Source organism: Thermostichus sp. OS-CIW-33 (assembly GCF_054059615.1).
This window is the reverse complement of sequence record NZ_JBSSCH010000009.1, coordinates 1-55,980: the sequence shown is the minus strand read 5'-3', so window position 1 is coordinate 55,980 and position 55,980 is coordinate 1. Positions and strand designations below refer to the sequence as shown.

The window sequence follows — 55,980 nt, the reverse complement described above, 5'->3', positions numbered from 1 at the left end:
TGTCGAGCATGTTAAAAGTAGACGAAAATGAGATCTCGATAGGATGCCAGTTTGCCTATCGACTGTTGTCGCTATAGTGGCTGAACACCATGCTGGATCCCCTTTTGGAAGAGAAAATCCGTGAGCAAATCCGCACCCACAAGGTGCTCATCTACATGAAGGGCACCCCGGAAATGCCCCAATGTGGGTTTTCCTATGCCGCCGTTCGTGTGCTGGATAGTTTGGGCTTCCCCTACACGGCGATTAACGTACTCGAGGATCCTGAGATCCGCCAGGGGATTAAAGAGTTTTCCAACTGGCCTACTATCCCGCAAATTTATATTGATGGGGAGTTTGTGGGCGGTTGCGACATCATCCAAGAGATGCACGCCCGCAACGAGCTGCGTCCGCTGGTCGAGGCAGCCTTTGCTAAGGCCACGGCTCAATCTTAAGGGATCCCATCTCATCCAGAGGGGTTGCCATGCTTACCCCCGACTACCTTCGGCAGCACCTGATGGAGAAGCTGCAGGCTCTTCATGTGCAGGTGGAGGATGAGTCCCACCTTCACATCGGCCACGGGGGCGGGACAGGAGGGCACTACCGAGTTCAAGTAGTGTCGCCTTCGTTTGTCGGCAAAACGACCCTACAGCGACATCGCCTGGTGTATGCCGCTCTGGCGGAACACATGGGGCGGAGCATTCATGCTTTGGCCCTGCAAACTTACAGCCCTGAAGAGGTTTCTGCGCAAGGGATCCCTGAGGAGATCAGCTAGCATAGAGGGCAAAATCGCGGCCCCATCAGGGCAGAGGAGGGAGCATGGCAACTCTTTTGGCCACCTGGCTGATGTCAGCCTTGAGTGTAATGATCCTGGCTTGGCTTTTGCCCGGGATCCACGTCTCCGGGTTTGGCGGGGCTTTGGTGGCGGCTCTGGCCATTGGTCTGGTCAATGGTTTGGTTAGGCCGATTCTCCGGCTGATCACCCTGCCGATTACGGTTCTTACCCTGGGTTTGTTTTGGCTGATTTTGAACGGCATTTGTCTAGCCATTGCCGATAAGCTGGCCGGGAATGCTTTCAACATCGATAATTTCGGCTGGGCGTTTATCGGCGCAATTGTACTTTCCATCGTCAGCGGCTTGGTTCAGCAGGTTTTTGAGCAAGGTGCGCCGAACTGACTTCGTCCCCAGCCGTGAGAGGGCAGGGTTTGGTTCAAGATTGCAGGGGGTACGCTAGGGGAACGTCAACACTCAGCCCGACGATAACCAAAACCAACTTTAAGGGATCCCGATAAGCTTTACTCCATTGGCCCTGCCCGCTAAGTTTTTGCCGCAGAACCATAGGATTCTCCACAGATAGCCTGCACAAGATCTGCCAATGGCTAACATCAGCAGGATATTGCGAGCAGGCGTTTGATCTGTGGCTGCTTTATCTAAGCCTAGCAAATCGATAGGAAACCAGTAGGGGATCAAGTTGGTCGATCTGCAACTCAGGAGCTGGTTGGTATGAAGGCGTTGCTGCTCTATCCGCGTTTTCCTCAATCATTCTGGTCTTACAATCGCACCATTGAGATGGTGGGGCTAAAAGCGCTAATGCCACCTCTTGGCTTGATCACCGTTGCTGCTTTGCTGCCCCAACACTGGGAGATTCGCTTTGTGGATCGCAATGTAGCTGATGAAACAGAAGCCGATTGGCAGTGGTGCGATCTGGTGATCTTGTCGGCCATGCTGGTGCAAAAACAAGATTTCCACGCCCTGATTCGCAAGGCTGTACAACTGGGCAAAAAAGTAGCTGTGGGCGGGCCCTATCCAACTTCTGTGCCGCAAGACGCCCTGGAATCCGGGGCTCACTATTTGGTTTTGGACGAAGGGGAAGTGACCATACCGGCTTTCGTCAAGGCCCTAGAAGCAGGTCAAGAGTCGGGCATTTTTCGGGCCGCCGAAAAGCCGGACGTAACCCAAAGTCCTTTGCCGAGGTTTGATCTGCTGCGTATGGATCAATACTTCATGATGTCAGTCCAATTTTCGCGAGGTTGCCCCTTTAATTGTGAGTTTTGCGACATCATCTCTCTTTACGGACGCAAGCCGAGAACCAAAGAGCCAAGTCAAATGCTAGCTGAGCTGCAAGCTCTCTATGACTTGGGTTGGCGGGGTTCGGTATTTGTGGTAGACGACAACTTTATCGGCAACCAGCGCAACGTCAAGCGATTTTTACGAGAGCTGATCCCCTGGAGCCAGAAGCGCAACTATCCATTTACCTTTATGACAGAGGCTTCGGTTAACCTGGCCGAAGATGAAGAACTGATGAGGTTAATGGTAGAGGCGGGTTTCTATGCTGTCTTTTTGGGCATTGAGACCCCAGACCAAGACAGCTTACAGATGACCCAAAAGCTCCAGAATACCCGCCACCCTTTGGTGGAGGCCTGTCGCAAGATCAACGATGCTGGACTGCTGATCTATGCTGGGTTTATTCTGGGCTTTGATGGAGAGCGGCCAGGAGCAGGGGAGCGCATTCAGGCTTTTGTCGAGCAAACCGGTATTCCTCAGCCAATGCTGGGCATTTTACAGGCTTTGCCAAACACACAGCTCTGGAATCGCTTGAAGAAAGAGGAACGGTTGCTGGAAGGGATCGGCGTGACTGAGTTTGGCGATCAAAATACACTGATGAACTTTATTCCCACCCGTTCTCTATCGGAGATTGCCCGAGAGTATCTGGAAAGTTTTTGGAAACTGTATGATCCTGCACGATATTTATCTCGCTGCCTGCAACAATGCCTGAATATCGGCATCAAAGATGGCCGACGGCAAATGATGAAGCTGCCCCTCCGCAAAGGGATCCACCTGCTTCTACAACTCATCTGGCGGCAAGGGATCCTTCATCCCGAAATCCGCGCCCAATTTTGGCGGCAGCTATGGACGATTTGGCGACAGAAACCGAGCCTGCTGAACCTATATTTGGGCCTCTGCGCTGCAGGAGAACACTTTTGGGAATATCGGGAATTGGCCCGCGCCCGGCTTACCCAGCAACTGGGATACGATCCTTTGCTGGCCAGCTCATCTTGACAGTATTTCTGGGGGAATGGTCTATCGATAGAGGATGCCCGGATGGGGCCTATGCGGCGACGACAGTTGGGGGCGATGGTGCTGGGATCCCTGTGGGCTGTTTGGGGAGGCTCTCGGCAGGCCCAAACGTCCGGGCGCGGAGATTGGCTGGCCGTGGAGCTGTTCAGCCGCTGGAGTGCGGATCCCTTGGCCGAGTTGGAGCTGGTTGGCCCTTTTGTTTTGAATCAGCAGCCTTTTCCAACAGGTGCCTGGAAGTTACAGGTGCGCCGCCAAGAGCTCCTGCTGACCGGGCCGGGACAGCCTCGTCGCTACCAGGGATCCCTTTGGCTACAGGGGGGAGCTCTGCGCTCCCTCGCAGGGGAGGAGCGTCGCTATCGGGGCTGGGTACAGATTCGTCCCAAGGGTTTAGGTCGCCTGCACCTGGTGAATTGGGTGAAGTTGGAAGACTATCTGCTGGCTTTGGTGCCCAGCGAAATGCCCGCCGACTGGCCAGCTGCCGCCTTGCAGGCGCAAGCCATCTTGGCCCGTACCTTGGCCGTTCCCCATCTGTGCCCCGGCCCCAGAAGAGAATGGCCCTCTACCTCGATAAGGCTATTGCAGGATTCCACCGCCCACCAGTTTTATGGTGGCCTGGCCTATGAAACGGCGGCGACCACTGCTGCGGTGCAGGCAACCCGAGGGCAGATCCTAACCCATGCCGGCCAGCCGATAGAGGTTCTGTTTCACTCCACCTGCGGCGGTCACACCAGCGCCAATCAGGATATTTTTGCCCCACCCGCCCGCCCCTACCTACAAGGGGTGATCTGTGACGGGTGTCGTGCCTCTCCTTTCTATGGCCCTCACAGCGTCCGACTCAGCCGACGGGAGTTGGAGCAAGCCTTGGGCAACGGCGATCTGGAGATTGTGCAGTCGGATCCCTGGGGTCGCCCTGTGCGCATCCGCGTTGGATCCCAACTGTTGACTGGCCAAGAGTTTGTGCTGCGCCTTGGCCAAACCCTGGGTTGGGGGATCCTCCCCAGCAACCGCTTCACGTGGGAACGTCTCCAGCCAAAGGCCGGCCAGCAGGAAGTGTACCTTTTTACCTATCGCGGAGCCGGGCATGGGGTGGGACTGTGTCAGTGGGGATCCCGCGGCTTGGCCGAGCAGGGCTACACAGCGCCGCAAATCCTCAATCACTACTTCCCCGGCACCCAGGTGATAACGTTGAGCTGAAGGCTGTTGGCCCCGACTCCAACTCTCATTTACTCCCGTGTCCCTTGCACACCCCCATCGTCGCCATCCTGCCTACTGCTACTGCAGTGAGCTGGAACACGCCCAGATTCCCAAGCGCCAGCAGCAGGATCCCTTGCCGTTTGCAGAAGCGATGCGGGTGCATTGCCAATCGGGAAGCCGCTGTGGCCGCTGCTTGCGGCCCTTGGAGCAGTTGTTTCGTCAGCAAAGCTGCTACATAGCCCATCCCTGAGCCACCTTGAGCAGGCGACCTTGGGCCATCGCACCCCAAGAAGCTGACCTCAGGCGGGGGCTTTGGGGGTGATCTTCACAATGGTGGGACGGGATCCCACCTGGGCTGACCCATTCGCTTGGGCTTGCGGCTCTTTGGCCATCCCGCTGCCAGTGGAAGTGGTTTGCGCTTTACGCCGCTTCTGCGGCACAGCATTTCCGGCCTGCTGGGCTGTATGGCTGCTGGAGGCAGTTTTGGCTTGGGTTTTACTGACCGAGGAGCCCGCTTTGCCGGTCGAGCGGCTTTTCCCCTTGACCTCTGCAGAAGAGACTTCTTTTTCAGCCAGCACCTGCAGGGCCATTTCCAGGGTAACCGCTTCGGCAGGGATCCCTTTGGGCAAAGAGGCATTGACCTTGCCATGTTTGACATACAGCCCGTAGGGGCCGTCGTGCAGATTGACCGGCTCACCATCCTCAGGATGGGATCCCAGCTCCCGCAGCGGCTTGGCCGAGGCGCGCCCACGGCTTTTCTTGGGCTGGGCCAGCAGCTCCAGCGCCCGCTCCAGGCTGATGGTCAGCACATCCTCCTCGGCGGGCAGAGAGCGGAAATCGCCATCACAGACTACGTAGGGGCCGAAGCGGCCAATACCGGCCTGCACCTTTTTCCCCGATTCCGGGTGTTCCCCCAAGGTGCGAGGCAAGCTCAGCAACCCCAAGGCGATCTCTGGCGTAACCTGATCCGGTTTCAGCCCTTTGGGCAGAGAGGTGCGCTTGGGTTTTTTGTTGTCCTCAGAAACTTCCCCCAACTGCACATATGGGCCATAGGGGCCCTGCGGGATCACATAGATTGGCTCCTGGGTTTCCGGGTGAAAGGCAATGGGCTTGGGGCCTTCCTGCTTCCGCTGGATTAGCTCCGCAATGTGTTCTGCGCTCAGATCGGCGGGGGGAATATCCTCCGGCAAGTTGGCGCGCACCTCTCCAGACTCAGTTTCAACTGCTACATAGGGGCCATAGGGGCCAATGCCGATCTTGACAGGCAGGTTCTCCAGATGGATGGAGCGGGCCAGGCCGGAATCAATTTCCAGCTCGCGGGCCTTCACCTGTCCCTCAAGACCCTGCTCGCCCAAGAAGAAATGGCGCAGATAGGGCAGCCACTCCGCCTGTCCAGAAGCAATGTCGTCCAGCGTTTGCTCCATCTCGGCAGTGAAGCGGGTATTCACCAGGTTGGGAAAGTATTTTTCCAGTAGCTCGGTGACTGCAAAAGCCGTGTAGGTGGGCACGAGGGCACTTCCCATCGGCCTGACGTAGCCACGGCTCATGATCGTATTCAAGATGGTGGCGTAGGTGCTGGGGCGGCCAATGCCCTCACTTTCCAACACCTTGACCAAGGAGGCTTCCGTATATCGGGCCGGGGGCTGGGTTTCGTGGGCAACGGGTTCCAGCTTCTGGCAGCGGAGGGGATCCCCCTGCCGCAACAGAGGCAGATGCACCTCCCGATCTTCCAAAGCCGCCTCTGGGTCGTCGGATCCCTCCACATAGGCGCGGAAAAAGCCGGGAAAATCGATGCGCTTGCCGCTGGCCCGGAACACCGCATCGTCTACGGCGATGAGTACGATGGTGTGGGTCTGCCGCGCCTCAGCCATTTGGCTGGCGACGGTGCGCTTCCAGATCAGGTCGTAGAGGGCCAGCTCCTGGCCGGAGAGGGGGGTTTGGCTGGGCAGGCGAAACTCTGATCCGGCAGGACGAATGGCCTCGTGGGCTTCTTGCGCCCCTTTGGTTTTGGTGGTGTACTGACGGGGCTCGGGGCTGAGATATTCTCTGCCGTACATCGACTCCACGCAGGCGCGGGCAGCGCGGATGGCCTGCTCCGACAGGTGGACCGAATCGGTGCGCATGTAGGTGATGTAGCCCTCTTCGTAGAGCTTTTGGGCAATGCGCATCGTCTGCTGGGCCGACAGGTGCAGCTTGCGGTTGGCCTCCTGCTGCAGGGTGGAGGTGGTAAAGGGAGGGGCAGGTTTGCGGGTGGAGGGGCGCTCTTCCACAGAGCTGACGATCCAGGCTTTTCCCAGCAAGCGATCCCGCAGGGCCTCGGCCTGGGCCTGATCCAACAACACCACATCCCGCCCGGCAATGAGCTGGCCGGTGCTGGGATCGAAGTCTTGCCCATTGGCCAGGCGTTTGCCACCCAAGCTCACCAGCTCTGCTGGAAAGACAGCCTGCTGGCCGGCGACGGTCGTTTTGGGCTGCAGCTCCGCTTTGAGATCCCAGTAGGAGGCTTTTCTGAAGGCGCGCCGCTCCCGCTCTCGATCCACCAAAAGCTTGACCGCCACCGACTGCACCCGCCCTGCCGAGAGTTTGGGGGCAATTTTTTTCCACAGCAGCGGCGACAGGGTATAGCCCACCAGGCGATCCAAGATGCGGCGGGTCTCCTGGGCACGCACCAGTTGTTCATCCACCTCACGGCAGTTTTGCAGCGCCTCCTGAATGGCCTCGCGGGTGATCTCGTGGAACACCATGCGGCGGGTGGGCACTTTGGGTTGCAGCACCTGTTGCAAGTGCCAGCTAATGCTTTCCCCTTCGCGGTCTTCGTCGGTGGCCAGGATCAGCTCGTCCGCCTTCTTGAGCGCTTCCTTCAGCTCCTTGACCACCTTTCTTTTGTCCTTGGGGATGACGTAGAGGGGCTCAAAGTCGGCGTGGACATTGACCCCCAGGCGGCTCCACTCTTCTCCTTTCAATTCTTCTGGAATTTCAGATGCCGAATCGGGGAGATCCCGCACATGTCCCATCGAGGCCTGAACTTCGTACCCCGCAGGCAAGAATCCACGGATGGTACGGGCTTTGGTGGGAGATTCGACAATGACCAGCTTAGGCATAATTGAGGTTGGCAGCAATCGGCTTAGGTTGTCGCATTTCCCGCCCCAAGGATTGGGCGGGCCAGCATACACTGCAAGAGGTGCTTAAGATAGACAGCCTACTTTTCTGGAGCGTAGCAAGTCTGTCTGCGCTTGACCAGCCGTCATCGGCGATGATCCGAGCGGTCTGGCCCCATCTGGCTGCTTTGCAGGACGATGAAACTACACCATTTTTCCATTCGCACCGCCGATATCTTCCGCTCCATCGCTTTTTACGAGGGGCTGGGCTTTGCGGTGGAAGAACGCTTTACTGCCGGGATCACGCTGGCCTGCTGGATGCGCGGCCCCTGGGGGCGTTTGGAGCTGATGCAAGTGCCGCAGCCCCATCCTGCCCCGGATCCCTTTGGGGATCCCCACTATGTGGGCTACTATCACCCCGCTTTTGAGGTGGGCCCCGAATGGGGATCCCTGGCCAACTACCTAGAACATTTGCGAGCGCAAGTGCCCCTTACCCTGCTGCTGCCGCCCCAGCTCCAGCAAATTGGGGGCCAGGTCTATGAAGTGGCGTTCATCGCCGATCCCGATGGCCTGCCGATCGAGCTCATTCGTCCCCAGGGATCCTCAGGAGAGAGTCTGCCCCAACGCCCAGAGGACATTAATGACATTAATAAATAAATAGTTGGATAACTAGTTGATGGGTTAGAGGATCTAATTTGGGTGGGAGCGGTCGTTCCCCCTTGTCCAGATCCTGGAGAGCCAACCCTAAAGCTAAGCTAGTAGAGCTTCTGGGGAACTTGAGAGAAGGGTTTGTTGGCCGCTTGTCAGTTCAGCCTCACCTGATATGAAAGCTCAGCTTCCGGTGACGATTTTGACAGGTTTTTTGGGCAGTGGCAAAACCACGCTGCTCAAGCGCATCTTGGAAGAGGAGCATGGGTTGCGCATTGGGGTTATCCTCAACGAGTTTGGCGAGATTTCCATCGATGGCGAGTTGGTCAACATGCCCGAGGGGGGGCTGATGCAGCTCAACAATGGTTGCCTCTGCTGCACGGTGCGAGAGGATTTTGAACGGGCGGCCCGCCAGCTGCTCCAGCATGCCCAGGCGTTGGACTATCTGGTGGTGGAAACCAGCGGCGTGGCGGATCCCAGGCAGGTGACGGAGCTATTTGTGCAGAGGACTTTTCATGAGGAGTTGCGCCTGGATGGCGTGGTGACGTTGGTGGATGGGGCCGAATACTGGCAGAATTTCCGGCGCTCGCAAACTGCTGCCCACCAGATCAGCAGTGCCGACATTGTGTTGCTCAACAAGGTGGACTTAATCGGCGAAGCCGAACGAGAGCGGATCCTTCTCGATCTGCGCCGCTACAACCCCGATGCCCCTTGCCTGCTCACCACCCATGCCCAGGTGCCCTTGGCCCGCATCTTGGATGTGCATGCCTTTCGTCCGGAATTGTGGGATCCCAGGCTCCCCAATGCAGAGACTGAGGCCCACCATAGCCATCACCTCGAGGAAGACGGGATCCAATCGGTGAGCTTTCAACTGCAGCAGCCGCTGGATTTGGGGGCCTTTCGCGATTGGCTACAAGACTTGTCCGAGACCGTTTTTCGCGCCAAGGGGGTGCTGTCGGTTCTGGATGAGCCGCAGCGGGTTATCTTCCATCAAGTGGGCCAGCGGCAAACCCTTTTTCTGGAACGGGACTGGGATCCCGATGAGCCCCGCCTGTCCAAAATTGTGTTGATCGGCAAGGGGCTGGAGCGGGAGCAGCTAGCTGCCGGCCTCAGCCGGGTGTGCGGGGCAACCGCCGCTGGCTAGAGATCCTCTTCACCACTGCCTATTTCTTTCAATTTCTAGATTGGGTGACCTGGGATGGCTCGCAGCAAACTTTCAGAGCAAGAACAACAGCAAATTGTTAGCGCCTACCGCGGCTCGGCAGCGACCGCCGTCGAATTGGCGGAGCAATTTCAGGTGAGCATCACCACCATCACCCGCGTGTTGAAGGAAAATATCGCTGCCGATGAGTATCAGCGGTTGATCTATCTCAAACGCTCGGCTGCCCGCCGCAAAGACATGGGGGAAAAAGCTGTTGTTGGCGGGATCCCAGCCTTGGAGCAGCAGATCTTGCCGCTGGAACCGGAGTTGCCTTCTCCATCTCCCTTGCCGGAGCCCCCCGCAGAGCCGAACGCAAACGAGGAAGGCGAGGATAACACTGCTGGGACGGAGTCTCTGCCAGAACTGCCCCCAGAAGAACTGCCGTTGGCGGCTGGGCTTCGGGAAGATCTGGAGGATGTGGAGGAAGAGACCGAAGAAGACCGTGACCTCGAAGACGAGGATGAGGACGACCCTGACTATCCCTTAGAAGATGAAGATGGGCCAGAAGAGGATCCCCTCACCGATCCCAGCTATCAAATTCAGGTATTACCCCTGGAAGAGCTCACCCTACCGGAAACCTGCTATGTCGTTGTTGACCGCTACCAAGAACTGACCACCCGCCCCCTTAAGGAATTCTTTGGCTCCGGATCCCTGCCCATCGAAGGGATCGACAACGCCAATACGCTGCCCATTTTCGACAACCACAAGGTGGCCCGTCGCTTTTCCGAAATGAGCCGTCGGGGCAGCAACACCTACCCACCCTACCGGGTAATCCAGTTTCCCGGCTACATTCTGGAGATTGTGCGCACCCAACTGCAAAAGAAAGGCATCACCCATCTGCTCATGGATGGGCAGATCTACAGTCTTTGACCAGCTCCTCAAGCTCAGGAGCGGGGGATTCCCGTTACTGGCGCAGGTTTGCAGCCCTGCGTGAGCGCCGTCGGCCTACTTCGCCACAGCAGCAGTACCCGTCTCCCTAGGAGCCTGGGCTGCCCCGCTCTCACGAGCCACCCACGCCAACGGAGCTGAAGGCTCCTAACCTCAGTCTCATCGCAGGCAGAGATGGCGCCAAGCTTGCCCTCATTCCACAGCCGTCGCCGCGTATTCCAGCTCCTCTTCCACCACTTCCGGTGGGGCCTCTGCCGCTTGTCCTTGCTTAGCGGCCAGCAGTTGCTCACGGTACTTGGCTGCCATTTCCTCAGCCTTCTCGTAAACCAGCTTGGGATCCCGAATCATGTCGCCGGGATTGGGCTCCAGTTGCTTGGTGGACAGCGAGATCCGTCCCCGCTCCGCATCCAGATCGATGATCATCACCTTCACTTCGTCGTTGACGTTGAAGACGCTGTGGGGCGTATCGACATGATCGTGGGAGATCTCGGAAATGTGCAGCAGGCCGGAGACGCCGCCAATATCGATAAAGGCACCATAGGGCTTGATGCCCCGCACCGTGCCGACCACCACCTCGCCCACTTCCAGCTTGTTCATCTTCCGCTCCACCAAGGCGCGGCGATGGCTCAACACCAGGCGGTTGCGGTCTTCGTCCACCTCTAAAAACTTCAGGGGCAGCTCTTCGCCCACCAGCTCTTCTTTTGGCTTGCGGCTGCTGATGTGGGATCCGGGGATAAAGCCCCGCAGCCCCTCAATCCGCACCAGGGCTCCACCTCGGTTGGTAGCAAAAATGGTTGAGCGAACGGTGGCATCTTCTTTCTGGAGCTGCCGTACCCGTTCCCAGGCCCGCATGTACTCGATGCGGCGGATGGAGAGGGTCAGCTGTCCCTCTTCGTTTTCTTCGGTGAGGATAAAAAACTCGCGGGTTTCTCCCGGCTGCAGCATCTCGTGCGGGTCTTCCAGGCGGCTAATCGACATCTCCTGGAGCGGCAGAAAGGCAGCCGTTTTGGCCCCAATATCGATCAAAGCACCGCGTGGCTCCACCGAGAATACTGTACCCGCCACAATTTCGCCAGGGCTGAAGTGATAGTCGTACTTATCCAGAAGGGCGGCAAAGTCTTCAGTGGTAAAACCTACATCGGCAGCAGTGAATCGACTCATAGGGGTGCAGTAACAGATCAGTTGCGCGGGATAAAGGGTAGAAGGCCAATTGAGTTTGGCAGGATCCCAGATGAGAGTGCATTCACTCTCCCACTTTCCCACCTGTGGGGGATGTGACTGGGAAATACCATCGTAGCTTAGAGGAGCGTCTTTTGTGGCAAGTTTTCCGGGGATCTTGCCAAGCTGGAAGATAGAAGATTTGGGAGAAGAGCAATTGCACTTTATCGACCAAGCCGAAATTGAAGTGCAAGGGGGAAATGGCGGGGATGGCATCGTTGCCTTTCGCCGTGAGAAGTATGTGCCGGCTGGGGGGCCATCCGGCGGCAATGGCGGGCGGGGCGGCTCGGTGATCTTGGTGGCCGATCCCGGCCTGCAAACTCTGTTGGATTTTCGCTTTCAACCGGTGATCAAGGCGGAACACGGGGCCAAAGGGGGGCCCAACCATCGCAGCGGGGCCAGTGGTGCGGATCGGCTGGTGCGGGTGCCCTGCGGTACTGTGGTGTTCAATGCGGAGACTGGGGAATTGTTGGGCGATCTGGTGGGCAAGGGGGATCAATTGCTGGTAGCCCGTGGGGGCAAAGGCGGCTTAGGCAATGCCCATTTTTTGAGCAACCACAATCGTGCCCCCCGCCAATTCACCAAGGGCGAAGCGGGAGAACGGGTGCGCCTGCGCCTGGAGCTGAAGTTGATCGCCGAGGTGGGCATTGTCGGCCTGCCCAATGCGGGCAAGTCCACTCTGATTTCGGTGGTCTCCTCTGCCCGGCCCAAGATTGCCGACTACCCCTTCACCACGCTGCAGCCCAATTTGGGAGTGGTGCCCCATCCATCGGGAGATGGGGTGGTGTTTGCCGATATTCCGGGGCTGATCGAGGGGGCGCACTTGGGGGTGGGGCTGGGCCACGAGTTTTTGCGCCATGTGGAGCGCACCAGGGTACTGATTCATTTGGTGGATGGCACGGCGGCAGATCCCGTCAAGGATTACCAGGTTATTCAGCAGGAGCTGCGCGCCTACGGCCACGGGTTAATCGATAAGCCACAAATCCTGGTTTTGAACAAGATCGATGTTCTGGATCCCCAGCAGGTTGCCGAGCGCGCCCAGAGGCTGTCTGCTGCTGCCGGCACTTCGGTGGTGACCATTTCTGCGATTGCCAAGCAGGGGCTGGATGCCCTCTTGCAGCGGGTGTGGCAGTGCCTGGGTCGGGGATCCCAACAGCCTGCGCAGTTGGATCTTGTGGGGGCAAAATCCATCCAGTCCTAGGGCAGAAGAATCTTAGAATAGGAAAGCCCCTGCCTTCCCAGAACCCAGAGACGAGTGGCTATGTATATCTCGGCGGAGGATCTGCCACCGGATTTGCGTCAGATCATGTTGGCTGTTGAACAGGCGGCCCAGGCGAGGGCGGGAGCGTGTGTGGAGCTGCTGATGCTCCTGCGGCTGCTGGAGGAGTTGCACCGCGCGATCCTGGAAGGTGCCTTTCGGGAGTCTTTGCCCAACACCCGTCAAGCTCTGTATCGGGTGCTTCAAGATTTGGAAGAAGCGGGCGACTGGCCCTATCTGCCCCGTCTGCACATCCAAGCCCTGATGCAACAACTGAAGGACTGGCCCGAATCTCAGGGATCCCTGCCCGCGTCGGTGCCACCGACCCCCCGCCCTCTTGTGGAAAACCCCCTGGGGGGTAGCTGCTCCCAGTCTTGACCTCTTCCCATCTGCCCGATGGCCGAGTACTTTAAGCTGCATCCGCAACAGCCCCAGGCCCGTTCCATCCGGCGGATTGCGGCGGCTTTGCGGGAGGGGGCGGTGATGCTTTACCCCACCGATACAGTCTATGCCATTGGCTGCGATGTGACCCACAAACAAGCAGTGGAGCGGGTACGCCGTATCAAGCAGCTCTCCAACGACAAGCCTCTTACCTTTTTGTGCCCTTCTCTCTCACGCATTGCCCACTATGCCCAGGTAACCGATTCGGCCTATCGGCTGATGCGGCGGCTGATCCCGGGCCCGTTTACGTTTCTGTTGCCGGCCACCAAGCTGGTGCCCAAGTTGGTGATGGAGCCCAAACGGAAAACCACCGGCATCCGCGTGCCCGACTCGGCCATTTGTCAGGCTTTGCTGGAAGAGTTGGGCAATCCAATTGTCTCCACCTCTGCCAAGCTGGGGGGGGATCCCGTCGGATCCCTGGACTTAAGTTCTGGGCAAGCCTGGGAGTGGGAGAGCGACCCCTGGGATGAGGGTGGGATCTTTGCGGCTGAAGAGATGCGGCAGTTGGAAAAACAGGTGGATCTGGTGCTGGATGACGATGCCCCCCGTCGGGCCAAGGTCTCTACGGTAATTGACTTGACGGGATCCGAGCCGCTGGTGGTGCGGGCCGGGCTAGGGTATGAGCAGGTGGCAGATCTGAACCTGAAACTGGTGGGAGAAGACGGTTAAGGGCAGCCGGATCTGGCGTTCTCTAAAATGGGGTTGATGCCTTGGAGTGTGCTCATGGCCCTGGCTCAGCAAAAATCGGCTCTGCTGCACCTGCTGGAGGCAACCGACCGGGGCCGGAAAGTCTCCCCTGAGCAGCAAGCCCAGATCCTGTCTCAGATTGCCGCCCTAGAAGCGCTCAACCCCACCCCCAAACCAACATCTGCTGCTGAAGGGTTGGAGGGGAACTGGCTCACCCTATTTACCACGAGCACAGCTCTGCTGCGGCTGGCACAGTTGCCTTTTTTGACCACCGGCGAGATCTACCAGTGTATTCGGGCCAAGGCTGGACGGGTCTTCAACGTGGCGGAGATCCAGGGATCCGGTTGGCTGGAGGCTTGGATGCCACGGGGAGTCTTGGCTGTATCAGCGCGCTTTTACCCCGAATCGGAGCGTCGGGTGAGGGTGATTTTCGAGCGATTGGTGTTCGGATCCCAAGCTTTGATGAGCTACGAGATCGAGAGCTTTCTCGATTTGCTCGAGCAGGCTCCGGAGCGAATCCCGGCTATTCAAATCGATATCCGCCGCCGCGAGCCAACGGGTTGGCTGGATATCACCTATTTAGATGAAGACTTGCGGCTGGGTCGGGGCAGCGAGGGGAGTGTATTTGTTCTAAAGCGGGTCGGCTAGTCGGAGGATCCAGAGGACTCCGTTTCCGCCCTTTCGTGAGATAGGTTTTGGGTTAGGGTGAAGCCTATTTCCTGGAGAACTTGCAAGGCGCGGTAGGACTCCCGCAAAGTTTGCAGCTCCTGTTGAGTTTGCTCCAGTTGCCGGGCCCATTCTGCCTGTTGGGAGCGCAACTCTCGATTTTCCAATTTTTTGCGCTGCAGGATGCGCTTGAGTTTTTGCTGCTGCTGCTGGAGTTGAGCCCGCTCTGCTTCTGCGTGTTGCAGTTGGGTCCTTTGGCGTTCCAATTCTATTTTCAGGGTGGTGACCTGGGATTGAAGTTGGCGGAGCTTTTGGCGCAGCGCTTGCTCTGGCGTGGGTTTGGTCGACTCGGAGCTTGGAGAAGGGGAAGATGTTTGTAGGTTTTGCAGATGCTGTTGTAACTGTTGGGCTTGGGCCTGCAGGACTCGAGACCGTTGCTGCTCGCTGCGCAGTTGGGCTTGGGCGCGTTCACAGGTCTGGATTTCGGCTTTCACCCGCTGCTTGATGCGGTCAAGGATCTTTTGATGGCGGAGCTGGGTTTGCCGGATCTCCTGAGCCACCTGCCAAGGGCGAGGATCCCCCTTAGGTTGTCGTGGCTCGCCGCCGTGGTCGGCAGGATCAAAGGGAGATAGGGTCGCCACCAGCGATTCTCGAAAGTCGCTCCAGGAAGCCGATTGCAGACCCATCTGAACCACCCGCCAGGCCCCATAGGAGGCCCCAGCGGCAGCCAGGATCCCAGGGATCCCGGCCAGGGAGAGGGAAACCTTGGGCAGGGTGGGCAGGATCTGATCCAGCAGCCCCACCACCAGGGCGAAAACAAAGATCCCGCTCCCCGCGGCAGCGGCACCTGAAACCCAAGAGGAGCGGGAGAGCATCATCGTTTTTTCGTCATCACAACCGCTAGAGCGGGAAAACCAGGTTCAAAAATTGCCTGTCTGCACTCAGTTTATCCCGCCAGCAGCCTCTGTTTCCCTCTTAGGGCACCTGCCATGCCCGTTGGTGGTAGCCCTCTAATTGGGCCCAGGGATCCCCAGCCGCTGCGTGGGTGTGGCCGTGCTGAGGGTGATGGTGAGAATGAGGGTGGTGATGGGATCCGTGCCCGTGATGGTGGTGATGATGCTCGTGAGGATGGTGATGGGTATGCCCAGCTCTGACCTCTGCGCTCACGGCCAGGCGAAACTTGCACAGGTGGCAGTTCATTTGGGTTTGGCCCTGTAGGGCTTCCTGCTCCAGTTGCTGCAGGCTGTGCAGCACCGTGTCCACAAGGCCCAATTCCGGCAGCATCAGCCAGTCGATTTCCGACTGTCGTTGTCGTTGTTGTTCCACTGCCGCCTCAATTTTTTTCACCAGCACTCCGGTAAACAGGAAGTAGGGCAGCACGATCACCCGGCGCGGATGCCAGGACAAGGCCCGCTCCAATCCCACGGGCAGGCGGGGATGGGTAATGCCGATAAAGCAAGTTTCCACAGCGGCAAACCCAGATCCTTCCCAAAGCAACCGGGCCAGTTTACAGGCTTCGGCATTGGCCTCGGGATCGCTGGAGCCGCGACCCACAAACAGGAGCACGGTTTCTGCTTCTGGGATCCGCCGCGGTTGGGCGGCCATCAAAGCAGCCAATCGGTCTCGCAGCAGTTGCAGGATCTCGATGCGGATCCCCAGCGGCCCACCGTAATGAATGCGCAACTGGGGATAGAGGGCCTGCAGGCGATCCAGTTCCATCGTCACATCGAACTTGTTGTGGCGGGCCCCAAACAGCAACAGCGGCAGGGCCACGATCTCCTGCCACCCTTGGGCCAAGCACTGCTCTACCCCCTGGGCAATGGTTGGCTGGGTCAGCTCCAGAAAGCAGGGGATCACCGGTCGATGGGGGGTGAGAGCTTGGTAAGCCTGGGCTAGCTCCAGAAAGGCTTGCTGCCCTTGGGGGTCGCGGGATCCGTGGCCGATAAGCAATAGGGGCAATGAAGGAGAAGCAAGCTGCCCAACCGCAAGCGGAGGGGAAACACTGAGGGTATTCAACACAAAAAACTCCGTTCCTTGTGAATCGCAAGGGGTACAGGACAACGGCAGGTGGGTGTTCTGGCTGAGGGAGGGATCCCATCACAGTTGCGTCACAGTGGCGGACTTGCACCGCGCTTTCCCCAGTCTGCCTGAGCCTTTTAGGTTAGCTTGCCGCTTGTCGTTCACCAAGCCCCCTGGGGGGGATGTCCTTGTCTGCCAGAAGATAGCCCTGAGGCATGAGCGGTACGGCAGACTCATGCTCAAAGGGCAGCAAAACTGTTGCCGCGCTAATCCCCCTTGCCCCTGGGAGAGGGCCTAACGCCGGCCCGCTAGTCTGGGGGGCTGAAAGTGTCGCAGGCGCAGGGCATTGGCGACCACCGAAACGGAACTCAGGGCCATGGCTGCCCCCGCCAGCATAGGGTTGAGCAACCAGCCTGTAAAGGGATAGAGCGCCCCAGCGGCAATCGGGATCCCCAGCGTGTTGTAGATAAAGGCGAAGAAGAGGTTTTGGCGGATGTTGTTGAGGGTGGCCCGGCTGAGTTGAATGGCAGTGGCGACTCCGCGCAGATCTCCCGACATGAGGGTAATATCGCTGGCGGCCATCGCCACATCCGTACCTGTACCAATGGCGATCCCCACATCGGCTTCTGCCAGAGCCGGAGCATCGTTAATGCCATCTCCCACCATCGCCACCCGCCGTCGCGGTTGTCTTAGGCTGCGTATGTAAGCTGCCTTCTGATCCGGACGGACTTGGGCAATTACCCGCTGAATGCCTGCTTGCCGAGCAACCGCTTGGGCCGTGGTGGGGTTATCCCCGGTTAGCAGGATCACCTCTAGACCCATCTGTTGCAGCTGTTGCACTGCCTCAGGAGAGGTGGGTTTGAGCGGATCGGCAATGGCCAACAGCCCCACCAGGCTCTGGGATTGGGCTACGCCGATCACCGTTTTGCCCTGGCTTTCCCAATTCTGAACCCGCTCTGACCAAGAGGGATCCCAGGGGATCCCCATCTCCTGTAGCCAGCTCAGCCGACCGATGCGGATCCACTGGTCTTCCACCCAGGCTTCTGCCCCACTGCCTATCCTTGCCTGAAAATGCTGGGCAGGAGGGATGGCAATTTTTTCCGCTTCGGCTTTCTGCACCACCGCCTGGGCCAAAGGATGTTCCGAGTGCCGCTCCACCGCCGCTGCCAGGCGCAACACCGTCAGGGGAGAGGAGCCATTAGCCCAAATATCGGTGACGGTAGGGCGACCTTCAGTCAGGGTGCCAGTTTTGTCCAAGACCACCGTGCGCAAGTCGTGGGCCAATTCCAGGCTGTCGGCACTTTTCACCAGGATCCCCAATTCTGCCCCTCGTCCCGTGGCCACCAGGATCGAGGTGGGGGTTGCCAACCCCAGCGCACAAGGGCAGGCGATGATCAGCACCCCAATCGTGTTCACCAAGGCCAGCGTCAGGTTGTCCGCCAGCACCCACCAGAGCACGAAAGTTAGAACTGCCACCCCGATCACTGCCGGCACAAACCAGGCAGTCACCCGATCCGCCAACTGTTGAATCGGGGCTTTGGATCCCTGAGCTTCCTGCACCAAGCGCACGATCTGGGCCAGAACTGTGTCTTTGCCCACCCGCCGCGCTTCCATCACAAAGCTGCCCGTCCGATTCAGCGTTGCCCCAATCACCTCATCCCCCGCCGACTTGAGTACAGGCAGGCTCTCGCCGGTCACCATCGACTCGTCGAGGGTGGAGGATCCCTCTAGGATTACCCCATCCACCGGCACCTTCTCACCGGGGCGCACCCGGATCCAATCCCCCACCTGCACCTCCCGAATGGGGACATCCTGCTCCACCCCCTGGCGGATTACCCTCGCCGTTTTCGGTTGCAGCCCGATCAGCTTGCGAATGGCCTCAGAGGTTTGCCTTTTGGCCCGTTGCTCCATCCACTTGCCCACCAGGATCAAGGTGGTGACCACCGCCGACACTTCGTAATACACATCGGGATGCAGTCCCTGCCGATGGAAAGAGTCGGGGAAAACCGTTGGGAAAATGGAATAGAAGAAAGCCGCGCTCGTCCCTAAGACCACCAGCGTGTTCATATCCGCCGAGCGCCGTTGCCAAGCGGCCCAAGCGCCTCGATAAAAATGCTTGCCCACCCAAAACTGCACCGGAGCCGTCAGCAGCAACTGCAACCCAGGATTGTGCAGCCACATGGGAAAGCCCGGGATGTCCATCCCCAGCATCATCGGCAGGGATCCGATCACCAGCACCGTGCTGATGCCCACCCCTATCGCCACCTTGAGCTTCAGTTCCCGTTCTGCGGCCCGTTGGGCGATCCGCTCTGGATCCGACAGATCGTCCAGCTGCCAATCCTCCTGGATAAGGCGCGCCCGATACCCCGCCCGCTCCACCGCCCGAATCAGCGCCTGCGGATCCACCAGCCTGGGATCCCCTTTGACGGTGGCCTGCTCGCTGGCAAAATTCACGGATCCGGAGGATACTCCCTGCACCTGAGCGAGGGCCTGTTCGATGCTGCGGGCGCAGGAGGCACAGCTCATCCCTTGCAGGGCCAACTGCCAAGTGCCCTCAGGAGAAGGCGCAGAGGCCGATAATGCAGCCGATGACTTTTCAGGGGCAGGCATGGCAACACCTTGTTGATAAAGTTGATGCAATAACGGCTACTCCCCATCCTCGAAAGGGTGAAGGCAGCCATCTGTACAGGAATTCAAAACAGACGCCCGACCGTTCCCGGCCCAAAATTGACTAGGCCGGGGGATATCCCACCTGGGTGAGGGCCTGCCGCAAATCGCCCACAGGCCGCTCAGAAGTAATCCGCACCTGTTTGGTTTTGGGATCCCCTTCCACCTGCGCCTGGGGATCCAGTTGCCGCACCGCTTGCGCAATGGTGTCTATACAGGCCCCACAGGCCAGCTTGGGCACCGTCAAAACAACCTGCATCTTGGAAAACCCCCCCAATGCCACTGAAAGGATGCTAAACCTTACAGTGGGCTGGAAGGTCAAGAGGGAGGCTGAGGCTCGTCCATATTCCAGCGGTAGTCCACCTGATAGCCCCGCTGTCGCCACTCTTCCTCCAGTTGCACCTGTTGGGTGAGGGCTTTGCGCAGGGAGTTGATCAGCTCTTGCGTGCGGCCTCGGTTGCCAAAATCCTGTTCCTCTACTGCCGGAAAGGTTTGCCGCTCCAACACCCGCAGCAGAAATTCGTAGTGGATATGAGCCGGCACAGGAATACGTTTCATCGATCCAAGCAATCCTTAGAGATCAATTGTTCTCGCAGAGATCCATTGATAAATGGTTTTCATTCACTGAGATGACAACAGGTGGCGCACAGCTTGGCCGGGATCCGGCTGGGTCACCAGCGCTTCCCCCACGAGCACAGAGCGCACCCCCCAGGCCCGCAACTGCTGCAGATCGGCGGGGGTATGGATGCCGGACTCGCTGACAATGGGCAGCTCGCCGAGGAGATCCGAGTGGGCGGCCAACAGGTCGCGCGTTGTGTTCAAGTCCACCGTAAAGGTTCTCAGATCGCGATTGTTGATGCCAATGAGCACCTGCCCTCTGGAGTCTTGCAGTTGGGGCAAACGCAGCACCCGCTGCAACTCTTGGGAGGTGTGCACCTCCAGCAGAGCCGCCATGCCCAATTGCCGAATCAGCTTGAGAAAATAGCCCAAGTCCGCATCCGAGAGAATGGCGGCAATCAGCAGCACCGCATCTGCCCCCAGGCTGCGGGCCCAGAGGATTTGGTAGGGGTAGAGGATGAACTCCTTGCAGAGGATGGGGATCCCTACTGCCTGACGGATCCGGCGCAGATACTCGCCGCTGCCCTGAAAGAACCGCTCATCTGTGAGCACCGAGAGACAACTGGCCCCACCGGCCTCATAGCTCTGGGCAATGGCCACCGGGTCAAAGGGATCCCGGAGAACGCCGCGGCTGGGGGAGGCTTTTTTGACCTCGGCAATCAAGGAAACAGGGTGAGGAGACTGGGTAAGAGCCGCCACAAAATCCCGCACCGGCGGAGCCTGATCCAGTTGCCGTTGCAATTCCTTGAGGGGAAGCTGCTCCCGTTGGCGCTCCACCTCCTGTTCTTTGTGCCAGACGATCGCTTCCAAAATGTGGCGCGGCTTGGCTTCCGGCGCTGTTGTCTGGTACACCTGAGAGGCTACGACCACCGGCGGGGCAGGAGAACGCCGACGAATAGAAAGCGGCTCACCTTGCAGCTCCATACAACCCCCGAACACAACTCTACACCACACCCTAGACTACCTTAGTGCTCCGCCACCGGTTTGAATAGCTACCCCGGACATCCCCAAAACTCATCTGGCGAAGGCGTTTTTTTTACCCTATGGTTGAGTCTAGAAAGGTGGTGTAGTCTTTATGCGCCTCGGCGAGCCATGTTCTGGCGGCCGTCCATTTTTCCCCGGCCAGGGGCAGTGGCTCGGTGGGGTCAAGGCTGGTGCTGTCCATGCTGTTTTAGAGGAGTTCAGGCGTGCTGTACCTAGCAGAGCTATCCAAGCCGATTGGGTTTGCTAAGTCGTCTCTGCAATTGCTGGCCAAGCAGCAGCAGGACAATACCTGGGTGGCCGTGAACGAAGAATCGATTACCCTGGAAGGCCGCATTGCCCAGGAGGCCGGGCGTTTCAAGGATGGGTCGCTGGTGCTGGCGGAAATCTCCGGCAGCCGTCAGGTCGCCCGCATCAGCGAAGCCGCTCGCCAACTGGTGACCTATCTGCAAAACTTCAGCCAACTTCAGCTCAGAGCCCGCAGCCAGGAAGAGGAGATCGAGGTTTGGAAACAGTCCCTCACCTTTCAGGCGCATGAGCTTACCCGCCGCGAGATGGAGCTAGCAGCCCAGGAAGAAGAGGTGCAGCGGCTGTATGAGCAATACAAGAGTGTGGAGGAAGATCGCAAACTTCTGGACAGCCTCAAAGAGGAACTGGCAGCCCAGCAAGCTTACTTAGCTGAACAACAGCGCCTGATCGGAGAGCAGCGGGAAGCTCTGAATCGGCAGCGGCAAGAGTTGGAAGCTCAATTGCAAGAAGCTCGCTCCAGCCGATTGGGGGAAGCAGAAGCAGCGCAGCTACAGGCTTTGGTGCAGCAGCTCCAGGAGACTCTACATCCGGCTGGGGATCCCTTGGCGCTTCTGCAAAGCTTGAAAAGCCACATTCAGCAGCAGCAGGAGCACTTGAATCAACAGATTGCCCAACTGGAAGCAGAACGTCAGCAGGCCCAGGCCCGGCAAGACGAGCTGGATCGAGACTACCGCGCTTGGCAAGAACGCCACACCGCTTGGTGGGGATCCCGACAATCCCTGGAGCAAAGCCAAGCAGAATGGCAAACTCGACAGGGATCCCTGCGAGCCCATCAAGAGCACCTGCAGAGGATTCTCCAGCAGCTGCAATCTCAAGAGAGCCTATACCAGAAAGCCTCTCGTCTGGTGCAGGAGTACGACTTTATCGTCGATGGCAGCAGCAACGGCAGGGCTGGGGAGCCGGCGATCTCGGTCGAGGAGCTGGCGGCTTTGGTCAGCCAACTGCGCCGAGATTACGAGCAGCGGGCAGCCCAGGTTAGCCAACAGCGGGCCGAGCTGGAGCAAAACCGGCAAACCCTGCGAGAGCTGCAAGAGCGGCTGGCCACCGCCTCTCCAGAGGAGCGGTTTGACATCGAGATGGATATCGACTATGCCCAGTCTGCCTGCAGTGCTTTGGAAGAAGCCCTGCTGCCTCAGGAAAAAAACCTGCAGCGAGAGTATGAAGAGTTGACCCGCCAGGAAGCCCGCCTTAGACAGCTGCAAAATCAAGCTGCTGCCCCGGTTCAGGTCGATATTGGGCCGCTCCTGGAACAGATCGGCAGCCAGAAGCAGGATCTTCTCCAAGAAAAAGGTCGTCTGCAAACCCTCATTCAACAACTGGAATCGTCCTTGCCTTCTCAGCAGGAGCAGCTCGCCCGCCAACGGCAGGAATTGGAGCAGCAGTGGCAACACCTGGAGCAAGAGGAGGGATCCCTGCGGGCGCGCGCCCAGGCCATGGCAGAAACCTGGGGTCGCCTCAATCACCTGCAGGCCACCCTCTACCCAGAGCGGGATCGGTGGGCAGCGTTGGCAGGAGAATTGGCGCAGTTGGAGACGGAGCTGAGCCAACACCAAGCCAGAAACTCCGCCGCATGCGACCACGTCCAACAGGTACACTTTCTCCTGGCTACCCTCGCGCAGGCGTGAGGAAGTTCACGTTTCCTGTGGGGGGTGGGGAGAACCGGCGCAAGCGGAACTGCGGCCTTAATTGAGGAAAACAAATCTGGTAAAATTCGCTAGCACCCTGCAGCCACTGGGGCTCCCAATTCTCGGGCGAGGGGACTGCAGAGGTTAGTGCGTTTTGCCCCGCTTCTTGCTTGCAGTTGCCAAGGATATTCCAGTGTGAGGTCAGCTTGTGCGAATTGCGGTCGATGCGATGGGGGGTGACTACGCTCCCGAAGAGATCATCAAGGGCGCCCTGCTGGCCCATCGGCAGCTCCGGGTCGGGATTGCACTAGTCGGTCGTCCAGATTCCCTCAAGCCCTTTCTGCCCCAACCCTTGCCTGCTGGGATCACCATCGTGCCTGCCGAAGAGGATGTGGGCATGGCGGAAGAGCCGCTGATGGTGCGCAAAAAGCCCAAAGCCTCCATCAACATCTCGATGCAACAGGTGCGCTCCAACCAAGCGGATGCCGTGGTGGCCGCCGGGAATACCGGAGCAGCGATGGCTGCGGCCTACCTGAATTTGGGCCGGCTGGCAGGGATCGATCGCCCGGCCATTGGCGCTCTTTTGCCCACTTTGAAAGGCAAGCCGGTGCTGCTGCTGGATGTGGGGGCCAATGTGGATTGCCGGCCCCGCTTTTTGGAGCAGTTTGCCCGCATGGGATCCCTCTACTGCCAGTGTGTACTGGGGGTCGAGCGTCCGCGGGTGGGCCTGCTCAACATCGGCGAGGAGCCCAACAAGGGAAACGATTTGGCTCTGGCCACCCACCAGCGCCTGGCCCAATTGCCAGGGATCCATTTCGCCGGCAATGCCGAGGGGCGGGATGTGCTGACCGGGGAGTTTGATGTGGTGGTGTGTGACGGCTTTGTGGGCAATGCCCTCCTCAAGTTTGCCGAAAGTGTTGGCCAGGTGATCACCCAGGTGCTGCGGGAGGAGCTGCCCCGCGGCTGGCGCGGCAAGTTGGGCTGCTGGCTGCTCCGGCCCAACCTCAAGCAGGTAAAGCGGCGCATGGACTACGTGGAGTATGGCGGTGCTTTGCTGCTCGGCGTCAACGGCATCTGCGTGATTACCCACGGCAGCTCCAAGGCGCCGATGGTCTACCACGCCATTCGCCTGGCCAAAGAGGCGGCAGAACAGAAAATCCTACAGCGGCTGCAGGCGGAAATGGTTGACCCTCGCGAACCTGAATCCAACCCCAGGCGGCGCACCCGGCCCCTTCAGGTCTACTCTGGCTCTGGCCCGGAAGTGTTGCCGTTGGGATCCCTGGAAAGGACTTCCTCCCGCTGTCCCGAACCCGTGGAAGATGCCCAGCCATAGCCTCCCGACCGTGCGGCTGGTGGGGGCAGGGGCTGCCCTGCCGGATCCCTGCCTGAGCAACGACGATCTCGGCCAGATCGTCGAAACTTCCGACGAATGGATCTGGCCCCGCACCGGCATTCGTCAGCGGCGCATTCTGCCCCCTGAGCTGAGCTTGGTGGATTTGGCGGTCCAGGCAGCCAAGGCCGCTTTGGCTCAGGCCGGGATCTTGCCTCAAGACCTGGATTTGATCCTGCTGGCCACTTCCACCGGTGTCGATCGGTTTGGCTCGGCCCCTCAGGTGCAGGCAGCTCTGGGAGCAACGCGGGCGGTGGCCTTTGATCTGACGGCAGCCTGCACAGGCTTTGTCTTTGCGGTGGCCACGGCAGCACAGTTTTTGCAAACCGGGCTGTATCGGCGGGCCTTGGTGGTGGCGGCGGATGTGCTCTCCCGTACGGTGGACTGGGCAGATCGCACCACCTGTGTCTTGTTTGGAGATGGGGCCGGGGCGGTGGTTCTGGAGGCGGGGGAAACCGGCGGGATCCTCAGCATTGAGCTGCGCAGCGATGGCAGTGGCAGCCAGCTGCTCAGCTTGTCCATGGCTACAGAGGCCAAGCCCCTGGTGGGATCCCTGCAGGTGGGGCAATACCGCTGCTGCCCCATCGCCATGAATGGCCGCGAGGTCTACAAGTTCGCCGTCCAGGCGGTGCCGGAGGTTATCGAGAAGGCTCTCTTCCGGGCCGGGATCCCGGCGGAGGCGGTGCAGGGGTATTTTATTCATCAGGCCAACCAGCGCATTCTCGATGCGGTAGCCAAGCGTTTGCAACTGGATCCGCAGCGGGTGGCCAGCGTCCTAGAGTATTACGGCAACACCTCGGGCGCTTCGGTGCCAATTGCCTTGGCCACTTGGATCGAGCAGGGACGCTTTGGCGCCGGCGATCTGGGGGTAATGGCAGGCTTTGGTGCCGGCCTCACCTGGGGGGCGATTGTGTTTCGTTGGGGGAAGTGAATTGATGACCGTTGCCTGGATCTATCCCGGCCAGGGATCCCAAGCGGTGGGCATGGGAAGGGACTTGCGGAACTGGCAGGGAGCAGCCCAGAAGTTGGCTTTGGCCCGTGAGATGTTGGGATGGGATCCCCTAGATTTATCGGAAGACCAGATCCACCAGACCGGCTACACGCAACCGGCTTTGTTCACCGTATCGGCCCTGTTGACAGACTATCTCTACGCCCAGGGTCAGGCTCCTGCCTGCACTGCCGGCCACAGCCTGGGAGAATACAGCGCCCTCTATGCTGCCGGCGTGTTTGATTTCGAGACCGGCCTGCGGCTGGTGGCGCTGCGGGGCCAACTGATGGAAGCTGCAGGGGATCCCCCGGGCAGCATGGCGGCAGTGATGGGGTTTGACCGCGACAAGCTGGAGCACCTGTGCCAGATGATCCCCGATGTCACCCTTGCCAACGACAACAGCCCGGATCAGGTGGTGATCAGCGGCTCAGTGGAGGGGGTGCAAGCCGTCTGTGAGCAGTTGCAGGCCAAGCGCACCGTTCCCCTCAAGGTAAGTGGCGCCTTTCACTCGCCCTTTATGCAGGCTGCTGCCGAGGAGTTTGCCCACACCTTGCGCGCTGTTGACTTTCAGCCGCCGCGAGTGCCCGTCTACAGCAACTGCACTGCCACCGCCAGCCGGGATCCGCAAGCCCTTAAGCAGGCGCTGCTGGCCCAGATGACTGCCCCTGTCCGCTGGCGAGAAACCGTGTTGCAGATGGCCGCCGACGGCATCCAAGAGGTGTGGGAAATCGGCCCCGGCAACGTGCTGACGGGCTTGGTGAGGCGAACGGTGCCGACCCTGACGCGGTGCAATTTCAGCAACCTCAGCAGCTAGGGGATCTGCTATGGAGCTCCGCTAACGCGACCAGGATCCCTCCGGGTGGGATCCAACCGGCAAGCGACCCTGGGCCGGGATCTGTCCCAACAACACCTGCAGCAACGCCTGTAGAGAGACGGGGGTAGTGCCGTAGCAGGCCAAATAGACCGGGATCTGGGGCAGGGCAAAGGCGTCGTAGGGGGATCCCAAGGCCAACCCAATCACCTTCTCCGGGGGAAGGGATCCCAGCAGCAACCTCTGCGCCGGATGCCGCCACGTCTCCAGGGATCCCACCAGCACCTGCGCAGCCCTTTGAGCCCCTTCTTGGGCAATCCGCTGCTGTTCGGGGGTGGGATCCAGAGGGATGGAGAACACTTGGGCAGCGGGACAGGCTTTTTGCAGCAGCTCCCCCAACAAAGGTACAGGGGTGATAAGCAGCGGGTCAGGGGCCAAGGGAGGCAGGGATCCCCGTACCAGGGTGATGCTGTCTTGGGCGATTTGGCGGGCCAGTGCCCGGTGGTTTTCCAAGCCGGCAGGGGGGAAAGGGGGGCAGGGGGATCCCAGCCTGTAGCGCCGCTTCAAGGTCAAAATTCGCTCCACTGACCGATCCAACTGCTCAACCGACAAACGACCGGCACGGAACTCCCGCAGCAGATGGGCATAGGCTTCTTTTTGGATGGCCGGGCTAAAGCCGGGATCTGCCCCAAACACCAGCACATCGGCTCCTGCCCTAAAGGCCAGTTCTGCCGCTTCGGGAATGCCGTAGGTGCGGGCAATGGCCCCCATGGTCAGGGAATCCGTCAGGACAAGACCCTGGAAACCCAGCTTCTGCCGCAGCCAGCCGGACACCACCTCAGGGGCCAGCGTTGCCGGTTGCAAGGACTTCGTCCCGCTGTCGCCGACGGATCCCAGAGCCGGCATCACCACATGCGCCGTCATCATCGCCTCTGCCCCTGCCCGGATCAAAGCCTGAAACGGGCGCAATTCCGTGGTCTGTAGCGCCTCCAGAGGGCGATCCACCCGCGGCAACCCCAGGTGGGAATCCATATCGGTGTCCCCATGGCCGGGAAAATGTTTGGGCGTACAGAGGATCCCGGCTTGCCGATAGCCGCGCCACAGGGCGAGGCCGTAATCTGTCACCTGTTTCGGGTCTGACCCAAAGGCTCGGATGCCGATGATGGGGTTGTGGGGGTTGCTGTTCACGTCCACAACAGGGGCGAAGTTGAGGTTAAACCCCAAACTTTTCAGCTCCGTTCCCACCGCACGGGCCATAGCTTCCGCCTTTGCCAGGGATCCCGCTGCTGCCACTGCCATGGCGCTGGGGAACACCGTCACCCCCTCGGTAAGGCGCACCACCGGCCCCCCCTCTTGATCAATGGCTATCCACAGGGGGACAAGGGCTTGTGCCTGAGCCGCGGCAATGAGCTGGGCCACCTGAGGCAACGTTTGAATGTTGCCGGCAATCGAATAGAAGATCAGCCCGCCCACGTGGTAGTCCCGGATCATCTCCTCGAGAGCGGAGGAAAACTCAGCTCCCTCAAAATAAACCAGAAACAGTTGCCCCACTTTCTCCTCAAGGCTCCAAGCCCTGGGATCCACTGCGGCAGCGGGACGGGGTCCTTTCGCGTCAGCGGGACGGAGTCCTATCGAGCATGTCAAAGCAGATGTCCTTGGGCGTCGCTGCCAAGAAAGCCGGTCAGGATGAGCGTAAACTACCCGACATCAACCGCTAGGCGGTACGGAGCGGGCTTTTAGTAGCCCTGCAGTTAGCAAGCCAACCACGAGCCTCTGGGGTGGTTTACAGCACCCCCAATCGACCGTTACCAGTGCCTTAAACAACCGTTTCTGGTGTCCGCAGTATTGTTATAGCATTCCTCCCGACACCGACCCTACGGGTACAGTGCGGGGCTCCTGCAATTTCTAGCTGAAGTGGCTCTTGCAGGTTTAGAGTGGCGATTGACTTGTAGTTGTGGCCATACTGGAGGGATGGCGTAAAGAACTGTAACCTCAGCAGTACACCAGAGTCATCTTGAAGTGCAGTGAAATAGTGCAGTAAAATTGTCTCTAAGGCGTTCTTTGTTCTTTGTGTTGGTTCTAGCTCCCCTTTCTCCTTAAAAAAAGAGGAGTTGTGAGTGAGAGAAAACCTACCCAAACATTACCTATGGTCAAAACAATCTTCAAGACAATCTCCTCTTCCACCCTGGGGTCGATGATGTTGCCTTTCTCCTGCCGCCAGCTTTGGATAACTGCCTTTCCCGCGTTGGCTGGAGTTACGGTGGCTATTGGCGGCCTTGGGGCGGGAGGATCCCTGTGGCAGGCGGGAGCAGCAGGTTTGGCTACGGGGATGACGGGCTATGTGGCTTCTGCTCTATCTGGGAGCGAGGCCAAAGCCAAAATCCAGCTTCTGCAGCACCTCGAAAATCGACAGAAGCAAAACGAAATCACTCCTTCAGACCTACAGCAACTGCAAAGCGAACTGGCCAACCTGCGTGCTGCCCTTGAAGATTGGGCAAAAGTCCAGCAGAAGGGGGTGGCTGCTGCCCAACCTTATGATGAGACTCGTTCGCAAGCTCAAACTCCTCAGCTTCATTTTGAAACAGAGATCCAGATCCAATCTCAAGAAGAACGACTTCCTCAGTTACGCGCAGAAGAGCAAAGCCTGAAAGCCTCGATTGGAGATTTACAAGCCAAGAAAAAAAGGCCCATTCAGTCCCTCAAAGAGAGCATAGCCAAGGTGGAACAACTCCAATCAAAACAGAATCTCCTCAAGCAAGATATTGCCCGCCTAACCCAGGCTTGTCGGTCAACAGGCTCTAGTAACTCCATTAAACGGTCACCTATGCCCGCGAAAGGATCTTCAGACGTATCTCTTGGCTCGGCCCGCATGACCAAAACTGCCGCCGGCGTCGCATGGGCCGACAAATATGACGAAGTCTTTGCAACCCTCGAGGAGCGAATCGACAACCTGGAAGATAGCGCCAGAGCAATGGCAGAACTGGCATCGATGGAAGGCAACGGTAGCCGGTAGGGGCAGACATCCCATCCCAATAGCACCGAAACGGTTCACAGCTCTGGCTCGCCAAAGCCCCGCAGAGGGTGAGCGTGTTCTGAGGGGATCAAGCCCTTGGCCTGCACCAATACCCCAAAGCCCCCCAACCCCATGGGATCCAGCAGCGCGTGAAGAGCGGATCGCCGCCGCAAAACCTGGCCCACATCCACAGCTTCGCCGCCAACCGGGTTCCCCATTTGGCTGAGGGCGGCCAGCCGCTCGGTCAATCCCAGGTTGACCAAAAAGCTGCTTTGCCGGGTGAACCCCAGACATTTTAGCCCCAGAGATTCTCCCACTTGCTCTAGGGTGGTAAAGTCCACATGAGCGGTGAGATCCTGGGATCCCACCCGAACATAGGGGTCCGTATAGCTGCCGTGCTGTCGATAGGCCAGGAGCGTACCTTGGGCGCGGTGGGGGCTGTAGTAGCGCTGGGCGGTGTGGCCATAATCGATGGTGAGCACGTAGCCTCGCCGCAGCTTACGGGCCAGGAGCTGCAGCCACTCCAAGGCTTTTAGGTTCACCTCGGTTTGGTAACCGGACGGATAAGTTTCTACAGGGATCCCCAAGCGGGCAAAATACTCCCTCAGCTCAGGAGTGGACAGATCCCCCAGCACTTCCCGGAAGTTGGCTTCTGCAGCCTCGCCGCAATCGACATAGATTTCTCGCAAAGCCCCATCCTGCACCTGCACCCGATGCACCGGAAAAGCATCCACCAGCTCATTGGAGAAAAAGCAGCCTGTAACTGAGTTATCCGGGATCCCGTCCCAATCCAACCAGCGCACCTTCTCCCCAAAAGGAGCCAATCGCTCCTGTTGGAGCCGCCGCAGGTGGGCAGAACGCTCCAGGATCCCATATTCCAGTGCCTGCCAAAAAGGGGGGTTAGCGGAGCGCACGTAGGTCAGCCAATCCTGGGCCAAGCGACCGCTGCCTGCCCCCATCTCGATGACCGTGAAGGCAGAGGGGGATCCCAAAATGTGCCAGAACTGGTGGATTTGCTCCGCCAACAGTTGGGCAAAGTCCGCCGCCAGGTGGGGAGAGGTGAGGTAGTCGGGGCCAATCGGGGATCCCCGCTCGTAATAGCCCAACCCCGGCTCGTAGAGAGCCCACTCCATAAACTGGGCAAAGGTCACCGGCCCTTGAGCGCGAATGCGGCTGACAATCAACTCCCGCAACTTCTGCGTGGCCTGAGGTGTCGATAGAGAAAGACTCGGGTCGCGTAGGTGTTGCTCAGGAGCGATCACAGGTGAGGATTCCAGGGATCCAGACTCACTCAACTTACTTGTTCAGGGGACGACGCCAATTTTGGCGAAACTGACGGTTCGAGACCAACAACACAGGCCAGAGGGCCGATACCACCCACTTCCCGGAGCCGGAATAGATGCGATCCGCCTTGCGGGCCGAGTACCAAACTCCACCTGCATAGATTGCCAAGAGCAAAAAAGGCCACATCTCAACCCATCCTGTTCAACGCTGCTCACCAGGTCAGGGATCCCCAATCAGTAGGCATCCTGCAGCTCATAGAAGTCAGGCGTGATGTAGTCCTTGCGCAGGGGCCAACCTATCCAGTCTTCCGGCATTAAAATCCGCTTCAGGTTCGGGTGTCCCTCGAAAACAATGCCATACATGTCGTAGGTTTCCCGTTCCTGCCAATCCGCCGACTTCCAAATCCAGTATACGGAAGGTAGGCGTGGATCCTGGCGAGGCAACTTTACCTGGAGCCGCACCTCCTGAGGGCGATCCGCCCCGTCTGACAGCTTGATCAGGTGGTAAAGGCTGACCAGTGGCTGCCCTGCCCCCAGGTCATACCCGCACTGGCACTCCAGGTAGTTAAAGCCGTAGGCATAGAGGGCGGTACACAAGGGTAGGAGAAAGTCCCGCTCCACCTCCAACAGCTCTACCCCCGCTGCGTCTCTCCCCAAATACTGGTGCTCGAAGCCGTTGTCGGCCAGAAACTGGGAAACCGGGCCCCGCTCCAACGTCACCAAGGGTTCCGACTGCTCGCCTGCGGATGGCGGCGCTTGTTTTTCCTGGGCATTCTCCTCTGCCATCTCACACTCCTCCCTGCAAGGCTTTGAGCTGCTGTTCCGCCCGCTTAAAGTCGGCGGTTTGCAAGGCCGGGGGCACCGGCAAGCCAATGGCCGCAGCCAGCTCTGGCGGGGGAGCTTGGCGGGTCTCGCTCTCCAGATACTTGCCGGTGATGATCTCCGGCACAGGCTTGAGGTTGTGCTTAACCGTGTAGTAGCGGTGGGTTTGCTGCAGACGGCCTCGTTCCCGCATGTCCTCGGCGGCGATCTTCTTGCGCAGCTTGACAATGGCATCCATGATCGCTTCTGGACGAGGAGGGCAGCCGGGAATGTACACATCCACCGGGATCAGCTTGTCCACCCCCCGCACTGCCGTGTAGGAATCGGAGCTGAACATGCCACCGCTGATGGTGCAAGCCCCCATGGCGATCACGTACTTCGGCTCAGCCATTTGCTGGTAGAGCTTGACCAACGCCGGAGCCATCTTCATGGTGACCGTACCTGCCGTGATGATCAAATCAGCCGTGCGCGGCGAAGAACGAGGCAGCAGGCCAAAGCGGTCGAAGTCGAAGCGGGATCCCAGCATGGCGGCAAACTCGATGAAGCAGCAGGCGGTGCCGTAGAGCAGCGGCCAGAGGCTGGACATCTTAGCCCAGTTGTACAGGTCGTTCACCGTCGTCAGAACGACGTTGTTGGAGAGGTCGGTAGTCACCTGGGGGGCAGCCCCCGGAAACAAGACTTGCGATTTCTCAGACGTCATGACCATTCCAATGCTCCTTTTCTCCAGGCGTACACAAGACCCACCACAAGGATGGCGATGAAAATCAGGGCCTCCACAAAGGCCAACAGCCCCAAGCGGTGAAACGCCACTGCCCAGGGATAGAGGAACACCGTCTCTACATCGAAAATGACGAAGACCAGTGCGAACATGTAGTAGCGAATGTTGAACTGGATCCAGGCTTGCCCAAACGGCTCCATGCCCGACTCGTAAGTGCTGCGCCGCAGGGATCCCCGCCGCTTTGGCGCTAAGAGTGCGGAAGCCCCCAGAGCCAAAATCGGCAGCAGAGAGCAGACGATTAGAAAAACCAGCAAATACTCGTAGCCGGACAGAACAAACACGACGCCAGACTGCCTCAGGTGCTCAACATTTAGATACGTTTCCAGTATAGAGCCAGTCTGGGGCTCCCCTGCGCCACGGGATCTTCAGTTCTGGTGATGATCACGATTATTGGGAGCGGCGTTTTTCCAGCCAGCCCCACACTCCGCTCACCACCGCCCCGGCCATCAGGATCCCCAAAGCCGGCTGAAACAAAGGCAGCCAGAGCCGCATCCAAAGTTTGTAGCCCAGTGGGATCCCAAGAAAAGCCCCGGTTACGGAAAAGACAAACCAGACAAACCCGGCGAACACCAGAAAGACAACGGCAATCAGGAAGTTATCCAACCAGCGCTTGAGGTCAGAGGAAACCATAGGGATTGAGGCAGAACAGCTTGAAGTAGACCCAGAGGCAATCTGGGAACCGAACCTTTTGGGCCGCTAATGCCGATATCTCAGCATCTTTCACCCAGACAGACTGCCGGAATAAGTTCAACAGACAGGGTAGCTTACCCCAGCACTTGGTGAAGATCCCACGTGCACCTTTTTGGGTAGAGTAAGCTGTGCCGGCCCGCTGCTGACCCGCTGTGAATACAACCCAAAACCACGGTAGCGCCAGTAGGATTCCCCAGCCAGCCTGCTAACAATAAGTGAGATTTCCCTTCTGCCGCTTGGTCAGCTCAGCTAGAAATCGCAGGAGCCCCGCACTGTACCCGTAGGGTCAGTGCCGGGAGGAATGCGCTTTGATGAAGTACAATGAACTTATGAGCCAAGTCCTGACCATATCCTGCAAGCTCAAGGTGTCCCCGTCGCAAGCCGCCAAATTGGACGCGACTTTGGAGGCTTTTGGCCAAGCCTTGAATTGGGTCAACCAGAACACGCCGGAGAAAGTCGCCAACGCCGTTAAGCTCCAGTCTCTGTGCTACCGCGAAATCCGCGCCCGGTTCGGCTTGTCCAGTAACTTGGCTCAACAGATATGCAGACGGCTGGCCGGCGCCCGTAAAGTTGCCCAACAGAAAAACCGCCCCGTCAAAGCGTTCAAAGGGGGCTTCGCTACCTACGACGCTCGTATCTTTTCGTTCCGCGAGAAAGACTGGACGGTGTCGCTGACCACGGTGGAGGGTCGGGAGCGCTTTGAGCTGGCGATTGGCCGCTACCAGAGAGAACGGCTGGCGGGCTCCAATCCCAAATCTGCCACTCTGGTCAAGCGTAAAGACGGCTCCTACTCTATTCAGATCTGTGTGGAAACGGAGCCATCCCCACCGCAACGCACGGGCAGAGTGCTGGGGGTGGACCTGGGAAGGACAGATATTGCCCATACGTCAGAGGGGGACAACTGGAATGGACAGCAGTTGAACCGAGTCCGAGACCACTACTCCCGGTTGAGGGCGGCACTCCAACGCAAAGCCAGTAAGGGCACACGCAGTTCGCGGCGCAGATGCCGTCAACTGTTGCAACGGCTGTCTGGCAAGGAGAGACGCTTTCAGTCGCGTCAGCGTTGCGTAGCAAAAACGTGGGTCAATCATCGCATCTCCAAAGCTATTGTCTCTAGGGCAAAAGCTACCAACAGCGCTATCGCTCTGGAAGACCTGACAGGGATCCGGGAAAGGGTCAATCAACAGCCGCGCAGCAAAGCCGAGCGGCGCAGGGCCAACAGTTGGGCGTTCTACCAACTACGTCAGTTTCTGGAATACAAGGCGAGGGCTGCAGGGGTTTCTCTGGTTCTTGTGCCGCCTGCTTACACGTCGCAGACCTGTCACAAGTGTTTGCACATCCATCCCGACCCTGCGCAATCCTATCGCAGTGGTAAGTCGTTCAAGTGTGGGCACTGTGGATGGGAAGGAGATGCGGACTTGAATGGTGCAAACGTAATTGCGCTCTTGGGGGCTGCCGTAAACCAGCCTAGAGGTTAAGCCTACGGCTCGCTTCGCGAACGGGCTTGTTTTGTTCTCTGGTAGAGCAGAACAGGCTCAGGGCTACTGAAAGCCCGCTCCGTACCGCTTAGCGGTCGGAGCCGGGTAGTTTACGTTGAAGATTCTCCCCAAATGGCTGCACCGGTTGTTGACTTGTCAAGATATAGTGGTAAAAATCTGCTTATACACAATATGTAGCGTTAAGCCGATGTCCATCTCCTCTGGCTCTTCTTTTGCAGACCGCTTGCGATGGGTGATTGGCGATGAAGCCGTCTATGCGTTTGGGCGACGGGCCGGAATTAGCGATACGGCCTTGCGCAGCTACCTGAAGGGATCCGTGCCCAGCATTGACAAGGCCGTGAAAATTGCCCAAGTGGGCCAGGTCAACCTCAATTGGCTGATTACAGGGGAGGGATCCCCGCAGTTGCATCCCGACGCGAAAGCAGAGTATGTGTATGTGCCTTTTGTCGATGTAGCCGCCTCTGCCGGAGCGGGGGTGTTGGTGCGCGAAGAATCGATCGAATCGGTGGTTGCTTTTGAGCGAAACTGGCTGCGGACATACTTGAAGGGAAATCCTGCCGAGCTGAGCCTGATTCGGGTGCAGGGGGATAGCATGTCTCCCACGTTGGAGGATGGCGACTGGATCTTTGTGGAACGGCAAGAGGGCGGGGATCTAAGCTGTGAAGGCATTTACGTCTTTCAGATGGATGGAGATCTGTTGGTCAAACGGCTGCAGCGCCTGCCTGGGTCCCAGGTGAAGGTGATCAGCGACAATCCCCGCTTTCCCCCTTTTGTGGCGGATTTGGCGGATCCCATCAACGGCCTAACCCTCATAGGGCGTTATCGAGGTCGCATCAGTTTTGATTAGCCTCCCACAGCAGATGGCGGGAAGTGGCAGTTGGACCGACCGAGAATCCCCTTGGCGAGATCGGGTCGCCGGTTAGGATGGGTCTTGAGGGTTGAGTTGAGAGGAGTTCCTGCTCCTTGCCTGCGCCCATCCAGCCGGAGGTTTGCCTGCAATGGCTCGTTCGTCCCAGCTCCTAACAGTCGCTCTCCATTCCCTGAGCGGGATCCTCTTGGTCAGCAGCGGAATCTGGGTCGGGATGGTGCTTCCCCAGCAGGCCCAACCTCAGCCCCAGCCGGAGACCAACATCTCTCCCACTCAACCCGCTTCTCCCACACCACCGATCCTGCCCACCTTGGCCCCGCCCCAGGCCAATCCTCCGGTGGCCAGCCCAACAGCAGATGCAGATCCAGAGGAAAATCATGAGAGCCCCACGGATCTGGAGGCAGAGATTCGGGAGATCCGCCAGCAGGTGATCCAGCTCTTGATCAGAATTGAGGAATTGGAGTCGCGGCTGCAACGGCTGCGTTCTCAAACAGCCCCTGAGCCTGTCAGGGAATCTTCCACTGCTGCTGAGATCGCTCCAGGGGCAGAAAGCGCCTCTGCGCCCACCCCGGCTCCGACCACAACGCCGACCTCCTTTCAGGTGGGAACCCAAACCATCAGCCTGCCGGGCGATTTGCTGTTCGATTTTGACAAAGCCGAGATTCGACCTGAAGCAGCCTCGCTGTTGGCCCAGGTGGCCAAGTCCTTGGAAGCTATGCCCGGCGCCCGCGTTCAAGTGAATGGCCACACCGATAACATCGGGCCCTTAAACTACAACTTGGCTCTTTCCCTGCGCCGCGCCAATGCGGTTAAGGACTATTTGACGAAGCTGCTGCCGGAAGGCCATCCCATCAGTTGGACAACCTCTGGCTTTGGTCCCACCTTGCCCGTTGCCGATAACGACACAGAAGCCGGACGGCAGCGGAACCGCCGTGTGGATTTGGTCATCGCTCCCTAGCTGCACCCCCCAAAGTGGGGGATGACACGTTCTAGCAGGGCTCTGGTCTAGAATCTGGTAGGGTCAATCCGGCCAGGATTGATGGGCTTGAGTTCAATCCTCATCGTTGGGGTTCGGTTTTGAACGCGGCAGGGATCCCTCTGGACAAGAGGCAAACGTTTGCGCTGAGGGTTGACACAACCCTGGACGCGCTTGACCAGGTTTTGACCTGGTTTGAGTCTTTCCGAAATGCGGGCATCCCGGATCCCATTTGGGCGGAATGTCAGTTGGCTTTGGTAGAGGGGTTTACCAACGCCGTTCGCCACGCCCACCGCGCTCTGCCGGAAAGTACGCCCATCGACATTGAGCTGCTGCTGATGCCGCAAGGGCTGGAGTTGCGCATCTGGGATCAGGGGCAGGAGTTTGATCTGGAGGGATTTGCTCGGAACTTGTCGGATCCCACATCGCCCAACGCCAATCTTGAGTCCGAGGGGGGACGGGGTATTTTGCTGATGAAAGCTCTCTCTACTCACCTCAGCTACAGCCGCCAAGCGGATGGTCGCAACTGCCTGTTGATCGGCAAGCGCTTCGACGATCCTGGATCTCGCCCGCGTCTGTCGGTGCCGGGCTTAGGCGAGCAGACCACCGCTTAACTTGCGAATAGCTGAGCTGGCCACATCGCTGTAGCGCAGTTCACCGGCCAAGATCTGGCCCATGCACCGAGTGGCTCCCGGTCGTTTGACGCCCACCCTGTAGCCCACGCCCGGAAAGCGATAGAACAACGCCGCAATCCGCTTAGCCCAGCGCATTTCTGAGCCCCATTCCTGCTGCACGCGGGCAGAGTAGTTCGCCAGAGCTTCTGTATCCCCGCCTAGAGCTTGATCGATGGCCTGGGCCGCCAACATGCCGGTGAGAAGGGAAGGGCGGATCCCTTCAGCGGTAAACGGATCGATAACGCAGGCGGCATCTCCCACCAAGAGGGCATTTTGGGTGTGAAGCGGTTGATCTTCGTCCCAGAGGCAGATGGGATGGCCAAACGGCTTGACCGACTTCAAGTCTACGCCAAAGCTTTGGGCATATTGGGCGGCAATTTCCCGCAGGTTTTGTTTTTCTCCACCCCGAAAGGTGCCGGCTCCAATCGAGTAGCCATCAGCCTTGGGGAAGTTCCAAATGTAGCCATTGCTGACGGCGCCGAAGTCAAAATGGGCGGCTGCAGTTTGCGGCTGCAGGAGAGGCACTTCTGCTTCCAAGGCGGCAGCCAAGCGACGGCGGCGTTCCTGAAAGCCCAGCCACTTGGCCATTGAGCCTTTTGCCCCATCGGCCCCGATCACGTACCGACCCCAGACTGGGCCGGCGGTTGTCATCACTTGCCAGCGGTCGCTTTGCCACTCGAGGCCAGAGACAGGGCATTCTGCCTGGAGCGCTGCCCCTTGCTTTTGCGCTTGCTGAATCAGGTAGTGGTCGAAAACATCCCGCCGCACCATCCAAACGGGCTCTTTCAAATCCAAATCGACCACCACCGGATCGCCGCCGCGCCAGGTGTAGCGGATTTGCCGGATCTTGAGGGAAATGGCGGGGCCAAAGTCGAAGTCAAACCAAGCCGCCACCATAGGAGAAACTCCCCCCCCACAGGGTTTGTAGCGGGGCAAGGGATCCTTTTCCAGAACCAGCACCGAGCGTCCCCGCTTGGCCAGATGGTAGGCGGCAGATCCTCCAGCAGGGCCGGCGCCGACGATGACACAGTCGTAGAGTTGCGGCATGGTTTTCGATACTCCAGGCCCCCCCATCCTGGGTTCTGCTCACCAGCTTCTAGCCTATTATGGCTACAGCGAATTGCCTGCACGTTGCTTGCCTTTTTGTCGGGAAGACCATGCGAATTCGCTGGCAGCGCCTTGCCAACCAGCCCTCAGCTTGCTACTGTGCCGCCTGCGGAAAGCGTTTTGCGGGCGGGAAGCGAGTTCGTTGCCTTTTCAACGATAGGGGTCTGAATCTCGGCCCTATTTGCCCAGAGTGCTTTGCCCTTCCCCCAGTTCAGTTGCGAGAACAGATCCACCGCTATGCCTATTTGATGCGCCTGAATCGTCTGCGGGATCCCGGCAGCCAAGACCACGCCCATCATCTGGAACAAGCGGCCCAGGAGCGCTCCATTCGGTATCCGGGCCTGTGGGGCTGGCTGCGGCAGTGGTGGTAGCGTTGGCAAGGGGATTGGGCATTCTGGAAAAGATGCAGGAAAATCAGGAGAGGTTGCCTTCGGGATCCCAGACCCGTTGGCTTGTTTGCTCTCGTTGGTTGAGGAGCCCCCATGCACGACCTGGACAGTTTGCCAGAACCAGTAGCCGATGCCTTGATCAAAAGCCTGCTTACGGACGTGGAGCGGCTGATCAACCAGCACGGACTGTCAGAGGTTCTGGTGGGGTTGGCCATGTATTGCAACGTGCAGTTCAAGGCCAAGTTCAATAAGCCCAACCGCACGGAGAAGGATGAGGAGTTGGGGTTTTATTTCCGCGACGCCGCCAAAGCTCTAGAGGTGGCTGCCAGCCTCACCTATCGCACCATCGACCGCTCTCAATCTGCCCGGCCCAGCACCTAGCCACTGGGATCCCTTTTTGGCCTCCACCCCCAAGCCCCTCTCCCAGGGGGAGAGGGGGGCAGGCATTTAACCAGCAAACCGTTTCACCGCAATGGGAAGGGAAGGAACGCGGCATCTTGGGGTGGCAAGGGATCCCCCTGGGTTTTTATGCTGGTGGGCAACAAGTTGCATTGAGGCTGAGCGTGAGAATCGTCTGGGAACGCAGCATTTACGGGGGCAATGGCCGAGTGCCCTGCATTATCTGTGGGGGATGGGCCAACCCCATCCAGAAAAAAGGGCACCAAGTGTTGCTGGCGGTGGTCTATAACGACCGCGGGCAAATCTACGGGGAAGTCTGCCGCAGCTGCCTCGGTTTGGGGGCCAAAGGCATCAAAGAGTGCCTGCAAGAGCGGATCGCCCGTTTGCGCAAGCAACTGGAAGATTTGGAAGAGCTGGAGCAGGGAGAGGTGCAACTGCCTACATTGGAGCAGGAGTTGAGCGCCTATTTGGATTGAGGACTACACCCCTCTGAAAAACTTACGAAACCCCAATAGGAGGTGACGTCTCTGATTTCTTCCTGCTTCCACGACCCATGACTGGTAGCGGAGTTGGCCTCTATGGTCGTTTCAGGTTAGTCTGAGACGCCCGAGCTACTGAGAAAAGCCCCGCCCTACCGCTATGGGGAAGTAAGCTAACGGCGCGCAGAGGACGTCAACAACCTTGGTCAGCAAATATGGACGGAGAGGGAGGGATTCGAACCCTCGACGGAGCTTTTGGGCCCCGTAACTTCTTAGCAGGAAGCCGCTTTCGACCACTCAGCCACCTCTCCAGGGCCAGGAAGGGCAATGGCAAGCTGGGATCCAGCCACCAGTTCACTCATTGTAGGGGATGGGATCCCACCCGGCAACTGCCCCCTGACCCGCCCTGCAAAGACTCCGTCCCGCTATCGCGATCAGCCGGGATCCCTCCTGGGGTTGGGTGAGTCTAGCTCACCACCTGCAGGTAAATATCGAAGCTGCCGCTATTGTCGCCGTAGCTGCCCTTGGCGTCATTGATGTTGAAGGCAATATCCAGGTTGGGATCCAGATCCACCTCTTGGGGCTGCTCTGGCGAGGACTCGAAAACCTGATGGGCCACCAGTTGGGCGTTGGGTTGAAACAGCACAATCCCGTAGCGGCAGAGGCCCGGGTAGCGCCACTCCTCAGGGGTCGGGATCCCTTTGCCAAGGGGCGAGCGGATGCTGGTGGAAAACGAGAAGCCATAGCGCCAAGCCACATTCCTGGGGAAAAAGCGGATACGGCTGGCCCGCAACGGACGCCCTTGCCAGCGTAAAATGTTGCCCGCCTCTTGGTTCACCCGCAGGTCACGGAAAGCCATCCAAGCCTGTAAAGCTTCTTCTTCAGGTTGGATCCCTTCGATGGCCAGGGCCTGGCTCCAATCCAAGTCACTGCCATCGCAGGTGATCTGCCGCGGAATTTGCGCCAAATCCAGTTGTGCCAACCCCAGAGTATCAGACGCAGATTGGGTAAACATCTATCTCTCCTTTTTCCATCTGATTTTTCAAAGTGACTCCAGAAGGGATGAGCCTCTTGCTCAGAAATTGAGGAGTCACAGGGATCCCCAAGAGGAGCCTGGGGAAAGGTTGTAAGAGACCCCCATCCACATCCCTGCTGCTGGATGGAGAATGTCAGATGCACGATGACCAACGGAGTTGAAAACCTCAAGCTCTTGCCCGACCGACGAGAGACTGGGAGTTCAAGCTCCTTTAGCAGATAGATCAACGTTACTTGATGAATAAAAGCTATTCCCGAAAAGATAGCCCTTTGCAATACTTTTTTAGGGAACCTTAGGGAGTTGTTAATTCCCTGTGACTCGGCTGCGAATGAAGGCCAGAACCCAAATCCAGGTTTGCTGCAGATCTTCCAGAAGCTTGTATTTTGGAACACATTAATGGTGTAATCGCCTGTTAAGCACTCTTGCGCTCGACCCCTGGGCTCTGCAGCGGCTTTCCACAGCCCAGAGCGCCCTGACAAGCGTTTTTGGTAAGATCACCCCTACAGGTCTCCCAGGGTGCCCGGCGCCCACGGCATGCACGACAACCCTACTTCCCTCTCTTCTGATTTCGAAGTCATCTCTCTGTCCAATCCTCAACAGGCCATGTCTTTGGCGGGCACTCAGGAGGCCAACCTGAGGTGGATCAGTCGCTCCAGCGGTGCTTCTGTAACGCTGCGCGGACAAGACCTGTACCTGAAAGGCACTCCCCAACAGCGGCAGCAGGTGCGGCAATGGCTAGAATTGCTGAGGCCGCTTTGGCAAACTGGGCACCCCGTCACTGTGATCGATGCAGAGCAAGCTTTTCGCGCCCTCTCCGGACAAGAGGTTGCCGCCTACCAGCAAGCACAAGCAGGGATTTTGGCCCGCACCCGCAAAGGGGAGCTTATCCGACCGAAAACGCCCCGCCAACAGGAGTACGTGCGAGCCATTCGCACCCACGACCTCTGCTTTGGCATTGGACCGGCGGGCACAGGAAAAACCTATCTGGCTGCCGTTGTGGCCATTGCTGCCCTACAAAACCGGGAGTACGAGCGTTTGATCTTGACTCGCCCGGCTGTGGAGGCGGGAGAAAAACTGGGGTTTTTGCCGGGGGATCTGGTGGAAAAGGTGGATCCCTATCTGCGGCCCCTTTACGATGCCCTGTTCGAGTTTATCGACCCGGCCAAGCTGCCGCAGTTGATGGAGCAGGGGGTGATCGAGGTGGCGCCGCTGGCCTATATGCGAGGCCGTACTTTGAGCAATGCCTTCATCATTTTGGACGAAGCCCAGAACACCACCCCCGAGCAGATGAAGATGGCCCTCACGCGGCTGGGATTCCGGTCGCGTATGGTGGTTACCGGGGATCTCACCCAAACGGATCTGGGCAAACATCGCACGTCGGGCTTGGCCGCCGCGGAGCGTATTCTGACAGGGGTAGAGGGGGTTGCCTTTTGCTACTTCGACCAGCGGGATGTGGTGCGCCACCCTCTGGTGCAGCGGATTGTCGATGCCTACGCCCGCTACGAGGGGCAGTCGTGAAGCTGAGGGTGCTCTTTTTCGACGCTGTGGGCACTTTGTTTCGGGTGCGGGGCAGCGTGGGCCAGGTTTACAGCCAGGTGGCAGCGGAGTATGGGGTAGGGGTGGATCCCCAGGCCTTGGATCGCGCTTTTGGCCAAGTTTTTGCCCAGGCTCCAGCCCCGGCCTGCCCAGGATTGACGGGATCCCCTTTGCGGGAGTGGGAGCGGACCTGGTGGCGCCAGGTGGTGCGGGAGACTTTTGCCCGGGTGGGATCCCTGGCTGCCTTCGGAGAGCACCGGTTTGAAGACTTTTTCGCCCAATTGTTTGAGCACTTTGCCGGGGCGGATCCCTGGGAGCTGTATCCCGAGACGCTGCCGGCTTTGCGGGCCCTGCAGCAGGAAGGGATCCGGTTGGGGGTGATCTCCAACTTCGACAGCCGCTTGCCCAGGGTGCTGCAGCAGTTGCAGTTGGATCCCTACTTTTCCACCCTCACCCTCTCCACCCAAGTGGGCTATGCCAAGCCCGATCCTCGCATCTTCCAAGCTGCCCTGGCAGCCCACGGGATCCCCCCCGCAGCCGCCGGCCACATTGGCGACAGCCGCCGCGACGATTATCAGGGGGCAAAAGCAGCAGGCTTGCGAGCCCTTTGGCTGGATCGAGAGGGGAAGGATAGCTCCTGCCCAGAGCGGATAGAAGATCTGTGGGGATCCCTGTCCATGCTCAATGGGCCGAAGCAGAATTGAGCAGCAGAGGGGCAAAAAGGCCATCCGGCTTGAGCAGGTAACGCCGCAGGTTCATCCGCCGCTCCAGCAGGCAAGCGTGGCCGCTCTGGGGCGAGATTTCTACCTGCGCCTGGGGCAGCCGTTCCGCCAGCCAGCCCACCTCCTGCACCGAGGGCAACAGGCGATCCCGCCCCCCCGCCACCAGCAAAGTTGGCAGGGTCATCGACTCCAGGGGCAGCTTCTCCACAGCAAAGGATCCCAGCAAAGCCAAGCGCTGGGCAGCCACTGTGGGCTCAACACTGTGAACCGCCTGGCGCAGCCGCTCCCGATCCGGCGGCTCCATTTGGCTGAGCTCCGCCAAAGCCCCCAACCCTCGCTCTGACAACTGGTGATAGAGCGCCGGCGGCAAAAAGGGCAAGAGAACATGTCCTGCCCACCACCAGGGCCTGCGTCGCAGCGACGAGGCTGGATTGACTAAAATGAGGCCGCGGCACCGTTCCGGCCATTGGGCGGCCACCAACAAGGCCAGGCAAGCCCCAAAGGATTCTCCACACAAGTACGCCCCCGCTTCTAGCTGGGATCCCACCCAATCGGCCAGGGTTTCCCAGCTATCCCCCGCTTCCGGGTGGTTCAAACTCAGGGGGCGAATGCGAAACTCCCGCTGCAGAGCCTGCGCCTGCCGGTAAAACAACGTACCTGTGCCATCCATACCGGGCAAATACAGCAGCAGGGGCCGCTCCTGACCGACCGCTCCCGTTGCCGGGCTGACCAAGCTAGAGGCAGATGCTACCGGCTCGCCACTCAACTTTCTCATCTCTCTGCCAATCCCAATCGCACCTGTTCTCGGGCCGCTGCAGTTAGCTCTTGAATGACCTGCATTCGCTCGCGTCGGGATCCCTGGCGCTGCTTCCCACTCACCCAAAGGGGGGGTCCCACCCTGAGCACCACCCGCCGATACAACACCACCGGATGTCCCCCTTCCTGTTGAAATCGGGGTTCAGTGGGGTCAAACCAGCGGAAAAAAGCCATAGGAATATCTACTCCCCGCCATTCTTCCTGCGCCCACACCGCCACCGGCAGAATCGGCAAGGGATCCACCGCTGCCGCCAGCGCCAGGTGGGCAAAACCTGGCTGAAACCGCCCCACCTCCCCAGGCGAGGTCTCACGGGTGATCTGCTCCGCCCCTTCTGGGAAGATCCCCACACCCACCCCCGCTGCCAAACTGGCCTGCGCCTGGCGAAAAAAATGGATTTGCTGCCGGGATCCCTGCTTGAGGGGAATGCAGTCCAAAGCCAGGGTGATTTCCCGCAGCAGCGGCACCTGAGCCAGGTAGTAATGGCAGGCAAAGCGAATCGGTCGGTCCAACCCCGCGATCAGCACCGGCGCATCCAGAAAACTGCGGTGATTGCTCACCACCACCAGCGGGCCGGCGGGAACGTGCTCCTTGCCCTCCACCCACACTTCCGTCTGGAAAAGGGTGAGCAACAACTGGGCCAGAGTCCTGGGGTCTGGAGGCCAAGAGAGAGCAGAATTGGCTGAGAACGCTGCGAAGGATCCCATCAATAGTCCACCCCGCGCCGCAGATCGGCCCCCTGCTCGGCATAGTGCTTGTGGCTCACCATTTCCGAGTGGACAGAGGCCAGCTCAAAGTAAGGTAAGGGGGCATGGCAGCGCCCCGTGATGATGATCTCCGTGTCCCGCGGCTTGCGCAGCAAAGCCTGGACAATCGGCTCCACGTCCAACAGCTCCAGATCCACTGTCGGGTTCAGCTCATCCAGGATGATGGTTTTGTACAGGCCAGAAGCGATGGCCGCCCGCGCCAACTCCCAGCCCCGCTCCGCTTCTACATAGTCGATTTCCTGTTGTTTGCCCCGCCAGACAATGGCATCCCGACCGCAGCGCTGGTGATCCACCAAATCGGGGTAGCTTTCCCGCAGGGCCCGAATGGCTGCATCCTCGGTGTAGCCCGTTCCCCCCTTCAGCCATTGCATGATCAGTACACGATGGGAGAGATCCTTACTGATGCCGCGTCCAATCGCCTGCAGAGCCCGCCCCAGAGCGCTGGTGGATTTTCCCTTGCCGTTGCCGGTGTAGATCTCGATGCCGCTGCAAGGGGGTTGGCCGTTTTGGGGATCCGTCGCCCGCCGGACACTGCGCATTTCCGAGTGCAAATCCGCCAGGTCGATAATTTCCTTGGGAGCGCCGCGCCCGGTGATGATCACCTCCATGGCCTCCGGCTTTTGCTTGAGGGTACTGACCACCTCCTCCACAGGCAACAGGCCCAGATCCAGCACCGGGTTGAGCTCATCCAGCACCACCACCGAGTAAAACCCCGACGCCAAAGCCCCTTTGGCCACATCCCAACCGCGGCGGGCCTCCTGACGGTCAAACTTGGTGATCTCATCTGGGCCGAAAAACTCTCCCCGCCCGGTGCGCAATTGATCGATGAGATGGGGGAAGCCTCGCTGCAGAGCCGCAATGGCCGCATCCTCAGCATAGGTTCGGCCTGGCCCCTTGAGAAACCGCACCAGCAACACCCGGCTGGGGGCCGCCTTTTCGATCCCCAAGCCAATGGAACGCAGCACAACCCCTAGGGCCGCCTGGGACTTGCCTTTGCCCTCGCCGTCGTAGACATGGATCTGGCCCCGTCGCCGATCAAACTGCTGGGCAGTCACAATCCCAATTTCTGCCATGCCCCTCCGCGTCATCCTGCTGTGGGAAAATCCCACTTTTCTACCCCCATCTTAGAGCCTACTTGGAGCCTAGCCAGAACTTGGGCAGGAGGGGGAAACTAAAAAGCTCCCAAGAGGCCGGAAAGACCGGGGTAAGATGAGCAATGGTTGTCCAGCCGATGCCTGTCTAGCGAGGGATCCCCCTTGTATCCGACTGCATTTTCTTCTCGCCCGTTACTCCCTGCTGTGGATAGCCCTATTGAGCTGGTAGGGGGGACGCCGCTGATCCGTCTGCGGCGGGTTGCTGCCGATTTGCCGGAATCGGTACGGGTATATGGCAAGGCAGAGTGGTACAACCCTGGGGGTTCAGTCAAGGATCGCCCGGCCCTCAACATGATTCGCGCTGGCGAACGCCAGGGCAAGCTTACCCCCGGCAAGATCATCCTCGATGCCACCAGCGGTAACACCGGCATCGCCTATGCCTGGATCGGGGCCGCCTTGGGCTACAAGGTCAAGCTGGCTCTTCCCGCCAACGCCAGCTCAGAGCGCAAGAAGATCCTGGCTGCCTACGGCGTGGACTTGGTTTTGACGGATCCCGCCCTGGGATCCGATGGGGCCATCGAGAAAGCCCGCGCCCTCTATGCGGAAAACCCCGAGCTTTATTTCTACCCTGACCAGTACAGCAACCCCGCCAACTGGCAAGCCCACTACGAAACCACTGGGGTGGAGATTTGGGAGCAAACCCAGGGGCAGGTCACCCATTTTGTTACCGGGCTAGGCACCAGCGGCACCTGTATGGGGGTGGGGCGGCGCCTGCGAGAGTATCGCCCGGATATCCAAATCATTGCCATGCAGCCCGACTCTCCCTTCCATGGCCTGGAAGGGCTCAAGCACATGGCCACAGCTCTAAAACCCGAGATTTACGATCCCACCCTGCCTGACCAGCACATTGAGATCTCCACAGAAGCAGCCCAGAAAATGGTCAAGCGCTTGGCGTTGGAAGAAGGCCTGCTGGTGGGCATCTCTGCCGGCGCCAATGTGGTGGCAGCCCTAGAGGTGGCCCGTCAGCTCTCCTCTGGAGTGGTGGTGACCATCTTTTGCGACGGGGCTGACAAATATCTTTCCGAGCGTTTCTGGACAGAGGAGTGACATCCTCCCGGCGCTCGTCCTGCGGACAGAGCGCGGGCCACTCTTCCTGTCAGCGGGACGGAGTCCTTGAAGCCTGCACTCTCTCGCTTTGGCGGCGCGGAGCGCTTTGCGTCAGCATGAGTGTGGGAGTATGTCACGTACCTTTAAGGCTGAGCGCAGAGGGATCCCATGGCGATCATCGTCCTGAAAGCCTGGTATTTGGATTCGGTGTTGTCTGCTTCTCAAGTCCAACAGAGGGCCCCCGACCTGCGCCTAAGCCGTACCGGCCTCTTGAAAACGGCGATGCGGGCCGACTTTCTCGACGATGTGGAGCAGGTGAAGGCTTCCGTATGGTGGCAGCGCTACCTGGAAGGAGAGCTGGTGGAGTTTTACATCGAAGGCAGCGGCGCCTACAGCATCTCCAACCTCGATTTGATCAGCCGTGAGATCTACTTTAATAAGCGGGCCACCCTGAACATGACCGAGCCGGTCATCTACTTCTGCGGCCAATCGGATTACCCCGACTCCAGCGCCACTCTGCACCGGGCATTGCAAGCCGTGGTAGAGACCCTCAATCGCGACCACAGACCGGTCGTGCCCCTGCAGCTGCAGGGATCCCTTCCCGCTGAGGCTGAGACCCCGCTCATCGATGCGGCCTTGATTCGCAAGCTCAAGCACGCGCTGCTGGTGGTGGCCGATGTAACCCCTGTGCAGGTGAATGGCCGGGGGCGTCCCCTACCCAGCCCCCAGGTCTGTCTGGAGTTGGGCTATGCCCTGCAATCGAAGCGCCCTGAACAATTGCTGCTGGTACAACTCCCCCGCGACGGCATCGAGGGATCCTTTCCCTTTGAGGTAGAGGGCAGCAGTTTTTTGAAAATCGCCGATCCCCAGCATCTGTCCGATCACCTGGGAGCCGAGATCGCCCGGCAGTTGCAGCGCAACCGGGTTATCTCCCTCTAGCCAGCAGCACCTATCCAACCTCCCCTCGCAGCCGCTAGACTCTTGGAGATGGTCACTCCTGGCCATGGGGGATCTGGCTCCCCGAAACCCAAACAGCCTCCATCGTCGCTACCTTTTCTCCCCTTGTGAACCATGACCCTGGCTAACGCAAATCCTTTGGTTTCGCCGGATCGCTCTGCGGCAGGTTGGCAGAGAGGTCTGAACAGCATAATGTTCCTGCTGCTGTTGGGGGTTCCCCTATCTTGGGTGGGGCACTTCCGGGGCTGGGATCCCAACCTGGTTTTCCTCTGTGCGGCTTTGGCGGTGGTGGCCTTGGCGAAGTTTATGGGTCAGGCCACGGAAGAGATCGCGGCCTTGACAGGGCCGACAGTCGGGGGGCTGATCAACGCCACCTTTGGCAATGCAGCGGAGTTGATCATCGGCTTGGTGGCACTGCGGGCGGGGCTGGTGGATGTGGTAAAAGCCTCCATCACCGGCGCGATCATCAGTAACCTGCTCCTGGTGGCCGGCTTGGCCATGTTTTTGGGCGGGATCAAGTTTCGGGAGCAGAGCTTTCGACCCGAGGTGGCCCGCATGAATGCCTCGGTGATGAACCTGGCGGTGGTGGCCTTGATCTTGCCCAGCGTGGTCACCTATGCCGATGCCAACTTGGGGGAGATCTCCATCCAAGAGCTATCCACGGCGGTAGCCCTGGTGCTGATCGGGGTTTACGGTCTTACTTTGCTGTTTTCCCTCAAAACCCACAGCTACCTCTACACCCTTCACGAAGCGGAAGCCGCAGAAGATGAGGCGGCCAGTCGCCTGGCCCTCAATCCGGTTTTGCAGGCGGAGGGATCCATTCCCCAAGTGCTGACGGCTCCGCCCGAGGGAGCCGGTTTGGGGTTTTGGGTGCTGGCCCTCTTGGGGTTGACGGTGTTGGTGGCGCTGGAGTCGGAACTGTTGGTGAGCACTCTAGAGGACACGCTGGAACACTTTCACATGACGTCGCTGTTTATGGGGGTGATTTTGTTGCCGATCATCGGCAATGCGGCAGAGCATGCGACGGCGATCACGGTGGCCATGAAAGACAAGATGGATCTCTCCTTCTCGGTGGCGCTGGGCTCGACGATGCAAATTGCCCTGTTTGTGGCACCTCTGCTGGTGCTGGCCGGGGATGTGCTGCATCAGCCCATGAACTTCAACTTCGGCACGGTAGAGTTGGTGGCCATTGCCGTCTCGGTGCTGCTGATCAATTCCGTCAGCAGCGATGGGCGCTCCAACTGGCTGGAAGGGCTACTGCTCTTGGCCACCTATGCCATCCTCGGGATTGCTTTCTTCTTTCTGGAGTGAGGCGTTAAAGTGTTCTGCACCGCTGACGCAAACGGCTCATGCTGCGAAGCTGCGAATGGTGCCCCGCACCGCTGACGGGAACGGTAGGCAGGCCGAAGCCGAGGAAAACGGGATCCCTGTTTTGGCCTCTCCTTTTCGGTGCATCTTTTGCCCTATCCCCCATAAGCGGGCCCGCATGGGGGCAGGAAACTGCTGAAAACAACGGCACCGCCCCCAACCTGCCTTTGCTCAACCGTTTGGATGCCCTAGAAGAGCTGCGGCAAGCGCTTAGCCTCCCCACCTCCTCTGTCCAGGCGGAGGCCGTGACGCTGGATGGGCGGCGTTTGTTCGTGGTTACCGCACCGCAGGGGGATCCCGGCAGCCTGCCTCTGGTGTCGCAGCGGGTGCGCTCCATTGAACAAACCCTGCACCAGTTGGCCAGCGCCGGATTCGATCCAGAGGCGCTGCAGGTTGAAGTCACCCTGGACGGCCAGACCAACCAGCCTGTTATCCGGGTGAATGGGCGACATTTGCTGACCATCACCTCCCTCGATGCTCAATTCCAGGGCGCCCAACCCATGGACTGGGCTGAGCAGGTAGCCGGCATTGTTGAGGAAGCGCTGCGCACTTCGCAACGGGAGCGGCAGCCTCAATTTTTGCGCCGCCAAGCGGTGATTGCCCTCGGCATCCTGGCTGTGGTAGGGAGCCTGAGCCAGCTCTGCCAGCGAAAACGGCGACGGCTGCAGCAAAAACGCGATGCCCTGCAGACGGAATACCAGGCCATCCAAGCAGAGATTCAGGAGCACCTAGCGGGGGAAGAGCAGCCGGGCGTGGATCCCGTCTTGGTCGAACAACAGGCCGGACGCAAACGGCAGGAATCCTACTTGGAGCTGCAAATTCGCCTGCTGCGCCTGGTGCAAATTGGCCTGTGGGTGGGCGGAGTTGGGGTGAGCTTGGGCCTTTTCCCGCAAACGCGACCCCTGCAAACGTTTTTCCTGGTTTCGCTGCGCGGCCCTCTGTTGCGGTTGGTAGGGGTGGGTCTGGCCACCTATGGCAGTGTCTGGCTGAGTGGACTGGTGCTGGATAACCTCTTTGCTGCCCTGCGCCAAGAACAGTGGCAAAATGCCCCCACCTATCGCCTCAGCAAACGCCTCAGCACCTTTGCCAGCGTCTCTAAAGGAGTTGCAGCCACTACCTTGGTCTTGCTCGGATCCCTGGCTGGCCTGGCCTCGGTGGGGGTCAATATTGGCCCCTTAGTGGCCAGCCTAGGCTTTATTGGGCTGGGGATTTCCCTGGCTGCTCAGGATCTGATTAAGGACGTGATCAATGGGCTGTTGATTTTGATCGAAGATCAATTTGCCGAAGGGGATGTGATCGTGGTGGACGGGCGGGGCGGCCTCGTGGAACACATGGATCTGCGGCTAACCCAGTTGCGCAACACCGAAGGCAGCTTGATCTCCATTCCCAACAGTGCCATCCGGGTGGTGGAAAACCTCTCCAACGGCTGGTCACGGGTGGATCTGGGGATCATGATTGCCTATGAAAATGACCTGGAACAGGCGATACGCATCACCGAGCAGGTGGCTCTGCAGATGTACCGGGAGCCAGCTTGGCGGGAAAAAATCCTCGAGCCCCCCGAAATGCACGGTGTCGATGATCTGGGGGAGCGGGGGATCACGTTGCGCATTTGGATCAAGGTGCAGCCCCTGCAGCAGTGGAGGGTGGCGCGGGAATACCGCCGTCGCCTCAAGCACGCCTTCGATCAAGCAGGGATCCAGATTCCTTTCCCACAGCAGACCCTCTGGTTCCACAGCCCCTTGGAGATGCGCATCCAGGGTCTCAGCCCAGAGGAGACCCACCGCCTGCTGCACCTGATGGAATCGCGGCTCGAGGCTCGCCTGCGGGAAAGGGATCCCGTTGCAAACGACTTGACAAATTGACAAAATAGGCGGCTGCCGAAAGCTTCTACCCTTAGCCGCTCAGCCGGCTAGCAGTTTCAACAGGGCGGTCGCGCCAGCAGGCCGCAAGTCTAGTGACTACTCATCGCCGATGATTTCCGGCTCAGTCAGTTCATCCGACATTTCGATGACAGCGCGGCGGATTGGCTTCATCCAGCCATCTTCTATATCATCCGGATCCTCGTAGCGGCGGCGCTTGGCGCGGTTGGCCACCTGTACCGTGATGCGATAGCGATTTTTGGAAGCGTTGATCAGAGCCTCTACCCGACGCATCAGCTCGTCATTGTCAATAGCCAGTTGATTCTTGCGGGAAGCCATAATCGCAGTCTTAAATCTTGATATCTTGTTGCCACCAGGATCCCAACGAGACTCCGTCCCGCTACCGCGAAAGGACTCCGTCCCGCTACCGCGATCCTAGCAGAGAACCTTCCAGTTCTTGCATTCCTGTAGCGTTGCATGGCAATAGGGTGGGACTTTTGCCAAGAACTCATTTGTCAAGATTTGTCAAGAACTCATTTGTAGAGCAGCTTGCTCTGCTCTTGTACAACTCACAGGGGCTGCTAATCCAGCAAAAACTGTACCCACTTCGGCGGGGGTGGCAGCGGGCAACGAAAGTGCTCCATCACCAGGGCGGCCACCAAATGCACCGTGAATACGTAGATGAGGGAATTGAAGGCAATAAATCCCACCACCACCACCTGAACCATCCAGGGTTCTGCCACCCAGTAGACGCCCCATCGGCTGAGGGACACATCCAGGAGCCAGTTGGTTAGGCCGGTAAGTTGAATGGTTACGTAGATCCAGAGGTTTTCCCCCACCAGTAGGGAGGAAAGCACCAACTGAAAGATCAAGCCCAGGGCGCTGAGCACAGCCCCGCTCACCACCGAGACGTACCAGGAAAGACGCTGCTGCCACAGGCGGGCACACCAATAGCCCAGCAGACCATAGGGAATGACATAGAGAATGCTGCGCGTGGGCCCTATCAGCACCGTCAGCAACAGGCCGGAGACCACCAGGGCCATTGCCCCTGTGCGGGGATCCCAGCGCATCACCGCCAGCGCCACCGGAATGGGGAAAAACAGACGTATAAAGGGGGCCAGCGGCGTGTAGCTCAGGATCCAGATCAAGGCCGCGGTACTGGCCAAAAAAGCCGTTTCCACCACCCTCAAAGCCGGAGAACGGGGAGGTGGGGGGGGTAAGGGAGGAAAGTCATCCTGCACAGAAGGCTGAGGCGGCGGGGGCACATCCAGAAAAGCACAACTTTTCCCAGCTTAGGCCACCGGTTGCCGGGCTGGGCGAATTGTTGCCCAGAGGTGTGGATCTGGACTGCAAATCGGCTACAGGATAGGCCCTGTTGTCGATTGGGGCTGCCTCAGCGGATCCCTTTTGGATTTCAGGACATTCGGCAACATTTCCCAAGGCCAACCGTGAACCGACCCCCATCGGCCAGTCTCTCCTGACCCTACCCATCAACTTGTCTTGAAACGACTAGGGCGTTCTGATAAAGTTGAGGCGGGATTTGCCCTGAGAGAGCGGGATCCCTTCTGGACAAGTCTAGGGTCAATGCTATGGCAGTGCGGGTGGGCATCAACGGTTTTGGCCGCATCGGACGGCTGGTGTTGCGGGCTGCTTGGGGCTGGGAAGAGCTGGAATTCGCCCACATCAACGAGATCAAAGGGGGAGCTGCGACGGCGGCCCACCTGTTGAAGTTTGACTCGGTGCAGGGCCGCTGGGCTATCGACATTGAGGGATCCGATAACCGGCTGCGCATCCAAGAGAAAACCCTCACCTTCAGCGAACACAAATCCCCCGGTGAAGTGCCCTGGGCAGAGTTGGGGATCGAGCTAGTGCTGGAATGCTCGGGCAAATTTGTCAAGGCAGCGGAGCTGGATGCCTACTTCAAAGCGGGGGTGCGCAAGGTGATTGTGGCTGCCCCTGTCAAGGACGAAGAGGCCCTCAACATTGTTATGGGCGTCAACGATCACCTGTACGACCCGGCCCGGCACCATTTGCTCACGGCGGCTTCCTGCACCACCAACTGCCTGGCTCCTTTGGTGAAGGTCATCCACGAGGGGATCGGCATTGTTCACGGGGTGATCACCACCATCCATGACGTTACCAATACCCAAACCATGGTGGATGCCCCCCACAAAGATCTGCGGCGGGCCCGCTCCGCTCTGCTGTCTTTGGTGCCCACCACCACCGGCTCGGCCACGGCCATTGGGCTGATTTACCCCGAACTCAACGGCAAATTAAACGGCATTGCGGTGCGTGTTCCTCTCTTGAACGCTTCCCTGACCGATGCGGTGTTCGAAGTCAGGCGGCCCACCACCGTGGAAGAAGTCAATCACCTCTTAAAAACTGCAGCCGAGGGCGAACTCAAGGGGATCCTCGGCTACGAGGAGCTGCCCCTGGTCTCGGTGGATTTCAAAGGGGATCCCCGTTCCAGCATTGTGGATGCGCCCTCGACGATGGTGGTGGATGGCGCCCAGGTGAAGATCCTGGCCTGGTACGACAACGAATGGGGCTACGCCAACCGCATGGCGGAACTGGCCCGCAAAGTGGCCCGCAGTCTATAGAAACATCTCCCTTGGAGACCTGCCCATGACTTCTGTTTCGACGGCTCAAGCCTCTGCGGTTCGCAACTACGCCCTGGTTACAGCGGCCTATTGGGGGTTCACCATCACCGATGGCGCCATCCGCATGTTGGTGCTGCTGCACTTCCACAAGTTGGGCTTTACCCCGATCCAAATTGCCATGCTGTTTCTCTTCTACGAGATCTTCGGGGTTATTACCAACTTCCTGGGCGGCTGGATTGGATCCCTGTTTGGCCTGCGGCTGACCCTGTATGGGGGCATTGCCATCCAGATCTTCGGTTTGGTGATGCTGGGCGTGTTGAACATGCAGTGGCCGGTCTGGGGCCAGGTGGCCTACGTGATGACGGCCCAAGCTCTGGCCGGGATCGCCAAAGACCTCACCAAGATGAGCTCCAAAAGCGCCATCCGCCTGGTGGTGCCCAAAGAAGCGGAATCCCGCCTGTTTCGTTGGGTGGCTATGCTCACGGGATCCAAAAACGCCCTCAAGGGGGTGGGGTTCTTTGTGGGAGCGGCCCTGCTGCAGATCTTCACCGAAATCTACGGGGATCCCATGGGCTTCCGCATGGCCAACTTTGTCCAGGCGGGGGCGTTGGCTTTGATCTTCTGTTCGGGGGCGCTGCTGCCGGCAGACATGGGCAAAATCAAGGCCAAGATCCCCTTCAAGCGGCTGTTTTCCAAGAGCAGAGAGATCAACATCCTCTCGGCAGCTCGCTTTTTCCTGTTTGGGTCGCGGGATGTGTGGTTTGTGGTGGCCCTGCCGGTGTTTCTCTACGACGAGCTGGGCTGGACTTTTATGCAGGTGGGCAGTTACATGGCCATCTGGGTGATTGGCTATGGGTTCATTCAGTTTGTAGCGCCGCAACTGCTGGGTGGGGGTCGCCCTGGCCGTGCTCCCAAGGCCCGCACCATCCAGATTTGGACCTTCGTGCTGACGGCAGTGCCGGCGATCATTGCCACAGCCTTCATGGCCGGGCTGGCACCGGAGCTGGTGATCACCGGCGGCTTGATCCTGTTCGGGATCGTCTTTGCCTTCAATTCGGCAGTGCATTCCTACCTGGTGCTGGCCTACACGGAAGACGACGACGTAGCCCTCAATGTGGGCTTTTATTACATGGCTAATTCCGGCGGGCGGCTGTTGGGGACGGTAACTTCTGGGATCCTCTTCCAGTTCTACGGATTGGAGGGCTGTCTTTGGTTTTCCACCCTCTTGATCTTGGCGGCGGGGCTGTTCTCGTTGAAATTGCCGGATCCCAGCAAAACCCCGGTGGAGTGGGTGGTTAAGCCAGGGGATTGAGGATGGAGGGCTACCAGCCGAGATGATGCAGTCCGCTCAACCCAATCCACACATGGATGGGCAGGGAAAGAAGTCTGCGCTGCCGATGCAACTCAGCACAAACGAGAGGCCCAACGATGAGATAGTAGAGGAGCAAGCAGCTTTTCCGGCAGCCTATGAGCCTGCGCATTGTTCCCACGACGCCCTTCCCTGGCCAAAGACCCGGCACTTCTGGCCTGCGCAAGCCGGTGTCCGTGTTTCAGCAGCCCCACTACCTGGAAAACTTCGTCCAATCCATTTTTGATGTCCTAGAGGGATCCGCCGGCCAAACCCTGGTGGTGGGGGGAGATGGCCGCTACTACAACCGCGAGGCCATTCAGATCCTGCTCAAGATGGCGGCGGCCAACGGCATCGGGCGAGTCCTGGTGGGCCAAGGAGGGATCCTCTCCACGCCGGCGGTCTCCTGTCTCATCCGCAAGTACGGCGCTTATGGGGGGATCATCTTCTCCGCCAGCCACAACCCCGGTGGCCCCCAGGGGGATTTCGGCATCAAGTACAACATCGGCAACGGTGGCCCTGCCCCGGAGAAGGTGACTGAGGCCATTTACGCCCGCACCCAGCAGATCCGGGAGTACCGCATCCTGGAAGCTCCCGATGTCGATCTGGATCGCTTGGGCGAGCAACGGCTGGGGTCCCTCACGGTGTCCGTCATCGACCCGGTGGCCGATTACTTGAGCCTGATGCAGCGTCTGTTCGATTTCGAGGCCATCCGCGACTACCTGGCTTCCGGGATCCGCATTGCCTTCGACGCCATGCACGCCGTCACCGGCCCCTATGCCCACGCCATTTTCCAGGGATCCCTGGGAGCGCCAGAGGGCAGTGTGCTCAACGGGCAGCCCCTGCCGGATTTTGGCGGCGGACACCCGGATCCCAACCTGGTGCATGCCCGCTCGTTGGTGGAACTGTTGTTTCGGGAAGATGGGCCGGACTTTGGGGCCGCTTCCGATGGGGATGGGGATCGCAACCTGATCCTGGGCCGCCAATTTTACGTGACCCCCAGCGACAGCTTGGCAGTCTTGGCTGCCAATGCCCACCGGGTACCCGGCTACCGAGAAGGTCTGGCGGGAATTGCCCGCTCCATGCCCACCAGCCAGGCAGCGGATCGGGTGGCGGCCAAGCTGGGGATCCCTTGCTACGAGACCCCCACCGGCTGGAAATTCTTCGGCAACCTGCTGGATGCCGGCAAGGTCACCCTCTGCGGGGAAGAGAGCTTCGGCACCGGATCTCACCACATCCGGGAAAAAGACGGGCTCTGGGCCGTCCTGTTTTGGCTGAACATTTTGGCCGTTCGACGGCAGCCGGTGCGGCAGATCGTGGAAGAGCACTGGCGCACCTATGGGCGCAACGTCTACTCCCGTCACGACTACGAGGGACTGCCGGTGGAGGTGGCCGAGGCGCTGATGGCAGACTTGCGACGCTCCCTGCCTGGGTGGGTGGGCCAGCGCTTGGGATCCCACACAGTGGCTTATGCCGATGACTTCAGCTACACCGATCCCGTAGACGGCAGCACCACCAGCCACCAAGGGATCCGCATCGGCTTTGAAAATGGCTCCCGCATCATCTACCGGCTTTCGGGAACCGGCACCCACGGAGCCACCCTGCGGGTGTACCTGGAGCGATTGGAGCTGGATCCGGCCCGACATGGCCTGGAGCCCCAAGCGGCCTTGGCCGAACAGATTCAACTGGCCGATCACCTTGCCCAGATTCGCGCCCGCACCGGTCGGCAGCAGCCAGACGTCATCACCTAACCCGCCGCAACTGTTGGCAGGGATCCTGCCGGCGGCGGTTCCTGGAGAAGCGGGGATCAGGGCCTGAGGCCATCCCAGCCGGTCGCTTCGGCGTCGCGGAGCAGAAAGGTGCCGATAGGGGAGGTGATGGGAGAGGTCAGCTAGAAATCGCAGGAGCCCCGCACTGTACCCGTAGGGTCAGTGCCGGCAGGAATGCGCTTTGATGAAGTACAATGAACTTATGAGCCAAGTCCTGACCATATCCTGTAAGCTCAAGGCGTTCCCGTCACAAGCCGCCAAATTG

Annotated in this window: 55 protein-coding genes, 1 tRNA gene, 1 pseudogene and 1 riboswitch; of the genes and pseudogenes, 34 read left to right on the top strand and 23 right to left on the bottom strand. The window is 59.1% G+C overall.

The features are described from left to right. The first annotated feature begins 89 nt into the window (after positions 1 to 89). From grxD to ACVWZG_RS08450, 6 genes are all read left to right on the top strand, one after another. Positions 90 to 431, top strand: coding sequence for a Grx4 family monothiol glutaredoxin (gene grxD, locus ACVWZG_RS08475; protein WP_011433932.1), 342 nt, complete (start codon positions 90 to 92; stop codon positions 429 to 431). A gap of 29 nt (positions 432 to 460) precedes the next feature. Continuing rightward, positions 461 to 751, top strand: a complete 291-nt coding sequence (locus tag ACVWZG_RS08470; RefSeq protein ID WP_414329320.1) for a BolA family protein — start codon at positions 461 to 463, stop codon at positions 749 to 751. 44 nt (positions 752 to 795) lie between these two features. Then, positions 796 to 1,152: a phage holin family protein gene (locus ACVWZG_RS08465; RefSeq protein ID WP_011433930.1), complete on the top strand. Its 357-nt coding sequence runs from the start codon at positions 796 to 798 to the stop codon at positions 1,150 to 1,152. 327 nt (positions 1,153 to 1,479) lie between these two features. Then, positions 1,480 to 3,036: a B12-binding domain-containing radical SAM protein gene (locus ACVWZG_RS08460; protein ID WP_414407157.1), complete on the top strand. Its 1,557-nt coding sequence runs from the start codon at positions 1,480 to 1,482 to the stop codon at positions 3,034 to 3,036. A 51-nt stretch (positions 3,037 to 3,087) separates the two neighbouring features. Beyond that, a complete protein-coding gene (locus ACVWZG_RS08455; protein ID WP_457415328.1) occupies positions 3,088 to 4,248 on the top strand; it encodes a SpoIID/LytB domain-containing protein in 1,161 nt (386 codons plus the stop codon). 37 nt (positions 4,249 to 4,285) lie between these two features. Continuing rightward, a complete protein-coding gene (locus ACVWZG_RS08450; protein ID WP_457392812.1) occupies positions 4,286 to 4,498 on the top strand; it encodes a (2Fe-2S)-binding protein in 213 nt (70 codons plus the stop codon). A 49-nt stretch (positions 4,499 to 4,547) separates the two neighbouring features. On the opposite strand, the gene topA is transcribed toward ACVWZG_RS08450, so the two are convergent. Next, a complete protein-coding gene (gene topA, locus ACVWZG_RS08445) occupies positions 4,548 to 7,349 on the bottom strand; it encodes a type I DNA topoisomerase (protein WP_457392810.1) in 2,802 nt (933 codons plus the stop codon). 195 nt (positions 7,350 to 7,544) lie between these two features. On the opposite strand from topA, the gene ACVWZG_RS08440 reads away from it, so the two are divergent. The 3 genes from ACVWZG_RS08440 (at position 7,545) to ACVWZG_RS08430 (ending at position 10,065) form a co-directional block, all read left to right on the top strand. Next, positions 7,545 to 8,003, top strand: coding sequence for a VOC family protein (locus ACVWZG_RS08440; protein ID WP_011433925.1), 459 nt, complete (start codon positions 7,545 to 7,547; stop codon positions 8,001 to 8,003). 166 nt (positions 8,004 to 8,169) lie between these two features. Next, entirely contained in the window at positions 8,170 to 9,138 is a 969-nt protein-coding gene (locus tag ACVWZG_RS08435) for a CobW family GTP-binding protein (RefSeq protein ID WP_457384229.1), read from the top strand. 54 nt (positions 9,139 to 9,192) lie between these two features. Then, positions 9,193 to 10,065: a hypothetical protein gene (locus ACVWZG_RS08430; RefSeq protein ID WP_457384230.1), complete on the top strand. Its 873-nt coding sequence runs from the start codon at positions 9,193 to 9,195 to the stop codon at positions 10,063 to 10,065. 210 nt (positions 10,066 to 10,275) lie between these two features. Here the strand turns inward: ACVWZG_RS08430 and ACVWZG_RS08425 are convergent, their stop codons facing one another. Next, positions 10,276 to 11,244 carry a 30S ribosomal protein S1 gene (locus tag ACVWZG_RS08425; RefSeq protein ID WP_457406009.1) on the bottom strand — a complete coding sequence of 323 codons (969 nt, stop codon included), beginning with the start codon at positions 11,242 to 11,244 and terminating at the stop codon, positions 10,276 to 10,278. 214 nt (positions 11,245 to 11,458) lie between these two features. On the opposite strand from ACVWZG_RS08425, the gene obgE reads away from it, so the two are divergent. From obgE to ACVWZG_RS08405, 4 genes are read left to right on the top strand one after another with little or no spacing between them, the layout of a single operon-like run. Then, positions 11,459 to 12,502: a GTPase ObgE gene (gene obgE, locus ACVWZG_RS08420; protein ID WP_414342608.1), complete on the top strand. Its 1,044-nt coding sequence runs from the start codon at positions 11,459 to 11,461 to the stop codon at positions 12,500 to 12,502. 60 nt (positions 12,503 to 12,562) lie between these two features. Then, positions 12,563 to 12,937, top strand: a complete 375-nt coding sequence (locus tag ACVWZG_RS08415; RefSeq protein WP_457406063.1) for a hypothetical protein — start codon at positions 12,563 to 12,565, stop codon at positions 12,935 to 12,937. Positions 12,938 to 12,955: 18 nt separating this feature from the next. After that, positions 12,956 to 13,669, top strand: coding sequence for an L-threonylcarbamoyladenylate synthase (locus ACVWZG_RS08410; RefSeq protein WP_414389115.1), 714 nt, complete (start codon positions 12,956 to 12,958; stop codon positions 13,667 to 13,669). A gap of 36 nt (positions 13,670 to 13,705) precedes the next feature. Further along, complete coding sequence (locus ACVWZG_RS08405) at positions 13,706 to 14,335, top strand: PAP/fibrillin family protein (protein ID WP_457406011.1); 630 nt, start codon at positions 13,706 to 13,708, stop codon at positions 14,333 to 14,335. On the opposite strand, the gene ACVWZG_RS08400 is transcribed toward ACVWZG_RS08405, so the two are convergent. The 6 genes from ACVWZG_RS08400 to trpC all read right to left on the bottom strand — a co-directional run bounded on the left by ACVWZG_RS08400 (position 14,332) and on the right by trpC (position 20,581). Continuing rightward, positions 14,332 to 15,231, bottom strand: coding sequence for an SPFH domain-containing protein (locus ACVWZG_RS08400; protein ID WP_414350518.1), 900 nt, complete (start codon positions 15,229 to 15,231; stop codon positions 14,332 to 14,334). The genes ACVWZG_RS08405 and ACVWZG_RS08400 overlap by 4 nt on opposite strands. A gap of 97 nt (positions 15,232 to 15,328) precedes the next feature. After that, complete coding sequence (locus ACVWZG_RS08395) at positions 15,329 to 16,372, bottom strand: sirohydrochlorin chelatase (protein ID WP_457406013.1); 1,044 nt, start codon at positions 16,370 to 16,372, stop codon at positions 15,329 to 15,331. 30 nt (positions 16,373 to 16,402) lie between these two features. Beyond that, positions 16,403 to 16,538: riboswitch (cobalamin riboswitch) on the bottom strand. 128 nt (positions 16,539 to 16,666) lie between these two features. After that, on the bottom strand, positions 16,667 to 18,982 hold the full coding sequence (locus ACVWZG_RS08390) for a heavy metal translocating P-type ATPase (RefSeq protein WP_457406015.1): 2,316 nt from the start codon (positions 18,980 to 18,982) through the stop codon (positions 16,667 to 16,669). Positions 18,983 to 19,103: 121 nt separating this feature from the next. After that, positions 19,104 to 19,298, bottom strand: a complete 195-nt coding sequence (locus ACVWZG_RS08385; RefSeq protein WP_099813329.1) for a heavy-metal-associated domain-containing protein — start codon at positions 19,296 to 19,298, stop codon at positions 19,104 to 19,106. 59 nt (positions 19,299 to 19,357) lie between these two features. Beyond that, complete coding sequence (locus tag ACVWZG_RS08380) at positions 19,358 to 19,597, bottom strand: DUF5340 domain-containing protein (protein WP_041436722.1); 240 nt, start codon at positions 19,595 to 19,597, stop codon at positions 19,358 to 19,360. Positions 19,598 to 19,660: 63 nt separating this feature from the next. Then, entirely contained in the window at positions 19,661 to 20,581 is a 921-nt protein-coding gene (gene trpC, locus ACVWZG_RS08375; protein ID WP_457406017.1) for an indole-3-glycerol phosphate synthase TrpC, read from the bottom strand. A gap of 263 nt (positions 20,582 to 20,844) precedes the next feature. On the opposite strand from trpC, the gene hmpF reads away from it, so the two are divergent. The 4 genes from hmpF (at position 20,845) to fabD (ending at position 25,764) form a co-directional block, all read left to right on the top strand. Further along, positions 20,845 to 22,572 carry a pilus motility taxis protein HmpF gene (gene hmpF, locus ACVWZG_RS08370; RefSeq protein WP_457406019.1) on the top strand — a complete coding sequence of 576 codons (1,728 nt, stop codon included), beginning with the start codon at positions 20,845 to 20,847 and terminating at the stop codon, positions 22,570 to 22,572. A gap of 208 nt (positions 22,573 to 22,780) precedes the next feature. After that, complete coding sequence (plsX, locus tag ACVWZG_RS08365; RefSeq protein WP_457406020.1) at positions 22,781 to 23,905, top strand: phosphate acyltransferase PlsX; 1,125 nt, start codon at positions 22,781 to 22,783, stop codon at positions 23,903 to 23,905. Beyond that, positions 23,892 to 24,893, top strand: coding sequence for a beta-ketoacyl-ACP synthase III (locus ACVWZG_RS08360; protein WP_457406023.1), 1,002 nt, complete (start codon positions 23,892 to 23,894; stop codon positions 24,891 to 24,893). The genes plsX and ACVWZG_RS08360 overlap by 14 nt, the downstream gene beginning before the upstream one ends. A gap of 4 nt (positions 24,894 to 24,897) precedes the next feature. Next, positions 24,898 to 25,764 carry an ACP S-malonyltransferase gene (fabD, locus tag ACVWZG_RS08355; RefSeq protein WP_457406024.1) on the top strand — a complete coding sequence of 289 codons (867 nt, stop codon included), beginning with the start codon at positions 24,898 to 24,900 and terminating at the stop codon, positions 25,762 to 25,764. A gap of 21 nt (positions 25,765 to 25,785) precedes the next feature. Here the strand turns inward: fabD and ACVWZG_RS08350 are convergent, their stop codons facing one another. Further along, entirely contained in the window at positions 25,786 to 27,312 is a 1,527-nt protein-coding gene (locus ACVWZG_RS08350) for a glycoside hydrolase family 3 protein (protein ID WP_457406025.1), read from the bottom strand. A gap of 562 nt (positions 27,313 to 27,874) precedes the next feature. On the opposite strand from ACVWZG_RS08350, the gene ACVWZG_RS08345 reads away from it, so the two are divergent. Then, complete coding sequence (locus tag ACVWZG_RS08345) at positions 27,875 to 28,774, top strand: hypothetical protein (protein ID WP_457392781.1); 900 nt, start codon at positions 27,875 to 27,877, stop codon at positions 28,772 to 28,774. 35 nt (positions 28,775 to 28,809) lie between these two features. Here ACVWZG_RS08345 and ACVWZG_RS08340 read toward each other — a convergent pair whose 3' ends face one another. From ACVWZG_RS08340 to ACVWZG_RS08315, 6 genes are all read right to left on the bottom strand, one after another. Further along, entirely contained in the window at positions 28,810 to 30,036 is a 1,227-nt protein-coding gene (locus ACVWZG_RS08340; protein ID WP_457415326.1) for a class I SAM-dependent methyltransferase, read from the bottom strand. 34 nt (positions 30,037 to 30,070) lie between these two features. Then, complete coding sequence (locus tag ACVWZG_RS08335) at positions 30,071 to 30,244, bottom strand: hypothetical protein (RefSeq protein ID WP_414344869.1); 174 nt, start codon at positions 30,242 to 30,244, stop codon at positions 30,071 to 30,073. 47 nt (positions 30,245 to 30,291) lie between these two features. Continuing rightward, entirely contained in the window at positions 30,292 to 30,843 is a 552-nt protein-coding gene (locus ACVWZG_RS08330; RefSeq protein ID WP_011433902.1) for an NAD(P)H-quinone oxidoreductase subunit J, read from the bottom strand. Position 30,844: 1 nt separating this feature from the next. Further along, positions 30,845 to 31,579 (bottom strand): NADH dehydrogenase subunit K, encoded by a 735-nt coding sequence (locus ACVWZG_RS08325; RefSeq protein WP_457384275.1) that lies wholly within the window; start codon positions 31,577 to 31,579, stop codon positions 30,845 to 30,847. After that, positions 31,576 to 31,938, bottom strand: a complete 363-nt coding sequence (ndhC, locus tag ACVWZG_RS08320; protein ID WP_011433900.1) for a photosynthetic/respiratory NAD(P)H-quinone oxidoreductase subunit C — start codon at positions 31,936 to 31,938, stop codon at positions 31,576 to 31,578. Before ndhC ends, ACVWZG_RS08325 begins: the two co-directional genes overlap by 4 nt. A 106-nt stretch (positions 31,939 to 32,044) precedes the next feature. Beyond that, positions 32,045 to 32,287, bottom strand: a complete 243-nt coding sequence (locus ACVWZG_RS08315; RefSeq protein ID WP_414344867.1) for a hypothetical protein — start codon at positions 32,285 to 32,287, stop codon at positions 32,045 to 32,047. Between the two features lie 389 nt (positions 32,288 to 32,676). On the opposite strand from ACVWZG_RS08315, the pseudogene ACVWZG_RS08310 reads away from it, so the two are divergent. The 4 genes and pseudogenes from ACVWZG_RS08310 (at position 32,677) to ACVWZG_RS08295 (ending at position 36,304) form a co-directional block, all read left to right on the top strand. Next, positions 32,677 to 33,917: pseudogene (locus ACVWZG_RS08310) on the top strand (RNA-guided endonuclease InsQ/TnpB family protein). Between the two features lie 116 nt (positions 33,918 to 34,033). Then, complete coding sequence (locus ACVWZG_RS08305) at positions 34,034 to 34,693, top strand: XRE family transcriptional regulator (protein ID WP_457406030.1); 660 nt, start codon at positions 34,034 to 34,036, stop codon at positions 34,691 to 34,693. A gap of 151 nt (positions 34,694 to 34,844) precedes the next feature. Then, on the top strand, positions 34,845 to 35,672 hold the full coding sequence (locus ACVWZG_RS08300) for an OmpA family protein (protein WP_414332690.1): 828 nt from the start codon (positions 34,845 to 34,847) through the stop codon (positions 35,670 to 35,672). 119 nt (positions 35,673 to 35,791) lie between these two features. After that, positions 35,792 to 36,304, top strand: a complete 513-nt coding sequence (locus ACVWZG_RS08295) for an ATP-binding protein (protein ID WP_414402360.1) — start codon at positions 35,792 to 35,794, stop codon at positions 36,302 to 36,304. On the opposite strand, the gene ACVWZG_RS08290 is transcribed toward ACVWZG_RS08295, so the two are convergent. Beyond that, on the bottom strand, positions 36,281 to 37,411 hold the full coding sequence (locus ACVWZG_RS08290; protein WP_457406033.1) for a geranylgeranyl reductase family protein: 1,131 nt from the start codon (positions 37,409 to 37,411) through the stop codon (positions 36,281 to 36,283). The genes ACVWZG_RS08295 and ACVWZG_RS08290 overlap by 24 nt on opposite strands. 110 nt (positions 37,412 to 37,521) lie before the next feature. Between ACVWZG_RS08290 and ACVWZG_RS08285 the strand changes: the two genes are divergently transcribed. The 3 genes from ACVWZG_RS08285 (at position 37,522) to ACVWZG_RS08275 (ending at position 38,735) form a co-directional block, all read left to right on the top strand. Next, positions 37,522 to 37,842: a hypothetical protein gene (locus tag ACVWZG_RS08285; RefSeq protein WP_457406035.1), complete on the top strand. Its 321-nt coding sequence runs from the start codon at positions 37,522 to 37,524 to the stop codon at positions 37,840 to 37,842. 111 nt (positions 37,843 to 37,953) lie between these two features. Continuing rightward, complete coding sequence (locus tag ACVWZG_RS08280; protein WP_011433893.1) at positions 37,954 to 38,241, top strand: hypothetical protein; 288 nt, start codon at positions 37,954 to 37,956, stop codon at positions 38,239 to 38,241. Between the two features lie 182 nt (positions 38,242 to 38,423). Further along, complete coding sequence (locus tag ACVWZG_RS08275) at positions 38,424 to 38,735, top strand: hypothetical protein (protein WP_011433892.1); 312 nt, start codon at positions 38,424 to 38,426, stop codon at positions 38,733 to 38,735. A gap of 223 nt (positions 38,736 to 38,958) precedes the next feature. Here the strand turns inward: ACVWZG_RS08275 and ACVWZG_RS08270 are convergent. Continuing rightward, a tRNA-Ser gene (locus tag ACVWZG_RS08270) sits at positions 38,959 to 39,049 on the bottom strand. Positions 39,050 to 39,204: 155 nt separating this feature from the next. Continuing rightward, entirely contained in the window at positions 39,205 to 39,753 is a 549-nt protein-coding gene (locus tag ACVWZG_RS08265; protein WP_011433891.1) for a hypothetical protein, read from the bottom strand. Between the two features lie 555 nt (positions 39,754 to 40,308). Between ACVWZG_RS08265 and ACVWZG_RS08260 the strand changes: the two genes are divergently transcribed. Next, entirely contained in the window at positions 40,309 to 41,292 is a 984-nt protein-coding gene (locus ACVWZG_RS08260; RefSeq protein ID WP_414352104.1) for a PhoH family protein, read from the top strand. After that, entirely contained in the window at positions 41,289 to 42,014 is a 726-nt protein-coding gene (locus ACVWZG_RS08255; RefSeq protein ID WP_457406038.1) for an HAD-IA family hydrolase, read from the top strand. Before ACVWZG_RS08260 ends, ACVWZG_RS08255 begins: the two co-directional genes overlap by 4 nt. On the opposite strand, the gene ACVWZG_RS08250 is transcribed toward ACVWZG_RS08255, so the two are convergent. Genes ACVWZG_RS08250 through ACVWZG_RS08240 form a run of 3 tightly spaced genes read right to left on the bottom strand, consistent with a single transcriptional unit; the run spans position 41,992 to position 44,701 of the window. Continuing rightward, entirely contained in the window at positions 41,992 to 42,807 is an 816-nt protein-coding gene (locus ACVWZG_RS08250; RefSeq protein ID WP_457406041.1) for an alpha/beta fold hydrolase, read from the bottom strand. The two genes, ACVWZG_RS08255 and ACVWZG_RS08250, sit on opposite strands and share 23 nt — an antisense overlap. Then, complete coding sequence (locus tag ACVWZG_RS08245) at positions 42,804 to 43,553, bottom strand: lysophospholipid acyltransferase family protein (RefSeq protein ID WP_457406043.1); 750 nt, start codon at positions 43,551 to 43,553, stop codon at positions 42,804 to 42,806. Before ACVWZG_RS08245 ends, ACVWZG_RS08250 begins: the two co-directional genes overlap by 4 nt. Then, positions 43,553 to 44,701, bottom strand: coding sequence for a cob(I)yrinic acid a,c-diamide adenosyltransferase (locus ACVWZG_RS08240; RefSeq protein ID WP_041436711.1), 1,149 nt, complete (start codon positions 44,699 to 44,701; stop codon positions 43,553 to 43,555). Before ACVWZG_RS08240 ends, ACVWZG_RS08245 begins: the two co-directional genes overlap by 1 nt. A 210-nt stretch (positions 44,702 to 44,911) precedes the next feature. Between ACVWZG_RS08240 and ACVWZG_RS08235 the strand changes: the two genes are divergently transcribed. From ACVWZG_RS08235 to ACVWZG_RS08220, 4 genes are all read left to right on the top strand, one after another. Further along, entirely contained in the window at positions 44,912 to 45,814 is a 903-nt protein-coding gene (locus tag ACVWZG_RS08235) for a PLP-dependent cysteine synthase family protein (protein WP_457392764.1), read from the top strand. Positions 45,815 to 45,982: 168 nt separating this feature from the next. After that, a complete protein-coding gene (locus ACVWZG_RS08230; protein ID WP_457392761.1) occupies positions 45,983 to 46,753 on the top strand; it encodes a hypothetical protein in 771 nt (256 codons plus the stop codon). Between the two features lie 210 nt (positions 46,754 to 46,963). Continuing rightward, positions 46,964 to 48,082: a calcium/proton exchanger gene (cax, locus tag ACVWZG_RS08225; protein ID WP_414413008.1), complete on the top strand. Its 1,119-nt coding sequence runs from the start codon at positions 46,964 to 46,966 to the stop codon at positions 48,080 to 48,082. A gap of 38 nt (positions 48,083 to 48,120) precedes the next feature. Next, entirely contained in the window at positions 48,121 to 50,001 is a 1,881-nt protein-coding gene (locus ACVWZG_RS08220) for a mechanosensitive ion channel family protein (protein WP_457406045.1), read from the top strand. Positions 50,002 to 50,097: 96 nt separating this feature from the next. On the opposite strand, the gene ACVWZG_RS08215 is transcribed toward ACVWZG_RS08220, so the two are convergent. After that, positions 50,098 to 50,337: a DNA-directed RNA polymerase subunit omega gene (locus ACVWZG_RS08215; protein ID WP_011433877.1), complete on the bottom strand. Its 240-nt coding sequence runs from the start codon at positions 50,335 to 50,337 to the stop codon at positions 50,098 to 50,100. A gap of 242 nt (positions 50,338 to 50,579) precedes the next feature. Then, positions 50,580 to 51,263, bottom strand: coding sequence for a DUF2232 domain-containing protein (locus ACVWZG_RS08210; protein WP_011433876.1), 684 nt, complete (start codon positions 51,261 to 51,263; stop codon positions 50,580 to 50,582). Positions 51,264 to 51,587: 324 nt separating this feature from the next. Between ACVWZG_RS08210 and ACVWZG_RS08205 the strand changes: the two genes are divergently transcribed. From ACVWZG_RS08205 to ACVWZG_RS08195, 3 genes are all read left to right on the top strand, one after another. After that, positions 51,588 to 52,598 (top strand): ArsJ-associated glyceraldehyde-3-phosphate dehydrogenase, encoded by a 1,011-nt coding sequence (locus tag ACVWZG_RS08205; RefSeq protein ID WP_457406047.1) that lies wholly within the window; start codon positions 51,588 to 51,590, stop codon positions 52,596 to 52,598. A 25-nt stretch (positions 52,599 to 52,623) separates the two neighbouring features. Next, complete coding sequence (gene arsJ / locus ACVWZG_RS08200; protein WP_414355478.1) at positions 52,624 to 53,910, top strand: organoarsenical effux MFS transporter ArsJ; 1,287 nt, start codon at positions 52,624 to 52,626, stop codon at positions 53,908 to 53,910. A gap of 155 nt (positions 53,911 to 54,065) precedes the next feature. Next, positions 54,066 to 55,697: an alpha-D-glucose phosphate-specific phosphoglucomutase gene (locus ACVWZG_RS08195; RefSeq protein WP_457392750.1), complete on the top strand. Its 1,632-nt coding sequence runs from the start codon at positions 54,066 to 54,068 to the stop codon at positions 55,695 to 55,697. Positions 55,698 to 55,980: the final 283 nt, after the last annotated feature.

Excerpts from the sequence above, each read along its gene's own strand:
- grxD (WP_011433932.1), top strand. The coding sequence starts at position 90 with ATGCTGGATCCCCTTTTGGAAGAGAAAATCCGTGAGCAAATCCGCACC.
- ACVWZG_RS08470 (WP_414329320.1), top strand. The coding sequence starts at position 461 with ATGCTTACCCCCGACTACCTTCGGCAGCACCTGATGGAGAAGCTGCAG.
- ACVWZG_RS08465 (WP_011433930.1), top strand. The coding sequence starts at position 796 with ATGGCAACTCTTTTGGCCACCTGGCTGATGTCAGCCTTGAGTGTAATG.
- ACVWZG_RS08460 (WP_414407157.1), top strand. The coding sequence starts at position 1,480 with ATGAAGGCGTTGCTGCTCTATCCGCGTTTTCCTCAATCATTCTGGTCT.
- ACVWZG_RS08455 (WP_457415328.1), top strand. The coding sequence starts at position 3,088 with ATGCGGCGACGACAGTTGGGGGCGATGGTGCTGGGATCCCTGTGGGCT.
- topA (WP_457392810.1), bottom strand. The coding sequence starts at position 7,349 with ATGCCTAAGCTGGTCATTGTCGAATCTCCCACCAAAGCCCGTACCATC.
- ACVWZG_RS08440 (WP_011433925.1), top strand. The coding sequence starts at position 7,545 with ATGAAACTACACCATTTTTCCATTCGCACCGCCGATATCTTCCGCTCC.
- ACVWZG_RS08435 (WP_457384229.1), top strand. The coding sequence starts at position 8,170 with ATGAAAGCTCAGCTTCCGGTGACGATTTTGACAGGTTTTTTGGGCAGT.
- ACVWZG_RS08430 (WP_457384230.1), top strand. The coding sequence starts at position 9,193 with ATGGCTCGCAGCAAACTTTCAGAGCAAGAACAACAGCAAATTGTTAGC.
- ACVWZG_RS08425 (WP_457406009.1), bottom strand. The coding sequence starts at position 11,244 with ATGAGTCGATTCACTGCTGCCGATGTAGGTTTTACCACTGAAGACTTT.
- ACVWZG_RS08415 (WP_457406063.1), top strand. The coding sequence starts at position 12,563 with ATGTATATCTCGGCGGAGGATCTGCCACCGGATTTGCGTCAGATCATG.
- ACVWZG_RS08410 (WP_414389115.1), top strand. The coding sequence starts at position 12,956 with ATGGCCGAGTACTTTAAGCTGCATCCGCAACAGCCCCAGGCCCGTTCC.
- ACVWZG_RS08405 (WP_457406011.1), top strand. The coding sequence starts at position 13,706 with ATGCCTTGGAGTGTGCTCATGGCCCTGGCTCAGCAAAAATCGGCTCTG.
- ACVWZG_RS08400 (WP_414350518.1), bottom strand. The coding sequence starts at position 15,231 with ATGATGCTCTCCCGCTCCTCTTGGGTTTCAGGTGCCGCTGCCGCGGGG.
- ACVWZG_RS08390 (WP_457406015.1), bottom strand. The coding sequence starts at position 18,982 with ATGCCTGCCCCTGAAAAGTCATCGGCTGCATTATCGGCCTCTGCGCCT.
- ACVWZG_RS08385 (WP_099813329.1), bottom strand. The coding sequence starts at position 19,298 with ATGCAGGTTGTTTTGACGGTGCCCAAGCTGGCCTGTGGGGCCTGTATA.
- ACVWZG_RS08380 (WP_041436722.1), bottom strand. The coding sequence starts at position 19,597 with ATGAAACGTATTCCTGTGCCGGCTCATATCCACTACGAATTTCTGCTG.
- trpC (WP_457406017.1), bottom strand. The coding sequence starts at position 20,581 with ATGGAGCTGCAAGGTGAGCCGCTTTCTATTCGTCGGCGTTCTCCTGCC.
- ACVWZG_RS08360 (WP_457406023.1), top strand. The coding sequence starts at position 23,892 with ATGCCCAGCCATAGCCTCCCGACCGTGCGGCTGGTGGGGGCAGGGGCT.
- fabD (WP_457406024.1), top strand. The coding sequence starts at position 24,898 with ATGACCGTTGCCTGGATCTATCCCGGCCAGGGATCCCAAGCGGTGGGC.
- ACVWZG_RS08335 (WP_414344869.1), bottom strand. The coding sequence starts at position 30,244 with ATGTGGCCTTTTTTGCTCTTGGCAATCTATGCAGGTGGAGTTTGGTAC.
- ACVWZG_RS08330 (WP_011433902.1), bottom strand. The coding sequence starts at position 30,843 with ATGGCAGAGGAGAATGCCCAGGAAAAACAAGCGCCGCCATCCGCAGGC.
- ACVWZG_RS08325 (WP_457384275.1), bottom strand. The coding sequence starts at position 31,579 with ATGACGTCTGAGAAATCGCAAGTCTTGTTTCCGGGGGCTGCCCCCCAG.
- ACVWZG_RS08315 (WP_414344867.1), bottom strand. The coding sequence starts at position 32,287 with ATGGTTTCCTCTGACCTCAAGCGCTGGTTGGATAACTTCCTGATTGCC.
- ACVWZG_RS08305 (WP_457406030.1), top strand. The coding sequence starts at position 34,034 with ATGTCCATCTCCTCTGGCTCTTCTTTTGCAGACCGCTTGCGATGGGTG.
- ACVWZG_RS08300 (WP_414332690.1), top strand. The coding sequence starts at position 34,845 with ATGGCTCGTTCGTCCCAGCTCCTAACAGTCGCTCTCCATTCCCTGAGC.
- ACVWZG_RS08290 (WP_457406033.1), bottom strand. The coding sequence starts at position 37,411 with ATGCCGCAACTCTACGACTGTGTCATCGTCGGCGCCGGCCCTGCTGGA.
- ACVWZG_RS08285 (WP_457406035.1), top strand. The coding sequence starts at position 37,522 with ATGCGAATTCGCTGGCAGCGCCTTGCCAACCAGCCCTCAGCTTGCTAC.
- ACVWZG_RS08280 (WP_011433893.1), top strand. The coding sequence starts at position 37,954 with ATGCACGACCTGGACAGTTTGCCAGAACCAGTAGCCGATGCCTTGATC.
- ACVWZG_RS08265 (WP_011433891.1), bottom strand. The coding sequence starts at position 39,753 with ATGTTTACCCAATCTGCGTCTGATACTCTGGGGTTGGCACAACTGGAT.
- ACVWZG_RS08260 (WP_414352104.1), top strand. The coding sequence starts at position 40,309 with ATGCACGACAACCCTACTTCCCTCTCTTCTGATTTCGAAGTCATCTCT.
- ACVWZG_RS08250 (WP_457406041.1), bottom strand. The coding sequence starts at position 42,807 with ATGAGAAAGTTGAGTGGCGAGCCGGTAGCATCTGCCTCTAGCTTGGTC.
- ACVWZG_RS08245 (WP_457406043.1), bottom strand. The coding sequence starts at position 43,553 with ATGGGATCCTTCGCAGCGTTCTCAGCCAATTCTGCTCTCTCTTGGCCT.
- ACVWZG_RS08240 (WP_041436711.1), bottom strand. The coding sequence starts at position 44,701 with ATGACGCGGAGGGGCATGGCAGAAATTGGGATTGTGACTGCCCAGCAG.
- ACVWZG_RS08230 (WP_457392761.1), top strand. The coding sequence starts at position 45,983 with ATGGCGATCATCGTCCTGAAAGCCTGGTATTTGGATTCGGTGTTGTCT.
- cax (WP_414413008.1), top strand. The coding sequence starts at position 46,964 with ATGTTCCTGCTGCTGTTGGGGGTTCCCCTATCTTGGGTGGGGCACTTC.
- ACVWZG_RS08220 (WP_457406045.1), top strand. The coding sequence starts at position 48,121 with ATGCTGCGAAGCTGCGAATGGTGCCCCGCACCGCTGACGGGAACGGTA.
- ACVWZG_RS08215 (WP_011433877.1), bottom strand. The coding sequence starts at position 50,337 with ATGGCTTCCCGCAAGAATCAACTGGCTATTGACAATGACGAGCTGATG.
- ACVWZG_RS08205 (WP_457406047.1), top strand. The coding sequence starts at position 51,588 with ATGGCAGTGCGGGTGGGCATCAACGGTTTTGGCCGCATCGGACGGCTG.
- arsJ (WP_414355478.1), top strand. The coding sequence starts at position 52,624 with ATGACTTCTGTTTCGACGGCTCAAGCCTCTGCGGTTCGCAACTACGCC.
- ACVWZG_RS08195 (WP_457392750.1), top strand. The coding sequence starts at position 54,066 with ATGAGCCTGCGCATTGTTCCCACGACGCCCTTCCCTGGCCAAAGACCC.